At 42.6% G+C, this 57,671-nt stretch carries 53 protein-coding genes and 1 pseudogene (2 of these 54 cut by a window edge); 40 read left to right on the top strand and 14 right to left on the bottom strand.

Annotated elements, in window-relative coordinates; all coding sequences use genetic code 11:
• From hutH to OPS28_RS10295, 10 genes are all read left to right on the top strand, one after another.
• Positions 1-2: a 2-nt sliver of a histidine ammonia-lyase gene (hutH, locus tag OPS28_RS10250; RefSeq protein ID WP_265609358.1), read on the top strand. It extends 1,537 nt beyond the left edge of the window; only 2 of the gene's 1,539 nt are visible here; its start codon lies beyond the left edge, outside the window; its stop codon straddles the left edge of the window (only 2 of its three bases are visible, at positions 1-2).
• 47 nt (positions 3-49) lie between these two features.
• On the top strand, positions 50-553 hold the full coding sequence (locus OPS28_RS10255; protein WP_265609359.1) for an RNA methyltransferase: 504 nt from the start codon (positions 50-52) through the stop codon (positions 551-553).
• A gap of 317 nt (positions 554-870) precedes the next feature.
• Entirely contained in the window at positions 871-1,773 is a 903-nt protein-coding gene (locus OPS28_RS10260) for a PEP-CTERM/exosortase system-associated acyltransferase (RefSeq protein WP_265609360.1), read from the top strand.
• Positions 1,774-1,889: 116 nt separating this feature from the next.
• Positions 1,890-3,794: an alpha-amylase family protein gene (locus OPS28_RS10265; RefSeq protein WP_265609361.1), complete on the top strand. Its 1,905-nt coding sequence runs from the start codon at positions 1,890-1,892 to the stop codon at positions 3,792-3,794.
• The gene (locus tag OPS28_RS10270; protein ID WP_265609362.1) at positions 3,781-4,665 is read left to right on the top strand and encodes an alpha/beta hydrolase; all 885 of its coding nucleotides are present in this window, start codon (positions 3,781-3,783) and stop codon (positions 4,663-4,665) included. The genes OPS28_RS10265 and OPS28_RS10270 overlap by 14 nt, the downstream gene beginning before the upstream one ends.
• Positions 4,658-7,066 carry a TIM-barrel domain-containing protein gene (locus OPS28_RS10275; protein WP_265609363.1) on the top strand — a complete coding sequence of 803 codons (2,409 nt, stop codon included), beginning with the start codon at positions 4,658-4,660 and terminating at the stop codon, positions 7,064-7,066. Before OPS28_RS10270 ends, OPS28_RS10275 begins: the two co-directional genes overlap by 8 nt.
• 13 nt (positions 7,067-7,079) lie before the next feature.
• Positions 7,080-7,784: an ABC transporter permease gene (locus tag OPS28_RS10280; RefSeq protein WP_265609364.1), complete on the top strand. Its 705-nt coding sequence runs from the start codon at positions 7,080-7,082 to the stop codon at positions 7,782-7,784.
• A gap of 277 nt (positions 7,785-8,061) precedes the next feature.
• A complete protein-coding gene (locus tag OPS28_RS10285) occupies positions 8,062-9,903 on the top strand; it encodes a glycoside hydrolase family 13 protein (RefSeq protein ID WP_265609365.1) in 1,842 nt (613 codons plus the stop codon).
• 37 nt (positions 9,904-9,940) lie between these two features.
• Positions 9,941-11,428, top strand: coding sequence for an MFS transporter (locus OPS28_RS10290; protein ID WP_265609366.1), 1,488 nt, complete (start codon positions 9,941-9,943; stop codon positions 11,426-11,428).
• Positions 11,428-13,113, top strand: coding sequence for an alpha-amylase family glycosyl hydrolase (locus tag OPS28_RS10295; protein WP_265609643.1), 1,686 nt, complete (start codon positions 11,428-11,430; stop codon positions 13,111-13,113). The genes OPS28_RS10290 and OPS28_RS10295 overlap by 1 nt, the downstream gene beginning before the upstream one ends.
• Here the strand turns inward: OPS28_RS10295 and OPS28_RS10300 are convergent, their stop codons facing one another.
• From OPS28_RS10300 to OPS28_RS10310, 3 genes are all read right to left on the bottom strand, one after another.
• Positions 13,114-14,148, bottom strand: coding sequence for a LacI family DNA-binding transcriptional regulator (locus tag OPS28_RS10300; RefSeq protein WP_265609367.1), 1,035 nt, complete (start codon positions 14,146-14,148; stop codon positions 13,114-13,116). It lies immediately after the preceding gene.
• A 115-nt stretch (positions 14,149-14,263) separates the two neighbouring features.
• A complete protein-coding gene (locus OPS28_RS10305; RefSeq protein ID WP_265609368.1) occupies positions 14,264-14,656 on the bottom strand; it encodes a hypothetical protein in 393 nt (130 codons plus the stop codon).
• Positions 14,657-14,690: 34 nt separating this feature from the next.
• On the bottom strand, positions 14,691-15,125 hold the full coding sequence (locus OPS28_RS10310) for a hypothetical protein (RefSeq protein WP_265609369.1): 435 nt from the start codon (positions 15,123-15,125) through the stop codon (positions 14,691-14,693).
• Positions 15,126-15,358: 233 nt separating this feature from the next.
• On the opposite strand from OPS28_RS10310, the gene glnS reads away from it, so the two are divergent.
• Positions 15,359-17,026: a glutamine--tRNA ligase gene (gene glnS, locus OPS28_RS10315; RefSeq protein WP_265609370.1), complete on the top strand. Its 1,668-nt coding sequence runs from the start codon at positions 15,359-15,361 to the stop codon at positions 17,024-17,026.
• Between the two features lie 62 nt (positions 17,027-17,088).
• Here glnS and OPS28_RS10320 read toward each other — a convergent pair whose 3' ends face one another.
• On the bottom strand, positions 17,089-17,835 hold the full coding sequence (locus tag OPS28_RS10320; RefSeq protein WP_265609371.1) for a YciK family oxidoreductase: 747 nt from the start codon (positions 17,833-17,835) through the stop codon (positions 17,089-17,091).
• Positions 17,836-18,142: 307 nt separating this feature from the next.
• Between OPS28_RS10320 and OPS28_RS10325 the strand changes: the two genes are divergently transcribed.
• The 6 genes from OPS28_RS10325 to OPS28_RS10350 all read left to right on the top strand — a co-directional run bounded on the left by OPS28_RS10325 (position 18,143) and on the right by OPS28_RS10350 (position 26,301).
• Complete coding sequence (locus OPS28_RS10325; protein WP_265609372.1) at positions 18,143-20,797, top strand: VolA/Pla-1 family phospholipase; 2,655 nt, start codon at positions 18,143-18,145, stop codon at positions 20,795-20,797.
• 141 nt (positions 20,798-20,938) lie between these two features.
• Positions 20,939-23,473, top strand: coding sequence for an acylase (locus OPS28_RS10330; protein ID WP_265609373.1), 2,535 nt, complete (start codon positions 20,939-20,941; stop codon positions 23,471-23,473).
• Between the two features lie 84 nt (positions 23,474-23,557).
• Positions 23,558-24,571, top strand: a complete 1,014-nt coding sequence (gene sohB / locus OPS28_RS10335) for a protease SohB (RefSeq protein WP_265609374.1) — start codon at positions 23,558-23,560, stop codon at positions 24,569-24,571.
• Between the two features lie 9 nt (positions 24,572-24,580).
• A complete protein-coding gene (locus OPS28_RS10340) occupies positions 24,581-25,207 on the top strand; it encodes a TetR/AcrR family transcriptional regulator (protein ID WP_265609375.1) in 627 nt (208 codons plus the stop codon).
• Between the two features lie 3 nt (positions 25,208-25,210).
• Complete coding sequence (gene tmpT / locus OPS28_RS10345; protein WP_265609376.1) at positions 25,211-25,855, top strand: thiopurine S-methyltransferase; 645 nt, start codon at positions 25,211-25,213, stop codon at positions 25,853-25,855.
• Complete coding sequence (locus OPS28_RS10350) at positions 25,852-26,301, top strand: YaiI/YqxD family protein (protein WP_265609377.1); 450 nt, start codon at positions 25,852-25,854, stop codon at positions 26,299-26,301. The genes tmpT and OPS28_RS10350 overlap by 4 nt, the downstream gene beginning before the upstream one ends.
• Positions 26,302-26,339: 38 nt before the next feature.
• On the opposite strand, the gene OPS28_RS10355 is transcribed toward OPS28_RS10350, so the two are convergent.
• Positions 26,340-26,699 (bottom strand): hypothetical protein, encoded by a 360-nt coding sequence (locus OPS28_RS10355; RefSeq protein WP_265609378.1) that lies wholly within the window; start codon positions 26,697-26,699, stop codon positions 26,340-26,342.
• 108 nt (positions 26,700-26,807) lie between these two features.
• Between OPS28_RS10355 and OPS28_RS10360 the strand changes: the two genes are divergently transcribed.
• Positions 26,808-27,569, top strand: coding sequence for a Nif3-like dinuclear metal center hexameric protein (locus OPS28_RS10360; protein WP_265609379.1), 762 nt, complete (start codon positions 26,808-26,810; stop codon positions 27,567-27,569).
• Positions 27,570-27,571: 2 nt separating this feature from the next.
• Positions 27,572-28,330 carry a methyltransferase domain-containing protein gene (locus OPS28_RS10365; RefSeq protein ID WP_265609380.1) on the top strand — a complete coding sequence of 253 codons (759 nt, stop codon included), beginning with the start codon at positions 27,572-27,574 and terminating at the stop codon, positions 28,328-28,330.
• On the opposite strand, the gene OPS28_RS10370 is transcribed toward OPS28_RS10365, so the two are convergent.
• Positions 28,314-28,808 carry a glutathione peroxidase gene (locus OPS28_RS10370; RefSeq protein WP_265609381.1) on the bottom strand — a complete coding sequence of 165 codons (495 nt, stop codon included), beginning with the start codon at positions 28,806-28,808 and terminating at the stop codon, positions 28,314-28,316. The two genes, OPS28_RS10365 and OPS28_RS10370, sit on opposite strands and share 17 nt — an antisense overlap.
• Before the next feature lie 98 nt (positions 28,809-28,906).
• Between OPS28_RS10370 and OPS28_RS10375 the strand changes: the two genes are divergently transcribed.
• The gene (locus OPS28_RS10375; RefSeq protein WP_265609382.1) at positions 28,907-29,773 is read left to right on the top strand and encodes an NAD(P)-dependent oxidoreductase; all 867 of its coding nucleotides are present in this window, start codon (positions 28,907-28,909) and stop codon (positions 29,771-29,773) included.
• A gap of 289 nt (positions 29,774-30,062) precedes the next feature.
• On the top strand, positions 30,063-30,890 hold the full coding sequence (locus tag OPS28_RS10380) for a DUF4198 domain-containing protein (RefSeq protein ID WP_265609383.1): 828 nt from the start codon (positions 30,063-30,065) through the stop codon (positions 30,888-30,890).
• 88 nt (positions 30,891-30,978) lie between these two features.
• Here OPS28_RS10380 and OPS28_RS10385 read toward each other — a convergent pair whose 3' ends face one another.
• Positions 30,979-32,643 carry a response regulator gene (locus OPS28_RS10385; RefSeq protein WP_265609384.1) on the bottom strand — a complete coding sequence of 555 codons (1,665 nt, stop codon included), beginning with the start codon at positions 32,641-32,643 and terminating at the stop codon, positions 30,979-30,981.
• Between the two features lie 236 nt (positions 32,644-32,879).
• On the opposite strand from OPS28_RS10385, the gene OPS28_RS10390 reads away from it, so the two are divergent.
• From OPS28_RS10390 to OPS28_RS10415, 7 genes and pseudogenes are all read left to right on the top strand, one after another.
• On the top strand, positions 32,880-34,370 hold the full coding sequence (locus OPS28_RS10390) for a CoA-acylating methylmalonate-semialdehyde dehydrogenase (protein ID WP_265609385.1): 1,491 nt from the start codon (positions 32,880-32,882) through the stop codon (positions 34,368-34,370).
• Positions 34,371-34,382: 12 nt separating this feature from the next.
• Positions 34,383-35,537: an acyl-CoA dehydrogenase family protein gene (locus OPS28_RS10395; protein WP_265609386.1), complete on the top strand. Its 1,155-nt coding sequence runs from the start codon at positions 34,383-34,385 to the stop codon at positions 35,535-35,537.
• Positions 35,538-35,549: 12 nt separating this feature from the next.
• Entirely contained in the window at positions 35,550-36,689 is a 1,140-nt protein-coding gene (locus OPS28_RS10400) for an enoyl-CoA hydratase/isomerase family protein (RefSeq protein ID WP_265609387.1), read from the top strand.
• 2 nt (positions 36,690-36,691) lie between these two features.
• Positions 36,692-37,579, top strand: a complete 888-nt coding sequence (gene mmsB / locus OPS28_RS10405) for a 3-hydroxyisobutyrate dehydrogenase (RefSeq protein ID WP_265609388.1) — start codon at positions 36,692-36,694, stop codon at positions 37,577-37,579.
• A gap of 83 nt (positions 37,580-37,662) precedes the next feature.
• Positions 37,663-37,782: pseudogene (locus OPS28_RS17150) on the top strand (putative RNA methyltransferase); the annotation flags it as partial.
• Between the two features lie 36 nt (positions 37,783-37,818).
• Positions 37,819-38,520, top strand: coding sequence for a methyltransferase domain-containing protein (locus OPS28_RS10410; RefSeq protein WP_265609389.1), 702 nt, complete (start codon positions 37,819-37,821; stop codon positions 38,518-38,520).
• Positions 38,510-39,058: a D-glycero-alpha-D-manno-heptose-1,7-bisphosphate 7-phosphatase gene (locus OPS28_RS10415; protein WP_265609390.1), complete on the top strand. Its 549-nt coding sequence runs from the start codon at positions 38,510-38,512 to the stop codon at positions 39,056-39,058. The genes OPS28_RS10410 and OPS28_RS10415 overlap by 11 nt, the downstream gene beginning before the upstream one ends.
• On the opposite strand, the gene OPS28_RS10420 is transcribed toward OPS28_RS10415, so the two are convergent.
• Together OPS28_RS10420 and OPS28_RS10425 are read right to left on the bottom strand one after the other, a co-directional pair.
• Complete coding sequence (locus tag OPS28_RS10420) at positions 39,055-40,584, bottom strand: DUF3413 domain-containing protein (RefSeq protein WP_265609391.1); 1,530 nt, start codon at positions 40,582-40,584, stop codon at positions 39,055-39,057. The genes OPS28_RS10415 and OPS28_RS10420 overlap by 4 nt on opposite strands.
• A gap of 11 nt (positions 40,585-40,595) precedes the next feature.
• Positions 40,596-40,811 (bottom strand): DUF1414 domain-containing protein, encoded by a 216-nt coding sequence (locus OPS28_RS10425; protein ID WP_265609392.1) that lies wholly within the window; start codon positions 40,809-40,811, stop codon positions 40,596-40,598.
• A gap of 160 nt (positions 40,812-40,971) precedes the next feature.
• On the opposite strand from OPS28_RS10425, the gene yejK reads away from it, so the two are divergent.
• From yejK to OPS28_RS10440, 3 genes are all read left to right on the top strand, one after another.
• A complete protein-coding gene (gene yejK / locus OPS28_RS10430) occupies positions 40,972-42,030 on the top strand; it encodes a nucleoid-associated protein YejK (protein ID WP_265609393.1) in 1,059 nt (352 codons plus the stop codon).
• 86 nt (positions 42,031-42,116) lie between these two features.
• Positions 42,117-42,992 (top strand): 6-carboxytetrahydropterin synthase, encoded by an 876-nt coding sequence (locus OPS28_RS10435; RefSeq protein ID WP_265609394.1) that lies wholly within the window; start codon positions 42,117-42,119, stop codon positions 42,990-42,992.
• Positions 42,993-43,011: 19 nt separating this feature from the next.
• Entirely contained in the window at positions 43,012-43,800 is a 789-nt protein-coding gene (locus OPS28_RS10440; protein ID WP_265609644.1) for a M23 family metallopeptidase, read from the top strand.
• Here the strand turns inward: OPS28_RS10440 and OPS28_RS10445 are convergent.
• Positions 43,797-45,599 carry a M61 family metallopeptidase gene (locus tag OPS28_RS10445; protein WP_265609395.1) on the bottom strand — a complete coding sequence of 601 codons (1,803 nt, stop codon included), beginning with the start codon at positions 45,597-45,599 and terminating at the stop codon, positions 43,797-43,799. The genes OPS28_RS10440 and OPS28_RS10445 overlap by 4 nt on opposite strands.
• A gap of 113 nt (positions 45,600-45,712) precedes the next feature.
• Here OPS28_RS10445 and OPS28_RS10450 point away from each other — a divergent pair, with 113 nt between their 5' ends.
• From OPS28_RS10450 to OPS28_RS10465, 4 genes are all read left to right on the top strand, one after another.
• Entirely contained in the window at positions 45,713-46,399 is a 687-nt protein-coding gene (locus OPS28_RS10450; protein WP_265609396.1) for a flagellar brake protein, read from the top strand.
• 61 nt (positions 46,400-46,460) lie between these two features.
• Positions 46,461-46,922, top strand: coding sequence for an Mpo1 family 2-hydroxy fatty acid dioxygenase (locus OPS28_RS10455; protein WP_265609397.1), 462 nt, complete (start codon positions 46,461-46,463; stop codon positions 46,920-46,922).
• 114 nt (positions 46,923-47,036) lie between these two features.
• Positions 47,037-48,110: a sensor histidine kinase gene (locus OPS28_RS10460; protein WP_265609398.1), complete on the top strand. Its 1,074-nt coding sequence runs from the start codon at positions 47,037-47,039 to the stop codon at positions 48,108-48,110.
• Positions 48,107-48,940, top strand: coding sequence for a LytR/AlgR family response regulator transcription factor (locus OPS28_RS10465; RefSeq protein ID WP_265609399.1), 834 nt, complete (start codon positions 48,107-48,109; stop codon positions 48,938-48,940). The genes OPS28_RS10460 and OPS28_RS10465 overlap by 4 nt, the downstream gene beginning before the upstream one ends.
• Before the next feature lie 16 nt (positions 48,941-48,956).
• Here OPS28_RS10465 and OPS28_RS10470 read toward each other — a convergent pair whose 3' ends face one another.
• Entirely contained in the window at positions 48,957-49,955 is a 999-nt protein-coding gene (locus tag OPS28_RS10470; RefSeq protein ID WP_265609400.1) for an ATP-dependent 6-phosphofructokinase, read from the bottom strand.
• Between the two features lie 139 nt (positions 49,956-50,094).
• Here OPS28_RS10470 and OPS28_RS10475 point away from each other — a divergent pair, with 139 nt between their 5' ends.
• Together OPS28_RS10475 and OPS28_RS10480 are read left to right on the top strand one after the other, a co-directional pair.
• Positions 50,095-50,937, top strand: coding sequence for a DUF6279 family lipoprotein (locus OPS28_RS10475; RefSeq protein WP_265609401.1), 843 nt, complete (start codon positions 50,095-50,097; stop codon positions 50,935-50,937).
• Between the two features lie 7 nt (positions 50,938-50,944).
• Positions 50,945-51,898 (top strand): DMT family transporter, encoded by a 954-nt coding sequence (locus OPS28_RS10480; protein WP_265609402.1) that lies wholly within the window; start codon positions 50,945-50,947, stop codon positions 51,896-51,898.
• A 410-nt stretch (positions 51,899-52,308) separates the two neighbouring features.
• On the opposite strand, the gene OPS28_RS10485 is transcribed toward OPS28_RS10480, so the two are convergent.
• The gene (locus OPS28_RS10485) at positions 52,309-53,961 is read right to left on the bottom strand and encodes a response regulator (protein WP_265609403.1); all 1,653 of its coding nucleotides are present in this window, start codon (positions 53,959-53,961) and stop codon (positions 52,309-52,311) included.
• A 180-nt stretch (positions 53,962-54,141) separates the two neighbouring features.
• Between OPS28_RS10485 and OPS28_RS10490 the strand changes: the two genes are divergently transcribed.
• From OPS28_RS10490 to OPS28_RS10500, 3 genes are all read left to right on the top strand, one after another.
• Complete coding sequence (locus OPS28_RS10490) at positions 54,142-54,618, top strand: VC2046/SO_2500 family protein (RefSeq protein WP_265609404.1); 477 nt, start codon at positions 54,142-54,144, stop codon at positions 54,616-54,618.
• 104 nt (positions 54,619-54,722) lie between these two features.
• The gene (gene trhO, locus OPS28_RS10495; protein ID WP_265609405.1) at positions 54,723-55,718 is read left to right on the top strand and encodes an oxygen-dependent tRNA uridine(34) hydroxylase TrhO; all 996 of its coding nucleotides are present in this window, start codon (positions 54,723-54,725) and stop codon (positions 55,716-55,718) included.
• A 61-nt stretch (positions 55,719-55,779) separates the two neighbouring features.
• A complete protein-coding gene (locus OPS28_RS10500) occupies positions 55,780-56,022 on the top strand; it encodes an EF-hand domain-containing protein (protein WP_169209044.1) in 243 nt (80 codons plus the stop codon).
• 237 nt (positions 56,023-56,259) lie between these two features.
• Here the strand turns inward: OPS28_RS10500 and OPS28_RS10505 are convergent, their stop codons facing one another.
• Together OPS28_RS10505 and OPS28_RS10510 are read right to left on the bottom strand one after the other, a co-directional pair.
• Positions 56,260-57,054, bottom strand: coding sequence for a bestrophin-like domain (locus tag OPS28_RS10505; RefSeq protein ID WP_265609406.1), 795 nt, complete (start codon positions 57,052-57,054; stop codon positions 56,260-56,262).
• Positions 57,055-57,149: 95 nt separating this feature from the next.
• Positions 57,150-57,671, bottom strand: the 3' end of a protein-coding gene (locus tag OPS28_RS10510; RefSeq protein WP_265609407.1) for a DEAD/DEAH box helicase. 795 nt of this gene lie beyond the right edge of the window; 522 of the gene's 1,317 nt are visible here — the last part of the coding sequence; its start codon lies off the right edge, out of view; the stop codon is at positions 57,150-57,152.

The following is a 57,671-nucleotide window of genomic DNA, read 5'->3' on the forward strand; positions in this document are numbered from 1 at the left end:
AAAATAAAACAGGGCGATTTCAGTATCGCCCTTTTATTAAAGGTATAATATGCATAACACGCATACGTTCAGTATCGGTTTAGTAAATCCCAAATCTGCGGTTAATGTGGCCTCAGTGTTACGCGCTGCTGGGTGTTATGGCGCCAGCAGTGTATTCTATACGGGGCAACGATATCGTTATGCCAAGGAGTTTCACGCAGACACGCAAGATTTCTACAAAAAGATACCTACGGTAGGCGTCGACGATCTAAGGCCATTTGTTCCTAAAGGAGCGAGAACAATAGCAGTAGAGTTAGTCGAAGGCGCTGAATCTCTCATTAAATTCCAACATCCTCCAAACGCTTTCTATGTTCTAGGCCCAGAAGATGGCTCTTTGAAAAAAAATACGCTTAATTGGTGTGATGATGTGGTTTATATCCCAACGAGACATTGCATGAATTTGGCAGCAACTGTGAATGTTGTGCTCTATGACAGGCTAGTGAAACTTAACGAACCATTCAATCAAGCGATAATTTTACAAGGTAGAGACAGGAACAATAATCAGAAAATCTAATCCAACCAATGCCTTCCTCCAGCATAAAGCGCTATTAGCGATATTATGTCAAGCCCATCGCGATCCCGCTGATACAACGCTGTCTATCTTGCCATATATTTGATCCGAAACCGCCTTTAGAAAGTAACTTTAAACTGCCTTACTTGGTGAACTAATTCCAGTCTAAATGGTCGATCCAGAGTTAGGACTATTTACACTACATGGGAGATCGTGGGGTGTATGGCCGATAGCAGTGGCGGATCCCTAGCGATCTGTAGTGGATGTATGAAGGTAAAATATGGATTTATGCATATAACTATTATTATAGGGGAGTTCGTGTGAAAAGACGCTTGCTGAACGCGCTTAGAAAATTTAAACACGTACCCGGCCTAAATCGAGTTGTAAAGCCGGTTGTAAAGTATAAAGTTAATAAAACCATTGATGCTGTAGCTTCACATTTTTTTGAACACTTTAGTTTGGTCGTCGCCAGTGAAGAAGACGATGTAAAAACCTGCTTTAAAGCCCGCCATGAGGTCTATTGCGAAGAATTAGGCTTCGAAGAGAAAACAAAGTCAAAAATGGAATTTGATGAGTTCGATGAATACTCGCTGAGTTGCTATATTAAACATCGCGCGACAGGAGAATGCGCGGGTACCATTCGTCTTGTCATGCCCCAACATGCCGGGCAGCTTTTACCTATAGAGAGCAGCTGTCCCGAAGCTATTCGTCTTGCTGAACATAGCCCCAGTAAATTTCCTCGACATTCTATTTGTGAGGTATCTCGTTTAGCCATTCCCAAAAGGTTTCGACGCCGCGCCGCTGATAAACAGCTTTCTCCCATAGGTGGTACGCCAAATCATAAAGACGGGCAGATGGATAAACAATTAAACCGAAATTTTCCCTATTTATCTCTGGCGCTGTATTTTTTTGCTGCCACCATATGTATTTTACGCGACATCGATAACGGCTATATGATGATGGAGCCACGTTTAGCCCGAAGTCTTAAGTTTTTGGGCGTGCGATTTCACCAACTGGGACATGAAGTCAATTACCATGGGAAACGCGCAGCATTTCTTATATCTCCCGAGGACTTTGTTAGCCAGGTTTCACCTGCCTTACAAAAATTCCAACGCAGTATTCTAAGGGAGCTTCAGGACGTTCCCAATTTTGGCGCGATTTATCACCCATTACCTGCGGTGGCGGTCAAAAAGCAATCTTCGAAACAACGAAAGGCGGCATGATCGGCCATTTAGGTGGGGGGAGCGCCAACGTCTTATGAAATCGTATGCACTTTGTTTAACATACCGTTAACGGGTATGCTCTAGGCCTACTTAAGTTACTTATTCAATGGCCTATCATGTTGAAACATAAACTGAATCGATTTGCCTCACTATCGGTACCTATATTATTACTATCGCTCGGGTGTTCGGTGGAACACTCGACCACTCAAGTCGCGCATTCAATCACCGATAAAATTAATCAAGATACAAGCAACGAACAACGGCCCATTGTTTACCAGGTATTCACTCGTCTCTTTGGCAATCAAAATACAACGAACGAACCCTGGGGCACTAAAGAAGAGAATGGCGTCGGTAAGTTTTCTGATTTTACACCCAAAGCATTAGCAGAAATCAAAGCGTTAGGTGTTTCACACATTTGGTATACGGGTGTACCGCACCACGCACTGGTCGCAGATTATACCGAATATGGTATTTCTTTGGACGATCCCGATGTTATTAAAGGTAGGGCAGGCTCTCCTTACGCTGTAAAAGATTATTATAACGTCAATCCGGATTTAGCTGATGACCCTTCACGCCGTTTAGCAGAATTTGAAGCACTCATTAAACGGACCCACGCACAGGGTATGAAAGTTATCATCGATATTGTGCCTAATCATGTTGCCCGGGGTTATCAGTCTTTAACAAAGCCGCGAGGTATCGAAGATTTTGGTGCCTCTGATGACCGAACGATGGCTTATGCGCGCAATAATAATTTTTATTATGTACCTGGCAAACCCTTTGAAGTTCCCACCTTTTCTGTAGATACGCTACCGTTGGGCGGGGAAGAGCATCCACTTGCAGACAATAAGTTTGACGAGGACCCCGCCAAGTGGACTGGAAACGGTGCGCGGGAAGCTAAGCCAGATGTTAACGACTGGTATGAAACAGTTAAGGTTAACTATGGTGTTAGGCCAAACGGAAGTTATGACTTCCCGCGTTTACCTGAAGGTTATGAAGCCGCACCATTAAATGTACATTTTGAGTTTTGGCAAGACAAAACATTGCCTGATTCCTGGTACAAATTCGAGAATATCGCACATTACTGGTTAGATAAAGGTGTCGATGGATTTCGTTTTGATATGGCAGAAATGGTACCTGTTGAATTCTGGTCCTTTCTGAACTCGTCAATAAAGCATAAAAAGCCCGATGCATTTTTACTTGCTGAAGTTTACCAGCCCAACAAATATCGCGACTATCTGCATGCTGGCAAGATGGATTATTTATATGACAAAGTTGGTTTTTATGATGCTTTAAAGACCGTCATGCAGGGAACGGGGGAGGTATCAGCGGTAATAGACGCGCATGAAAAGGTTTCTGATATACGTAACCATATGCTGCATTTCCTTGAAAATCATGATGAGCAACGTATAGCTTCACCAGAGTTTGCTGGGAAAGCTGAAATAGGTAAGCCTGCATTAGTCGTATCCGCATTGATCAGTTCTTCTCCTTTTATGATTTATTTTGGTCAGGAAGTAGGAGAGGATGGCAGTGAAAACGCTGGGTTTGGTAAGCCTAGCCGTACTTCTATTTTTGATTACGTCGGCGTGCCTGCTCACCAGCGATGGATGAATGGCGGGAAGTTCGACGGCGGTCAGTTGACCGATAGGGAAAAGTCTTTACGCGAGTACTATAAAAAAGTGCTTAATATCGCTGCTTTTCACCCGTCGATGGAAGGTGATCTTATACACTTACATGACATTTCGCTTACATCAGAAAGTGATTATTCAGAACAGCATTTTGCTTTTGCCAGAGAAAGCAAAACAAGTAAGTTAATCGTGGTTAGTCAATTTACAGATAAGGTAAATTCGAATGTGCAAGTTGTGTTACCTGAGGTGCTTGTAAAGCGCTGGGGTTTAGATGAAAGCGACCATTTAAAAGATTTGCTTAGCGGCGAAACCAATACCGTAACAATAAATGACGGCCAAGCGATAATCACAACGCCACTTCATTCATGGGAATCAAAAGTGTATGTTGTGGAATAAAGCTTGGTTACTAGCTGGTGTGAGTTTTTTTCTGTTTGCATGTCAGTTTGCAGAATACGAAAACCAAAACTCTACACCCACTCCCATGAGTGTTAACGAGTCCACACGCAGCTACAACGTAAATCTTGTTGCGCACCGTTTTTTCTTCCCTGAAGGGGAACCTCGGAAAGTGTGGATCTATTTACCACCCGATTACGCGAAGTCAGAAAAACAGTATCCAGTGCTCTATATGCATGATGGCCAAAACCTTTTCGATAACTCGACGAGTTACATGGGGGAATGGAGAGTTGATGAAATACTAAACCAACTTGCCGCTGAAGGGTGGAATGTGCCAATTGTCGTAGCAATAAATCATGGCAATGAAAACAGGCTAAATGAACTAAGCCCTTGGCAGCAAGAAAAATACCCAGATGTGGCGGGTAAATTCTACGCTGATTTTATTGTAAAACAGGTAAAACCTTATATCGATAACGCATTTCGTACTCATAGCGGCGTGGCTCACACCAGTGTTATGGGGAGCTCCATGGGAGGATTAATGTCTCATTACATGCTTATTGCTTATCCTGATATATTTGGAAAGGCAGCAATTTTCTCTCCTTCTTTCTGGTTTTCTCAACAGGCTTTTTCCTTTGCTGAAAATAATCCCGTGCCTTCTACTCATCGCTTGCTTTTTGTTGCTGGCAGCGAAGAGCACAAGCAAGTCACAAACAATACGAAAGCAATGGTAAGCTTGCACGAAGCGCAACAGCACCCCCAAACCAACCTTTATTCAGCCATTGTGGATGGAGGCAAACATAATGAAACGTTTTGGCAGGAGCAGTTCGCGTTCGCGCTGAAATGGCTCAATATTGTAGGGCAAAAAAATGACTAACAGATGTATCGCAATAAGCCTTTTATGGCTGTTCTCTTTCTTTGTTCTTGGAGCAGAGGTTAAATCTTTTACGCACGAAAATCAGAGCGTCAGCATAGAATTAAGTGACAATACTCATGTTGATATCGACCTAATAAATGCTAAAACGTTAGCCGTTAACTATCGTCTTCTCGATGACCGCGTAACTCCCCCTGCACTTAAATTGTTCGAGTCTACTGATTCGTTAACCTTTCGCGTGAAAGATAAGGACGATACCTTACACTTCGTAAGTGGAAACGTCACAGTCGTTGCCCAAAAAGCCCCATTCTCCTTGGCGTTCTGGTACAAGGGGGAATTAAAAACTAAAGAAGAGATAGGTGTATTTGCTCACCCAACAATACGCGGATTTCGATTTGCGTTGCAACCGGATGAAAAGTTAATGGGGGGAGGCCAGCGAGTGCTGGGAACGGATCGCAGAAATCATCGCATGCCCTTATATAACCGTGCGCATTATGGTTATGGATCGGAATCGAACCAAATGTATTATAGCTTGCCCGCTGTGTTGTCAAATCGTAATTACGCACTTGCTTTTGACAATACCGCAAGCGGCTACCTGGATATAGGGAAAGCGGAACATGATGTTTTGCAGTTTGAAGCTGTAGGAGGCAAGTTACGTTATATCGTTAGTATGGGAGAATCAATGTCTGATGTCTCTCAGCACCTGATTGCAGCCCTCGGTAAGCAACCACTTCCACCAAGATGGGCGTTGGGCAATTTTGCATCTCGTTTTGGCTATCGTTCTGAACAAGAAACTCGAGCAATAGTCAACGCATATGCTACACATGCTATACCCCTTGATGCGGTAGTGCTGGATCTCTACTGGTTCGGTAAAGATATTAAAGGCCATATGGGTAATTTAAATTGGGACAAAAATGCGTTTCCTAATCCGGAGAAAATGATTGCAGATTTTGCGGACCAAAATATCAAAACCGTTGTCATAACAGAGCCGTTCATATTGGATACGTCTTCAACGTACACGGATGCGGTGGAATCGAACGCGCTCGCCACAAACCTGGCAGGCGAGCCTAAAATGTTTGATTTTTATTTCGGCCATACAGGAATTATTGATGTATTTAATAATGCTGCCCAAGATTGGTTTTGGCAGTTCTATGCTAAATTGATGGATCAAGGTGTAGCGGGTTGGTGGGGAGATCTAGGCGAGCCCGAAGTGCACCCGGGCGATACTCTGCATAAATGGGATAATCACATTTTCACCGCAGACGAAATTCATAACATTTATGGGCATCAGTGGGCTGAAATGGTGTATGAACGCACACTTAAAGCGCAACCTGACAAGCGCCCCTTTGTATTAATGAGAGCGGGTTATTTGGGCAGTCAACGTTACGGTATGATGCCATGGACAGGTGATGTTAGTAGAAGTTGGGAGGGCTTTAAAGCGCAGGTGGAATTGTCCCTACAAATGGGCATCTTCGGGCTAGGTTATATACATAGCGATTTAGGTGGCTTTGCGGGTGGCGACGAGTTTGATAAGGATCTCTATTTACGCTGGTTACAGTTAGGGACGTTTTCACCCGTATTTAGGCCCCATGCACAAGAACACATTCCACCTGAGCCCGTGATGCATTCACAGGATGTAATTGATGCTGCTAAAAAGCTAATTGATTTGCGCTATCAAATGTTACCTTATAATTATACGCTTAGCTTTGATAACACATTATACGGCAAACCCCTTATGCGCCCGCTATCATTTCATTTTGAACAACAAAAGTGGTTCGATAACAAAGATAGCTATATGTGGGGAGAGGCATTTCTGGTGTCGCCTGTTACTGATGCGAAACAAACAGAATGGAAGGTCGATTTGCCTCAGGGGCGATGGTATGACTTTTGGTCTGGGAACGCGTTTGATGGGAATCAAATTATAACATACCCGTTAACTCAGCATACTTTTCCTGTATTAGTAAAAGCAGGTGCCTTCGTGCCAATGGTGGAACCGGCAAGCAATAGTGCAGAAATCAATTGGTCTTCTATGCAATTTCATTATTGGTACAGTGAAGAATCGTCGGATTACACTTATTTTGAAGATAGTGGCAATGCCCCTTTATCCATTCAGGAAAAGCAATTTCTTACAATGGAATTAACGGCTCAACCCACTGCTGGTAAGTTGAATCTGAACATTCAGATTAATGGCGATTACCCCACTGCACCAACGTCAAGAAATATTCAGTGGGTAGTGCATGGTTTGCAGGCGATACCGAAACGTATTGACATACTGGGCGGAAAATCTGTAGAACAGCAACATTTCTCGGCTCATGGAATTACGTGGCTAGCAGATAAGAACGAGCTCCTTTTACCTTCAACGCTGTTGATCGGGGACAAGAGTTCAGTAGTTATTCACCTTTAACTTTAGATTACATATGTTCATTAGTTGGTGGTCGTTATTGTGGTGCTTGGTTCCAGTTTCGATAGTGGCTACTATTTATGTCTTCTGGTCTCCGCAAGACCTTCTAGAGCTAATCTATGCGTGCTTACGCATGGTAATACAGCTTGCTTTAGTAGGTTTTGTTCTGATCTGGTTGTTTGACAGCCCTTCTGCATTAATCAGCCTTGGGGTTATTACCTTTATGCTGAGCATAGCCGCATGGATAGCTATACGACCGCTTAGGAAGCTTAGTGAATTTTCGTCCCGAAGCTGGTTTGGGGCAGTGATAGCCTTAATCACCGGTGTAGGTATTTGTCTCAGCATAACCATGATGGGCATATTACCGGTTAAACCTTGGTTTAAACCGAGTTTTCTTATTCCTCTTGCTGGTATGTATCTGGCGAACAGTATGAACGTAATCAGCTTAAGCGCCGAACGCTATTTTGCGGAGAGGCGCAATGTGAGGGATAAAGAGCTGGCTAAGCGCCGAGCATTTAACGCGAGTATGATCCCACAGATTAATGGACTGTTCGCCGTAGGTCTGGTCGCGCTTCCCGGTATGATGACGGGTCAAATTATCTCTGGCGTTGAACCAATGATCGCTGTGCGTTATCAAATTATGATTATGGCTATGTTACTCGGTTCTACTGGGATAGCGGCTTGTATCATGCTTATATGGCTGAGTAAAAACGACGTCTAAAAGCTACCAGCCCGACAAAGCTTGCGCGCTGAATACGTATGCAGGAAGTTGGTTTATAACGTCGCTAAGCGGTAATATCCTCACCTGTTAACGATTTGCTAACATAAGGGATGAAGTGATTAGAAAACGGGCTATTATAGTTGAAACGTGTTTGTCGTTGAACGTGCATTGTGCTTTGTCCGCATGGGCTCGCTGAAGCCATGCGATGCTGAAACATCTTCCCGCTTCGTTACTATCTTAGATTCTCAGCTTGAACGGCTCACGCTTGGAACGCGTTATGACTAAATTTAAACTATTTTGTTGGCTCTGCTTTGTATGCTTCTCCCAACACACTCTTGCAATAAAAGTTTCTCCACCCAATTGGTGGGCTGGCATGAAACACGAAACCCTTCAAATAATGATTGCGAGGGACAATATCGCGGGAGCGCAAGTAAAGGTAGATCATCCTGGCGTTAGCGTAACAGCAGTTAATTCATTAGATAGCGCTAATTACTTATTTATTGATCTTGCAATTAGCGACGCTAAGCCGGGTAGTTTCCCTATCCGGTTTTTTAAGCATGGTAAGATAATAGATAAAGTAAACTATAAATTAAAAAAGCGAGATGATGGCTCAGCCACTCGTCGCGGATTCGATTCCACCGACAGCATTTATTTAATCACTCCTGATCGCTTTGCTAATGGTGATAGTCAAAATGATACTGTAGAAGGCTATGAAGATAAGCTAAACCGTAATTTTAAAGGCGGTCGTCATGGGGGTGATATTCAAGGAATGATAAACCATCTGGATTATATTGCGGATATGGGATTTACTCAGATTTGGACAATGCCTATGCTTGAAAATGCAATGGAGCACTATTCCTATCATGGTTATTCCACTACCGATTTCTACAAAATTGATCCACGCTATGGCTCGGAAGAGCTTTATCGGCAGCTTTCTGACAAAGCCGCCGACTATGGGATAGGTGTCATTATAGATGTGGTCCTTAATCATATTGGCAGTGAACACCCCTGGATGACGGATAAGCCAAGTGAAGATTGGATCAATCATAAAGCGTTTTCGCCAACTTCTCATCGCCGAGAAGTATTACACGATCCACACGCAGCCTATGAAGACAAAGCAGCATTTAGTGATGGGTGGTTTGTACCGACTATGCCGGATTTGAATCAGCGCAATCCCTATCTTGCACAATATTTAATTCAGAATGCCATCTGGTGGGTTGAGTACGCTAATTTAAGTGGCATACGCGTGGATACCTATTCCTATTCTGATAAAGATTTTTTAAGTCAGTGGACTGCTCGGTTGATGAAAGAATACCCAAACTTAAATATTGTGGGCGAAGAATGGTCAGTAAATCCTCTCATTACGTCTTACTGGCAAAAGGGTACCCACCGCCATGACGGTTACGAAAGTGCCTTACCTAGTGTAATGGACTTTCCTTTGCAATCGAAGCTGGTAAGCGCGCTTCGGAGCGACGAAACCTGGGCTACAGGCTTGCGTGAACTCTACGAAGTATTAGCCAGTGACTTTGTATATGGAAATGCGGGTAATCTAGTCGTGTTTGCTGATAATCACGATATGAGCCGTATTTATACTCAGATTGGTGAAGACAAAGCACTCTGGAATATTGCCCTAACCTTCATACTTACCACGCGTGGTATCCCTCAGGTATTTTACGGTACTGAGATATTGATGGGGAATTCTGGCACCGATGACCACGGTATTATCCGCAGCGATTTTCCAGGTGGCTGGCAAGGCGATACAATAAATGCGTTTACTAAAATAGGCCTAAGTAAAGACCAAATGTGGGCGCAAAACAGAATCAGGCAGTTGCTGTCGTTACGTAAAATGCACCCAGGTTTGATGTCAGGAAACCTCACTCACTATGGTCCACAAGAAGGTATGTATGTTTATTTCCGCCATACTGAAACACAATATGATAAAGCATTAATGGTGGTAATTAACAAGAATGAGAAAAGTGAAGAATTGTCGTTGTCCAGATTCAATTCGATGCTTAAAGGATTCAGTCGCGCGACGCGTTTGGGTAACGAAAAAGCAATTGCCCTAGACAACAATATGACTGTACCCGCAAAAAGTGCCTCAGTTTGGCTATTACAGTAGCCCTGAAGTTTAGAATAACAATAACCACGAGAAATTTATGCAATCACAACAACCCAAATTAAGCTTCTGGCAAATATGGAACGTCAGTTTTGGTTTTTTAGGTGTTCAATTTGGTTTTGCTCTGCAAAACGCCAATGTCAGCCGAATTCTATCTGATTTAGGTGCGGATCTGCATTCACTTTCACTTTTCTGGCTGGTTGCACCTGTCATGGGCTTATTAGTGCAACCTATTGTCGGGGCCGCTTCTGATAGAACGTGGAACAGACTAGGCAGACGTCGACCGTTTATATTGGGCGGTGCTATTCTGGCGGCTATCGGCATGTTTTTAATGCCAAACGCCCCTTTATTTGTTGCTTTAATGGCGCCCATGATATTCGGTGCACTAATGCTCGCATTGATGGATGCATCCTTCAATGTGTGTTTTCAACCGTTTCGTTCATTAGTTTCCGATATGGTTCCGCCTGAGCAACGCAACATTGGATATTCGGTGCAATCGCTACTTATCAATATAGGGGCGGTAATAGGTTCTATTCTGCCATTTTTACTTACAAATGTGGTTGGCCTGTCTAACTCCTCCAGCGCGGGGGAAGTGGCGCCATCAGTAATCTGGGCATTCTACATTGGCGCAACAATCTTACTGGGGTCAGTCCTGTGGACTGTTATTCGTACAAAAGAATATTCTCCTACAGATTATTACAGATACAAGGGCGTAGATCCTAAACTTGCTGAAGCCGAAGCGGCTTACAAAGCACCGTTGAATCAAAGATTAAAGCAATTCATTTCGCTTGTAATAAATATGCCCACTACAATGAAGCAATTGGCTGTCGTGCAGTTTTTTTCGTGGTTTGCACTGTTTATTATGTGGGTATATACGATGCCAGTCATTACCCAACATATCTGGAATATAGATAAGCAATGGTTTGATCCGGATTTTATTGCGCAAGTGGGGAGCATTCCGGAGTCGGTTATCGCCGCAAAAGGTGCCGCAGGTGACTGGGTAGGTATTTTGTTTGCCGCTTACTCGGTTTTTGCTGCGATATTCTCAGTATTTTTAGCCAAATTAGCAGATAAGTTTGGGCGCAAATTCATCTATTCGTCATCATTACTTTTAGGGGGCATCAGTTATGTGAGTTTCCTGGCCTTCCAGGATCTTACCCCCGTGAATGTGAATCTTCTTATCACCCAGGTTACGGTTCCTGCGGGTGCCGTTGATTTATTGTTGCCCATGATAGGGATTGGTATTGCCTGGGCAGCAATTCTGGCTATGCCCTATGCAATGTTAGCTGGTGCATTGCCGCCAAACAAAACGGGTATCTATATGGGGATATTTAATTTTACCGTTGCGTTACCGCAAATTGTGTCTGGTCTGGTTGCGGGTTGGATACTTAGTTCAGTATTTGACAATGAGGCCAAATACATCATCGTCGTCGCAGGGGTTTCAATGATATGTGGTGCGGTTGCTGTCTTCTTCGTAAAGGAACCTAAATTAGCCGCGATCGTAAATGAAGAAGGTGAGGTCGTTTGATGCTGTTACAAAAGTATTCGTTAGCGTTATTCGCTCTCGCGAATGTCGGCTTACTAGGGTGCAGTACTAGTCAACAAACTTCTGAAGACGCCGTAACGCATATCTATGGCACTAAAGAACCTTTTACTGCCGAAGCTATTTACTTTGTGATGACAGATCGTTTTGTAGATGGGGATGCGAGTAATAATTACCCTCAACAAGGTGGTCAGTTTCCTACCTGGGAACGCAAGCTTAATGGTCCTGATGGTAAGTACGCTAACGTAGGCTACATGGGTGGGGATCTCAAAGGAATTTTACAAAATGCCCAATATATAAAAAATATGGGCTTTACCGCTATCTGGCTAACTCCCATCATCGATAATCCCAATGAAGCATTCAGCGGTGGGAAACCTATTGAATTCGGCGGTATGTTCAAAGATGGGGGGAAGACAGGTTATCACGGCTATTGGGGCACTAACTTTTATAAAGCCGATGAACATTTTGTGAGTGCAGACCTGACTTTTGCTGATTACACTCACCAGCTAAAGCAGAACTATGGTCTTAAAACGGTATTCGACATTGTAGCGAACCACGGTTCACCTAGTTTTACGATGCCAGTCGATCAACCCATGTTCGGAGAGCTTTATGATGAAAAAGGCGGGCTGGTGGCCGACCATCAGAATCTATTACCCTCAGAACTAAATGAAGATGAACCTTTACACGCATTTTTTCACCATACAAAGGACATTGCCGAGCTATCAAATTTAAACGAACAAAATGCTGACTTGCGTAATTATTTAATTAATAGTTATCTGTTCTGGATAGAGCAGGGAGTTGATGCACTGCGAATCGATACGATTAAACATGTTCCCCACAGTTTTTGGCGGGAAATGAGTGAGCGAATCCGCAGCGAACACCCTGGCCTTTATATGTTTGGCGAAAGTTTTAACTATGAAGCAAATTTTATTGCTCAACATACCTTACCAAAAAATGGCGGAATTAGTGTATTAGACTTCCCCATGCAAAAGGCAATGGTAGACGTGTTTGAAGATGCCGAAAGCGATTTTGCTCACTTGTTAGATGCATTACATCTTACCCATGGCCCTTATGCTAATCCCTATGATCTCACCACGTTTTACGATAATCATGACATGAAACGAATGAATGCGTCAGACGACGGTTTTATTAATGCTAATAATTGGTTATTTACCGTGCGAGGGATCCCGGTCGTTTATCAAGGCTCTGAAATGGGCTACATGAGAGGAACACAAGAGCATCAAGGCAACCGTAATTACTTCGGCCAGGACAATATCGAAAGCGCAAAAAAGCATATTATTCATCAAAAACTGTCTGCGATTGCACACGTCAGACAGCAAACCCCGGCATTGCAGCGGGGGTTACAAGTGAATATTAAATTAAAAGGCGATAAGGCTATTTTTTATCGTATTCTGCAAGATGATACTATCTCCCAGACCGCCTTAGTATTGCTGAACAAAGGCAGTTCAACAGAAAGCTTTGTAGTTAAACATATTCTAAAGACAGGATTATGGCGAGAAGCTTTATCCGGAGAGGAACAAACCATTACTGATGACAAAATGTTTGCCAGTAGAGTTGCGGCGAATAGTGTTCAGGTTTGGGTCAACGAAGATAAAATAGTCGCAGCTAATATATTGCAACAGCTTACCCGCCAAATGAATAAGCAATAACTACTTATTTGTGCTACCGCAGGATTGGCGGATAATCAATTCTGCTGGCATTAAATAATCCTCCACATCTACTTTATTGATCGCCTTCAATAAGGTCTCTACTAAAATCTCTCCAGCTTTTTTTGTGTTTTGTTGTACGGTCGTTAGCGCTGGATTCGTGTAGGCTGAAACTGGGATATTATCGTAACCTACTACGGCTATATCCTGGGGTACGCGTAACGAAGTTTTTCCTAGTGCCCGAAGCACACCAACGGCAATCAAATCCGATGCGCAAAACACTGCATCCGGGAAAATCTTTTTCTCAAGCATGCTTTTCATCGCATCAGAACCAGAGTCTTCTGTTAAATATGCGTCGAGTTGAATTATATCTTGGGGTGAGATTCCCTGTTTTTTAAGAGCATCTGTAAAACCGGTGAAGCGTGCTAAAAATTCAGGCGCATGACTATCGGCATCGCCAATAAAAGCAAACGTTTTATGGCCCAGAGACAGTAAATGTTCGGCAATTTCGTAACCACCTTGATAATTATCGCTACCTATAATAATTCCCGGATGAATCTTATCGTGTGCACCCCAGCGAACAAAATGCGTTCCTTGCTCTTCTAGCTGTGAAAGCTTAGTTCGATAGGAAAGATAATCGTCACCATATCCCAATAGGATTATGCCATCAGCCTTATTTGAATCCTCAAATTCCGCATGCCAGTCGTCCTCCAGATTCTGAAATGAAACGAGTAAATCGTAGCCCGCGTTTGCGCACGCCCGAGTAATACTTCCCAGCATAGAAAGAAAAAAAGGATTGATCATAGAATCGTCGGAAGTAGGGTCTTCAAATAGTAACAGGGCAATAGTGTTGCTTTTCTGTTTGCGCAAATTACTGGCGTTTTTATCAACCTTGTAATTTAACTCACGGGCTATTTGTTGAATTCGTTCACGGGTTTCTTTATTCACTAAAGGGCTATTGCTAAGCGCCCTGGAAACAGTAGACTGAGATACGCCTGCCATATGAGCAATATCGAAGGAAGTTGCTTTTTCTTTCATAATTCAAACAGCGAACAGTACGCAAAATTCATTTAAAATTATAATACCACAAATCTAAACGCAAACTTTTGCCTAAAACTGTTTTTAATCAGATCAATTTATCAAGTTGATTAGCCTATATCTCTTCAAATACTCTATCTCTACGCTCTAATGTTTTATGGCTTGAACGGCCGTGACTGAGTAAGTTCCGATGAGAAGTGAAAAGCATATTTAAAATAACTCTTCTTTCACTCCCTTTATGTCTGCAATGAAAGCCTTCTGCATTTTCAATAAATAAAGTTCCTGCTGGTCCGGTTATTGGTGGAATGCGATCTTTGAACCTTTCGGCCACTTCGCTTGCAGGAACAATCTGTCGGATTACGTCCCACAGCTTTATTTTTTTCGCACTGCCTTTCACATATATATGATAAGAGGATTCTTGTAATACGTCAGTGAGGTAAACGAAAATATTTAACGATTCCCATCCAGCATAATCAAAATGTAATTTATTTTGGTTATGGTCGGGCAAGTAAGTTTCGGGTCTGGTGACAAACAGTTAGGCTTCAATTAGTTCTGGCTCGTTTAAAATAATTTTGCAGTAATAAAAGTAACGCTGGATCTTTACTAAGCTGCCGAATTTCATCTGAAACCTGATGAACAAATTTGTATTCATTTAACGGTAGCTTATCGGTTTTGTTACGAATATTCCTAACTAGATCGGAAGGCAGCTGGCCTAAGATCGCTAAGCCGTCAGATTTTAATCTCTTAAGTATGTTGTTGGGGCAATGAGTGGGTAAAGTACTATCTTGGTAAGCAACTATTTTCTTAGGTTGCGAAGACTTTAAGAGTCTGAATGCGACTTTTCGCCAAGGCCTGAAATGAATCAGTTGCCTTGTTATGGTCACTACTCCATTGATTTTAAGCTTCTTAGTCAGTTGTTTTAGCGATGCTAAACACTCCACTAAAAAGTGGGTTTTAAATTGTGAAATTTCAGACATTGCTAATTACTCCCTTAATAACAAATATCGTCTGATTATTTACATGCTTATAATTGCATCTGTTTTTAGCTAGCTTGCATAATTTATAACCACTATTCAATTTTTTTGTAATATCAGAACGTTTGCTCAGATAATTAGAAGTATACTTTGTGATTTAGCGGTATTGCTCTTTGTTAGCCGATGATATAATTGAATTCATTGCATACCAGAATTGTTTTAAGAGGATAATAAGCATGGCCGAGACTGAGATTCGTCCGACCAACTTTATACGTCAGATCATTGAAAAAGACCTGGCATCAGGTGTACATACTGCTATCAAAACCCGTTTTCCGCCTGAGCCTAATGGCTTCTTGCATATTGGTCATGCTAAATCAATTTGCCTGAACTTTGGTATTGCGCAAGATTTTAAAGGTATGTGCAACTTACGGTTCGATGACACTAATCCAGTTAAAGAAGACATCTCCTACGTTAATTCTATAAAAGAAGATGTTCATTGGTTAGGGTTTGATTGGGGGGGCGAGGCGAAATATTCTTCCGATTACTTCGATAAGTTGCATGGTTTTGCCATCGAGCTTATTGAGAAAGGCTTGGCATATGTTGATTTTTCTTCGCCAGAGCAAATTCGTGAATTGCGCGGCACGTTAACCGCACCGGGTACAAACAGCCCTTATCGTGACACCGACATATCGACGAATTTAGAAGCATTCGCTGACATGACTGCCGGTAAATATAAGGAGGGCGAGTGTTGTTTGCGTGCCAAGATAGATATGGCGTCATCTTTTATATGTATGAGGGATCCGGTTCTATATCGTGTGAAGTTTGCCCATCATCATCAGACGGGTGATAAATGGTGTATCTATCCGATGTATGATTTTACTCACTGTATCTCTGATGCTCTTGAAGGGATCACTCATTCGTTATGTACATTAGAGTTTCAGGATAACCGCAGGTTGTATGACTGGGTTATCGAAAATATATCGATTGATTGCCAACCTCGACAGTACGAGTTCTCGCGCTTGAATCTTGAATATACTGTTCTCAGCAAAAGACGATTAATTCAATTAGTTACCGAAGACCATGTTGACGGCTGGGATGACCCCCGGATGCCTACTATCGCCGGTTTGCGCAGGCGTGGTTACACACCTGCATCGATACGTGAATTCTGTAAACGTATTGGTGTAACTAAAATGGATAATATGGTTGAGATGGGGATGTTAGAGGCCTGTATCCGTGAGGATCTTAATGTTAATGCACCAAGAGCTATGGCAGTGCTTGAGCCAATCAGGCTCGTTATCGAAAATTATCCAGAAGGACATAGCGAAACGTTAACGGCCCCGAATCACCCCAATGATGAAAGCATGGGGACGCGAGAAATTAAGTTCAGCCGCGAGATTTGGATCGAAGCTGAAGATTTCCGTGAATCAGCAAATAAAAAGTTTAAACGTTTAGTGCTAGATAAAGAAGTACGTTTACGAAATGCTTACGTGGTGAAAGCTGTTCGTGCGGATAAAGATGAGGCGGGTAATATATCGACAGTCTATTGTGAGTATGACCCAGACACACTCGGTAAAGATCCAGAAGATGGACGTAAGGTTAAAGGCGTTATTCATTGGGTAGACGCGAAAAGTGGTACGCCAGCAGAGTTTCGTCTCTATGACCGATTATTTAATGTACCTAACCCAGCTGCTCAGGAAGATTTTGTTAACGCCATAAATAGTCACTCTCTTACCGTGAAGAAAGGGTGGGTTGAAGCAGGGCTTGCCATCGATAACGATGAAGTTAATGCATGGCAGTTTGAACGCACAGGTTATTTCTGTCGCGACAAAGACAGTAGTGATGAAGCGTTGATTTTCAATCAGACCGTTGGTCTTCGGGATACCTGGGCAAAAATAGGGGAGTAGATCTACTTAGCCCTGACAAAACAAGCGAGCCGTTATCATCTACGGCTCGCTCGTTTTATGGTTTACCGCTTCGGTTGGCAATCCAACGATTGGCCGTTGATTTCAATACTATCGTCACCCATTAAGTACAGATATAGAGGCATAATGTCTTCTGGTGTTTTGAGCGTATCAGCGTTCTCAGCAGGGAATGCACTTGCGCGCATTTGGGTTTTGGTCGCGCCCGGGTTTATGCAATTAAAGCGAATGTTGCGATTAGTATATTCAGCGGCCAGGACCTGCATCATGCCTTCAGTAGCAAATTTAGAGACAGCATAACCATTCCAGAACGAGCGGCCCTTTCGGCCAACGCTAGACGTTGTCAATATAACAGATGCGTTATCTGATGCGCGTAATACAGAAAGAAGTGACTTAATCAAAAATGCAGTACTATTTACATTTACCTGCATGATTTGTTGCCATTGGTCAGGCTCTATATCTGCAAAAGGACCGATATGACCCAATATCGATGCATTAAACAATATCCCATCAAGTTGTCCAAACTGTTCTTTGATTGTCATCGCCATCTGATCATAGTGTGAAGGGGTCGCACCGTTAAGATCTAATGGAATGATAGCGGGTTCCGGATAGCCTTTTTCTACAATTTCATCATAAACTTTTTCTAATTTGCTGACGGTGCGGCCTAATAATATGCACGTGGCTCCATATTCTGCATAGGTTTTAGCAGCGACTGCTCCTATACCATCACCGGCTCCTGTAATTAAAATAATTTTATTTTTTAAAAGTGCGCAAGGAGCCTGATAATCATTCATGTAAATAGTATCCTGATATGAATTTAAAATATCTTGAATTGCTGGCTGATCAGCTATGAAGGCAAAGAATGATACCTGTTAAGGCCGTAAAGTAAATATTCAATTCAACTGCATTTTTTACGTTTTGACTTACAAAGTATTAACAAACCTTTGCAAAGTTCCTGTAAAGTCAATAAGATTGGCTTTATACAACTGGTCTAACATGTTTACATTTCGCTTTTGTTTATCTTCTTACGAAGCTTTTCCAAAAGAAGAATGATTGAAAGCGAACAAATAGAATAACAACAAAGGTTTTAAGGGAGAAACAATGAGAAAACTCTTTATCAGCTCCAGTGTTGCTCTTGCACTTGGACTAACAGGCTGTGGCGGTGGTGAAACCATCGAAGATGTACAGGCAGAAACAACTACCGTTAGCCCATCTTCCCGCATCGTTTTCGACCCGGCTGAGGGTGAACTGAATACACCAAATGATCTTCTTATGTTACCAGGGGACGATGGTTTCTTTGATTACACGTTAAACATACCTGTAGATGATGCTACAGATTTTTCTGACCCTCAAAATGCTTTAAATATATTGGATGGGTGGTCTACGCAACATCCTTTCGTTATCAACGTTGAAACCGATACTGGCGTATCACTTGATGAGTCAACCTTATCTGCTGGTATTCACATTTATGAAGCTACGTTGGGACTCGATCAGTCAGATCCAGATTGTGCCCAAGCCGAAATCCCATCTTCGGGATGTAAAATTGGTGATAAATTAACCTTTGGGGTGGACTATGTATTAAGTCTTGTAGACAGTGATACGATTTCCGTCGTGCCGTTGAAACCTTTGAAGGCAGCCCAAGGTCATATGCTGGTGATGACTACGGACTTAAAGGATTCTAATGGTAACGCAGTTCAAGGGTCCACATCTTGGGATTTAGTACGCCAGGATATTAATACCAATCCGTTGTCGAGTGATTCACAGCTTCAGCTTCAGACGCTAGTAAATAGCTTTATTGATCCATTGCTTGAAGAAGGCTTTGAACGTGAAAACATAACGTATGTATCTGCGTTTACCACGCAGTCTACGGATTTTGTATTGCAGTCAATCAAACAGAAAATGATTGCTGAATTTGCGGCCCGTGCAGCCGCTGAGGACCCAGCTGCTGGCTCAGCCTTACCGGCTATTGTTATTGCTGATGCTGAAGACGCTAAGAATTCTATGGAAGCGTTGAATCTGGTTGATGATGATACCTTAGACGGAGCGGTCTTGCTGGGCATCTCAGAACTTCCACAAGAATCTGAATCGTTAGAGCCGTTCATAACCGCTACCGATTTCAGTTCGTTACAGTCCTGTGACGGTTTATTTGCAGCTCAAGCTGGTGCGTTCGTAGCTACAACAGGGAATACTACAAGTATTCCAACCGTCGATGCCGGTTTAGACAGTTTTGCAGCCGAGTTGTCAACGAGTATTCTTGCTGAAGTAGGTCCATTTTGTGCGGCTAAGCGTTACGAAGGGACTATCAGCTTACCCTATTATCTAGGCGTAGCTTCTGCCGAAAACCCAACAGCTCCGGTAACCGGTTTTTGGACTGCAGCATGTGACAGCGGAATCGTATTAGCAGGCGCGTCAGACGAAGTGCTAGCGGCTGCTACGCCAGGCCCGAACTTTGAGATGTGTCAACAGCTTGGACTATCGGACTTGCGGGTAAATGGTGAATTAGTAGATAAAGACCGCAATATTACCCGATTCAACCCAATCCCAGAAGAAACCGGTCCCAATGAAGGTAAGGTAACACTCGAGGTACAAGTAACGGTGCCTGATGTGGATGTAGCCAATGCTATATTAACCTCAGTAAACATGTCGCCGATTGCAAAGCCGGAAGCTGGCTGGCCTGTGGTAATACTTGCCCACGGCATCACCAGTAAGAAAGAAGATATGCTGGCAATCACTGGAACACTATCCCTTGCAGGTATTGCCTCCGTAGCCATTGATCATCCTTTACATGGGAGTCGTGGATATGATCTCGACTCAACCAAAGAAGGTGATGAGATTAATGCTACTACAGTAAGTGCAACGCACTACATGAATTTAGCAAGCTTACCAACTACCCGTGACAATCTTCGTCAAAGTGTTGCCGATTTACTGGGCTTGCGTCTTGGCTTAAATGCTGTGGTTGATATGACGTCTGCAGATGCCGCTGACTTCGACCTTTCACGTGTTTCCGTTATGGGTGTATCTTTGGGTGCAATGACGGGCGGTAACTTTGCAGCGGTGGCTAACACCACAATGGGTGAGCAACTAGGTGCGCTAGACGGAATGTATGCTATTAAAGAAGCATCTTTAGAGTCTCCAGGGGGTGGTGTAGCCACATTTTTACTGGAGTCGCAGTCTTTCGGCGGCCTGATTAAAGGGTTTTTATTGAGAGAAAGTTCACCTGAGTTTGTGGATATGCTTGGTCAACTTTATCCCGATACTGATCCGGCAGATGTGTCCGAAGCGCAGCTTGTTGCGGCGTTTGAGATGTTTTATGACAATGCAACACCAGAACAGTTAGCCGAGGTTCAAGCTACGTTAAGTAAGTTTGCCTTTGCTGCGCAAACCGTTGTTGATTCAGCAGATCCGAACAATTACGGTAAAATGTTAGGTGAAAATACGCCTGTTCATATGATGACCGTAATCGGCGATGGTGGAGAGGAAAATCTCCCAGATCAAGTAATTCCGCCCACTACGTCATTACCTTTGTCAGGTCAGAATCCTCTGGCATCAGTAATTGGCCTTGAGCAAGTTTCATCAACGGTTACTGGCGAAAGCACAGTAAGTGGACAAGTGAAGTTTGTTAAAGGTGTGCATGGTTCAAGTTTGAACCCTGTTTATCCTGATGTAACAGAGGAAATGCAAAAAGAAGTGGCAGGATATATATCTAGTGATGCAAAAGCTATCGTTATTACAAACGAAGAAGTGGTAGCAAACTAAGAAGCAATATGTAGCTCCTCTATCTAAAAAAAGCCAGCATTCGCTGGCTTTTTTTGTACGCCAAACAAGTTGTTAACGGGTTGTTAAGAGGTCTGATCTGTGCAATGCTAGAAGTTCCTCAAGATTATCAAGGACGTTAATATGCGAATCATAAAGTTCAATAATAATAAACAGATTAAGCAATCATTATCTTTGCTCGCGGGCGCGTGTATTTTAGCACTGGGAACAGGCGGGTGCGGAAGTGATCCAGATTATGAGGTAACTCAGACGACTCCCCCCGACACATCAGAGCCCGCTCTAGTTGAAGCACCTGTTACTGCCTTTGATGAAGACGGCGTGTTAACAGCGGATATAAGGTGGACAACCTACGGGGTACCGCATGTTAAGGCAGATAATCTTGAAAGTATGGCTTATGGCGTGGGGTACGCATTTGCGCAGGATAATTTATGCATATTGGCTGACCAAATTGTAAAATATAATTCTGAACGCGCAAAATATTTTGGTCCTGATTTGGAGCTGGGTAGCGGCGACTCTAAGCATCTAATAAACGATTTCGGCTTTCTGACGTTAGAAATCAGAGAGATGGCAGAAGATAATTTACCACGTCTTTCTGCTAACAGCCGTGCAATGTTTAGCGGCTACACGAAAGGCTACAATAAATATTTGGCAGAAACGCCAGTAGAAGAACAAGATCCAGCTTGTGCAGGCCAGCCGTGGGTGCAGGAAATAGATAGTATCGATCTGCTAACGTATTCATTGGGGGTGGCGTTACTCCCAGGCGCAGCGAACTTTTTAGATGCGATGTTTGCGGCTGCCCCCCCAGGTAAAGACTTCCTCCCAACACCTGATACCGTAGATACCACGAGTAAGCTATTAATGACACCTAGTGTCGAATTACCAGAGAACAATCCCCAGGACATGGGCTCAAATGGTTGGGGATTAGGTAGTGATAAAACTACAAATGGAAAGGGGATGGTGTTAGCTAACCCGCATTTTCCTCACACCGGCAATCTACGTTTCTGGCAATTTCATGCGATGATCCCCGATCATCTGAACGTGACTGGCAGTTCGCTAATGGGTCTACCCGGTGCCGTGAATATCGGATTTAATGAAAATATGGCTTGGACCCATACTTTCTCTACGGCAGAACATTTTGTAGTGTATCAATTGACATTAGATGCTGATGACGAAACAAATCTTACACATAGGGTAGATGGTCAACCCATCACTATTTTCGAAAAAGATATGCAAATAGAGGTGGCTGACGGTACAGGTTCAACAATGAAGCTGAACAAAACTGCTTACTATACAAATTATGGACCAATGATTGTAGTACCCGGAAACTTTGAATGGGATGACACGAACGCATATGCAATTAAAGACGCCAACCTGCCTAATTTCGATATTGTCGATCATTGGCTAGCTATGAATATGTCCTCCAATATAGAAGAGTTTAAACAGGCATTTAAAGATTACGATGGTGTTATCTTCAACAATACAATGGCCTCATCAAAAGATGGTGAAGTGTTTTATATTGATGACTCCACCGTTCCTAATCTCACTGAAACAGCCATAGAAGAGATGACGACGAATCCATTATTAGTAGGAGCAAAAGCGGCTGCGGGCTTTACTATATTGCCAGGTCACTTATCTGTATTTGATTTTGAACGCCCCGTTCCCTATGAGAAGGCGCCAAAATATGAGGGTAATGATTATGTTCAAAACTCCAATGACAGTTTTTGGTTGACGAACTTGGAATCGCCAATAGAAGGCGTTTCTCCTTTATATGGAAAAACAAACAATCAGCAAAGCCTGCGTTCTCGAATGGGGCAGAAATTTATTCATGAAGAAGCCGGAGCAGATAGTACGTTTGCCCCAGATGAAGTTGAAGGGTTGTTGTTGAGTAATCGTAGTTACTTAGCAGAAAACGTATTGAGTAGCTTACTACAATTATGTGAGAGACAAGGTACTACGCCAGTTAATGTCGACGGGGAAATGGTCGATATCTCGGCAGCGTGTTCTGCGCTCGCCACATGGGATGGGACGATGAATAAAGAAAGCGTGGCTGGACATGTATTCAGAGAATTTGCTTTCCAATTTAATAACGATCCTCAATGGGAAGTGCCGTTTAATCCAGATGAACCAGCGACTACTCCATCAGGATTGTTGCAGAATGATGTAACACTAAGTCAATTCGCGCAGGCAGTGCAGGTTCTTAAAGCGGCGGGCGTTTCACCGGCTGCGACTCTCGGCGAAGTTCAGTTTGTGGAGCGGAGCTTACCTGATGGCACTCCTTCTGGTAATAAATTACCGTGGGCGGGCGCGCATAATATCGAAGGCGGTTTCAACGTTTTTGATATTGTTTCAGGGAACAATGGAACATTATTGCCGCGTCATACTTATGCACCCCTGAATAGCGATACCATCATGAGTGCTGAAGCACAAGGCTACCATATTAACTACGGTAGTAGCTGGATGGTGGTTATCAACTTCACGGAAGATGGGCCAGAAGGACGAGGTCTATTGACGTACTCCCAGTCCAAAGTGTACGGAAGCGATCACTTCCTTGATCAAACTGAATTATATTCTGAAAAGCCACAGTTTAGACCTATTCTGTTTACTGAGGACGAAATAGAAGAAAACAAAATTAAGCAGCTAACACTGTCGTCAGAGTAAGTTAACACTGGTAAACTACTGTAAATAGTAGTGCGCAAAAGGACCACTATGGTCCTTTTGTTTTATATTTTATAGGAGTTGAGTTTGGAGTTTTTGTACGAATATGGGCTATTTTTAGCGAAAGCAGTAACCATTGTCGTGGCCTTAATCGTTATTGTGGCAGTTATTGCAGGTGCAGCCAGCAAACAAAAACAAGGCAAAGGACAGCTGGAAATTTTATCGCTTACTAATCAGCTCAAAGATATTACTCAGTATGCGCGAAATGTATTGCTAGACAAAGCAACCCTTAAAAAACTGGCAAAAGAGCAGAAAAAAGAAGAAAAGGCAAAGAAGGATGAGGCTAAAGATAAGTCTCGTTTATTTGTTGTCGATTTTCATGGCTCAATGGATGCCCACGAGGTAGAACGTTTACGTGAAGAAGTCACCGCGATTTTGTGTGTCGCCAGCGACGAAGATGAAGTACTACTTCGTCTTGAAAGTGGCGGGGGAGTAGTGCATGGCTATGGTTTAGCCGCTTCGCAATTGCAACGCCTTAAGGATAAAGGGCTTAAGCTAACCATTGCGGTTGATAAAGTCGCAGCAAGTGGCGGCTATATGATGGCATGTGTTGCTGATCATTTATTGGCTTCACGTTTTGCTTACATAGGTTCAATTGGCGTGTTAGCACAGTTACCAAACTTTCATAAACTGCTTAAAAAGAATGATATTGAATTTGAGCAGCACACCGCCGGTGAATATAAACGAACGCTCACTATTTTTGGTGAAAATACTGATGCGGGTAGAGAAAAGTTTCGTGAAGAAATTGAAGAAATCCACGACATGTTTAAAGACTATGTACAAAGTCAGCGTTCAAAAATGGATATAGATAAAGTAGCCACGGGTGAGTTTTGGCCCGGAGTGAAAGCAAAAGAGCTAGGCTTAGTGGACGAAATCATGACGTCGGATGATTACATTTTATCCAACTATCCAAAACGCGAAATTTTCAGCGTCAAGTACACCGTTAAGAAAAATATGGCGGAGAAATTAGGGGTTTCTTTTGCTCAGGCCGCAGAGCGGACCGTTATGCGTGTCCTCAGCCAGGCTAAAAGCTGGTTTTAAATTGCGGTCATGTCTACAAAGACGAAAGTACGTATTTTAAATGCCGCAGAGATGCTTTTTGCCGAACAAGGATTTCAGCAAACATCGATGCGGCAAATTACTTCACAAGCAGAAGTCAATCTCGCTTCAGTTAACTATCATTTCGGCAATAAGAAAAATTTGATTCAATCAGTTCTCAAACGCTATTTTGATGATTTGATGCCGCTGGTAGAGTGCGCTTTGAATTCTGCACAAAATACCTCCATCCGCGCCGTGCTGGAGAAACTGATCGAACCTGTTATGTCGCTAAATGAACTGCGCCCTGGCGGAACAGAGATCTTTGTGAAGTTACTTGGGCATGGTTACAATGAAACACAAGGTCATTTACGTAGATTTATAATGACCCACTATGGCTCCACCATTTCTAAACTAACGGTGCTGATACAAAGTTGTTTGCCTAGCGTTGAAGATGAAGAGCTCTTTTGGCGACTTCATTTTGCGCTCGGCAGTTTTGTATTCTCCATGTCTTCTAGCCAGGCTTTAAAAGAAATAGCAGCATCCGATTTTCACCAGCAAGTAAATATTGAAGATGTCATTAGGCATTTGATCCCATTTGTTTCGTGTGGAATTGAAAGTGGTATTGCGAGGGTAGAGTAACGTATGGATAAACAGTTTTGGTATGACCGCTGGGAAAAAGAAGAAATAGCTTTCCATGAAGATACAGTCAATCCTCGTTTGACAAAATATATTCAGCGGATTTCTCCAATGGGCGGACATGTCTTCGTACCCTTATGTGGTAAAACCCTCGATATAGGTTGGCTGCTGGAAAACGGCTATAAAGTAACGGGAGTTGAATTAAGCCGTACAGCAATAGATTCGCTTTTTGAGCAACTTCGGCTTTCACCCAAAGTTAGAGATATGGGGAAATTTGTTGTTCATTCGGCTGCTGGAATCACCATTTATGAAGGTGACTTTTTTGATTTAAAACAAATCCATCTTTTAGAAATTGATTGTGTGTATGACCGTGCTTCTTTAGTGGCACTACCGCAAGGATTGAGAAAACAATATGTTACGTTACTTCCGCAAATTACAAGTCATGCCCCGCAGTTATTGATTACATTACACTACGATATTACTCAAATGGATGGACCACCATTTGCGATCACCAGCGAAGACATAAGAACATATTACCAGCAATTATTTACGTTAACACGGGTAGAAACGGTTAACATGCCAAACAAGCTAAAAGGTAAATGCGAAGCCACCAGCACCACTTGGTTACTTACAAAGAAGGACGTCGAATGAAGATATGGGTAGATGCTGACGCATGTCCTGTGGCAATAAAAGAGATTTTATTTAAAGCCGCACTTAGAACTAAAACGGAAACTACGTTTGTAGCAAATCATTCGTTTAGACTTCCGGCACACCGTTTTGTTAATCTTATGCAGGTTGAGAAAGGCTTTGATATCGCGGATAACGAGATCGTTAGACGTGTAGAAGCTAACGATCTCGTCATCACATCTGATATCCCTCTTGCCGCTGAAGTAATTGAGAAGAACGCATTAGTGCTTACACCTAGAGGAGATGTGCTAGATAAGCAAAATGTAAGGCAACGTTTAAATATAAGAGACTTTATGGATACGATGCGTAGTAGCGGTGTACAAACGGGAGGGCCCTCAGCGATGAATCAAAAGGACAAACAAAACTTCGCTAATTTTTTGGATAGTACTTTAAGAAGGGTAAAAGGATAAACGCCTTCTTAAAAGAAGAAGGCGAAAGAGTACAAGGCTTAACGGGGAGGTATTGACCCAGGGTTTTCCTGTTCGGTTTTATCTACCCAAAATGCTTTCACAGAAAAGCCTCCTTTTTTAGTTTTAGAGGTTTTTGTAGACTTGGTTTTTTTACCAGCCGATTGATCAGTATTGCTGCTTTTAGCTTTTGCTTTCTCAGCAGGTTTAGATTCTGCGTTAGTGTTTTTGCTTCCTGCCAACTCTTCAGACCATTCCTGTAGCTGGGCTAAACGCATATTCTTTCCACCATTAACACTGTACCAGCCGCCCTTGGCTTCTATTTCAGGCTCTTTTCCTTCCGCTTTTTTAAAGTTTTTGGTGAAATCAGCTACTACCTTATCTTTATCTAAATCACTCATTATAGTTATGACTCTTTGTTCCTGGTTAACGATAAAATCAATGCGAATTTGTATAGACTATGTTTTTATAACGCTTTCTTAACGATATGTCTAATTTTAGGTGAAATTGTGAGCACTACAAGATCGCAGCTGTTACAAGAATTAAACGATTTACTGCAACCGGATAAAGTAAACGACTACTGTCCAAATGGACTGCAAGTCCAAGGAAAAAAAGAGATAAATTTGATAATTACCGGAGTCACTGCTTCTCAGGCTCTTATAGAACGGGCTATTGCCAGTAATGCTGATGCGGTTTTAGTACATCATGGCTACTTTTGGAAAGGCGAGTCGCCAACGATTACCGGAATAAAATACAACCGCGTTGCTTCTTTAATTAAAAACGACATCAATTTGTTCGCGTACCATTTGCCTATTGATATTCATCCCGCATTCGGCAACAACGTACAATTGGGAAAAATGCTAGAGTTAGATGGAATTAGTGCAGCTCCTTCTTTCTCCCCTGAAGGAATAGTTTTCCAGGGACATTACAATCAACCTAAATCAAGAAAGGAATTTGGTGACCTCATAGCCAATAGATTAAAAAGGGTGCCGTTGGTCGTAGGGGAGTCGACAAGAAAAATAGCAAAAGTGGCGTGGTGTACTGGTGGTGGGCAAAGTTTTATCGAACAGGCCCTTGCGCTGGGCGTCGATGCATTCGTCAGCGGCGAAATTTCTGAACAAACTACGCATATTGCCCGCGAATCAGGAATTCATTATTTCGCCGCAGGACACCATGCTACAGAACGATACGGCGTAAAGGCCGTGGGCGAATATTTGGCCTCAACGTTAGATGTAGATGTGGAATTTATCGATATTGATAATCCGGCGTAATTATGAGTACCACGAAGAGTGACGTGCATTTTGACGGCTTGGCAGATAAATTCGCCGCCAATATCTATGGCACGACTAAAGGACAATTAAGACATAGAGTGTTAATTCATGCCTTAACGAAGGTGCTGGAATCCCCATCTCAAACTGTTATTGAAGTGGGTGGGGGAACAGGCTTGATGACTAAAGTATTTCTAGAGGCTGGTCATGACGTAGTGTTTACAGATGCATCGGCAGAAATATTAGAGCATGCCAAATTAAATTTAGACGGCATGGCAAACGTTGCGTTTCGTCATCAGCAATTACAGGAAGTATCAGATTTTCATCAATTTGACATCATTGTGTGTCACGCGGTGCTTGAGTGGTTGCACGCGCCACTAGATACGTTGTCCCTCATGCTCAATCAGATGAAGCCAGGTAGTCGCTTGAGCTTAAGTTTTTTTAACTACGATGCCACGCTTTTCACGAATGCGCTTTACGGCAATTTCGATTACATTGCACAGGGAATGAAAGTAAAAAATCAGGTTAAACTTAACCCTAAAAACCCATTACGCCCGATGCACGTTATTGAGCATGTGAAGAGCGAAGGACTAGTCGTGGAACAAGTAACTGGCGTGCGTTGCTTTCATGATTACATGAAAGTCAAACCTGACAACGAGGAACAGTTGCAAAAGTTACTGGAGCTGGAGCTTCAACATTGCCAACAAGCTCCTTTTAAATGGCTGGGAAAATACGTACACCTGCTGATTAGGAAGCCCCATTAATGTAACGTTTAATTTCTGTGGTCAACGATTCAGGCTTAAAGGCGGGGGAAAAACGCCGGACTACTTTTCCTTCGCGATTAACTAAAAATTTAGTGAAGTTCCACTTAATGCGTTTTGATGCCAATAATCCGCGGGCTTCAGATTTAAGGTATTCAAAAAGTGGATGCGTATTGTCGCCATTTACTTCTATTTTTTTGAATAATGGGAAAGTAATTGAGTAGTTAAGGTTACAAAATTGCTTTATTTCCTCGTCGTTACCAGGCTCTTGATGACCAAACTGATCGCAGGGGAACGCGAGCACTGAAAACCCGTGACTAGAATATTGTTGATAGAGCTTTTCCAGACCTTCATACTGATACGTGAACCCGCATTTGCTAGCGGTGTTGACGATTAGCAGCACTTGGCCCGCAAATTCCTTTAACGATATTTCACTGCCATCGTTTTTTGTTGCGCTAAAATCGTAAGCCGACTTATCCATATGTTTCCTTTACTATATTTTTACACCGAAGATATATGATGTCGTGATTCTTTGATAGTATTCTAAGACAACTTTTTAATTAGTGTATTACAGATTTTATGAAGATATCCAATGTGAGCTTTGTCGGGTTAGGAGTAATGGGGTTCCCGATGGCCGGGCATCTATCCTCTGCCGGGTACAATGTCACTGTTTTTAATCGCACCCAATCTAAAGCCCAGGAGTGGGCCAGTAAGTATTCAGGAAAGGTAGCTACATCCCTTACTGAAGCAGCGACAGATCAAGATATCGTTTTCATGTGTGTGGGGGATGACAATGATGTGTTGTCGGTCGGCAGTCAACTGCTAGAAAGCATGAAAAGCGGATCAATCTTAGTCGATCACACCACAGCATCGGCTGCCGTGGCGCGGGAAATTTATGCGGAAGCAAAAAGGTTAAAAATTGGTTTTATTGATGCCCCGGTTTCAGGCGGCCAGGCAGGTGCTCAAAACGGTCAACTTACTGTGATGTGTGGAGGCGAACAAAGTAACTTCGAGCGAGTAGAGTCGGTTATTCAATGTTATGCCCGCCATAGCCAATTGTTAGGCGACTGTGGGAGCGGTCAGTTAGCAAAAATGATGAATCAAATTTGCATTGCAGGTATTGTTCAAGGTTTAGCTGAAGCCCTTCACTTCGGTCAACAAGCGGGGTTAGATTGCGAACAAGTTATCAATGTTATCAGCAAAGGCGCGGCGCAATCCTGGCAGATGGAAAATCGCGCACATACTATGCTTAAGGGGGAGTATGAATTTGGGTTTGCGGTAGATTGGATGCGTAAAGACTTGGCAATAGCGTTAGATGAAGCCCGACGTAATGGCTCTACACTCGCATTAACAGCTTTAGTTGACCAGTATTATGCTGACGTTCAGAAACTGGGTGGAGAGCGCTGGGATACCTCAAGTTTGTTAACGCGTTTACGGAATAACTAGTTTATTGCAAACGAGTAGACTTCCCAGAGGCTATTGTAACGACCGCCAAAGTGGTGGTCGGCAACGCTTCGTCATCTGCTCATCAATACTATCTTAAATATCGACGGTGTTCGTCTCCATTCCTAAAGCGGTGATATCTTACAGTTTTTGTATATCAGAAAATGTTAAAATCTCGAAAAAGCACACGACCCCATACGCGTAGCTAACTCCACTTTACATTGACCGACGTGGTCATTCATTAATTTAAATAGGTATCAAACAAGCAAATACCACATTCAATAGAAAATAAATGAGATTCAGAAACAGGTTTGTTTTAGGGAGTTTATTAATCAGTCTAACTTCCCACGTTATGCCCCATGATTTTTGGCTTGAGCCGGGTCAGTACTATTACGATAAGCCGTCTTCCGTTCCCATTCAGTTTAAGATAGGTCATAAACATAATACTGATAGCTGGAACTTGCGGTGGGATAAAATCGTCGCGTTAAGAAACTATACCCCAAAAGGTGTTGTTGATATGGCTGCCAGCATAGTTCCAAAATCTACTTCATCCTCCGGTGTGGCTAAAACACAAAAGCTTCGGTCAGGTACTTATATTATTGGTTTTGAGAGCTATCATAGTGTGAGTGAATTGAAGGCTGATAAATTTAATGTCTATGCTCAAGAAGAAGGTCTCCATGACATTCTTAAATACAGAGAATCAAACGGAGTAACCAAATCCTCTGGAGTTGAATTATATTCACGCAAAGCAATAACCATTATTCAAGTTGGCAATGAGTTATCGGCGAATGTAATGACTCCCGTGGGCCACACCCTGGAAATTGTGCCCCTGCGTCATCCCTATGACTTACCTGCCGATGGGGCGCTCGCCGCAAAAGTATTGTTTAAAGGCAAACCACTCCAGCACGCTCTGGTAGAAGCTGCTCCGTTGGCGGGGGCAGGGCATAATACCCAGACGATGCGAACAAATAGTCACGGACGTGTTATGTTTAACTTTACTGACAAAGGTCCTGTTCTTCTTAACGTAATCTGGGGCGTCCCGCTGATAAACAATAATCAGGCTGATTTCGAAACTTACTTTGCAAGTCTCACGTTTACGGTGAACCATTTAAGTGATTAATTTCTAATGGCTTAAACGATGCAATACCTACGTGGCTACGTGAAAGCTGCATAGTTTTGAAGTAATAGGATACGGGGTGTCAATAAAGTCAGCTATTATTCGAAGAAGGCTCTGATAAATTATCCATGTCAGGTAGGGGCTGCATAAACAGCTGCTTCTTTTTTGCGACCGCTTGCTGTAACTGTTCAAAACGCTTTTTGTTGGCTGCACTCATCTGATTCATTGTTTCCAGTGTAGCGATTAACCCCGGTACGGTGCACCGTCTATAGACAGGCTGTTTGGCTTCGACCATACATTGTAAAAGGTTCAACGGGAAGGCGGCAATATCGGGCATAAGCTGAGAGGCTAAATAAAACTTTTCCATAGCGTTCGAATATTTTTTATCGACGAACATGATGGTCCCTTGTTCGTTTAGCTCCGCAGCCCGTTCTTCGGCAATACCCATACTCAACTCGCCGGAATAAATGGCGTCTTTATTACTTACCTGTTCGGCAATACTCATTAAATTCTGATTTCGTTGATGCGCCATTACCACCAAATTTTTGGCGCGTTCTTTATCTCCCAAACCGTTATATACTTTCGCAGCGGTGAGCAAGGTGGGAGGATCCGTTCGGAAAAAAACCTGCATATTGTCGCCGCTGATATAGTGTTTGGCTTTTTCTTCATCCCCCTCTAGTAACGCTGAATAAGCGAGCAGAAAATCGCGCTTTTGTATGAGTTGCAAATCACCCTGATTGCGACCGGCGACACCCACCAGGCGTTTAGCCTGCATTACACTTTCAGCTCGATTACTCTGAGGCTGGTCTTCGGCAATGTTGAGATAAAAAGAAGCAAGTTCGAAGGTAAACTCGTTGAATTTGTCCCTGGCTGTTCGGTTTACCTCGCGTTTGCGCTGCAACAAGTCTATGCCTTCAATTACCTTGTCTTGTTTTTGGTACGAAATGGACTTTAATTTGGTGGCTTGTACACTCAGATCACTCACTTTAATTTGATCTAAAAAGTACTCAGCTTGAGGCCAATTTTGTTGTTCAAAACTAAGCCCCGCTAACCATTCGAAAGCTTTATCTTTTGCTAGATTTGTATTCACCATAGATTGAAGTTGCTCGGTACAGTGATGCCAGTCGCCATCGGCGTACTGACATTTAATTTTTCCCCACTGCGCCCACAACACCTTATCTGACTTTTCCAGCACCATATCGTATAAGTTGCGGGCCAATTTTATCTGACCTGCTTCAATTAACAGGCGTGCTTTGAGTTTTTGCACATCTGTTTTAATTTTCGATGGTAAAGTTTTCCGCATCAAGCTAGTTAGTTTGACTACTGCATCACGCGGGTCGTCATTATCTAACGAAAATAGAGCCGAGGAAACGTATTCTCGATAGTCGAGATAATGAAGGATTGAGCGCGTGATAGTGGCAATGGTGTAGGGTTTAATAATTAACATATCTGGATGCATATCAATTATTTGGCCAATAGTTTGAGGCATTCTATCGGAAGTGATAAAGATGATACCCGTGCTTGGCTTGATAAACCGGCTTTGCCTCAACTCCTGAACCCACTCAACCCCTGTTTTACTCTGTCCTAAATGAAAGTCCATTAGTATGAGTTCAAAGTTTTGTTTTTTTAATGCGGACTTAAGTTCTGTACCATTGCTAAAACTACTGATTTCAAATTGACCAAGTGGCAAAATATGGCTGCGGAGGTTCCCTCTTGCAGTTGCATTATCTTCAACAATAGCCAAGCGATACAGCATTTCTTTTCCTTTATGACATCATGTGATTGAAGCGGTAGACGTCAAACGATACAGATAGATTCTAGTTTCTCCACTATAAAGGTAACGGGATAATTCGCAACTGAACTGTTAACATAACAGGGCTGTCACATTAAATTTACATGCAATTCTATATAGCATCTATGGTTTACGTTTACGTCAAGGGTAACTTTTAGGTACTGTATGTCCATTACAGATCAGACAACGTTGAGGTTGCAATGCAAAAGGTTCCTTTACTTATCAACGGAGAATTCGTTCAATCCTCCTGTGATTCATTTATCGATGTAACAAATCCGGCGGACAATTCAGTAATCGCCCAAGCTCCACGCGCTACTGACGCGGAAATGGAAACCGCCATTGCCAGTGCTGAAAAGGCATTCGAAACATGGCGCGAGGTGCCAGTTACCCAACGTGCGCGTATCATGATGCGCTATCAGGCTCTACTTAAAGAGCATCAAGAAGAAATTGCAAAAATTCTGGCATCAGAAACAGGTAAAACCTTCGACGATGCTAAGGGCGATGTATGGCGTGGTATCGAAGTGGTTGAGCAAGCCATGAACGTACCCTCGTTAATGATGGGGGAAACGGTTGAAAATGTAGCGCGTGGTATTGATACTTACAGCTATATCCAGCCATTAGGGGTGTGCGCTGGTATTACGCCGTTTAATTTCCCGGCGATGATTCCTTTGTGGATGTTCCCCATGGCTATTGCGTGCGGGAATACATTTGTTCTAAAACCTTCTGAACAAGACCCATTAACACCAATGAAATTGGCTGAATTGTTTAAAGAAGCGGGCGCACCTGACGGTGTCTTGAATGTTGTTCATGGTGGAAAAGAGCAGGTTGAACCGCTACTGACTGATCCCAGAATCAAAGCTGTTTCTTTTGTAGGTTCAGTGCCTGTAGGTCAACATATCTATCGTACCGCTACATCACACATGAAGCGTGCGCAATGTTTTGCCGGTGCGAAAAACCATACAGTAATTATGCCGGATGCTAACAAAGAACACGTTTTAAATAATTTGGTGGGTGCCTCCGTAGGCGCTGCTGGTCAGCGTTGTATGGCTATTTCGGTAGCGGTATTTGTGGGCGAATCGCAAAAATGGATCCCTGAATTAGCCGAAAGAATCAGTAAAGTTAAGCCGGGGCTATGGGACGACGAAAATGCAGGCTTTGGTCCGCTAATCAGCCCACAAGCTAAGGCGCGAGTGTTAAGCATGATCGATAAAGGCAAAGAGCAAGGAGCCAAGTGTTTAGTTGATGGTTCTGACTTTACGTTGAAAGGTTACGAGAAAGGAAATTGGATCGGTCCTACTGTATTTTCAGATGTCACCACCGATATGGATATTTACAAAGAAGAAATCTTTGGACCGGTACTTTCGTGCATGAGTGCAGAATCACTGGATGATGCTTTAGCGCTGGTTAACGCTAACCCTTATGGTAACGGTACTTCTATTTTTACTAACAGCGGTCCGGCCGCTAGAAAATATCAGCGCGAAGTTACTGTAGGTCAAGTAGGTATTAATATTCCGATTCCAGTGCCATTACCATTCTTCTCATTTACCGGGTGGAAAAACTCTTTCTATGGAGATCTACATGCCTACGGAAAGCAAGCGATTCGTTTTTATTCAGAAACAAAAACAATTACGTCGCGCTGGCTGGAAGGGGATATTCCAGGTGGCCCAAATATGACTATCTCACTGGATTAGGCAGGAAATTGCATGAACTTTGAGTTAACAGAAGACCAGATTGCATTTGCACAAACTGCGAAGCAATTTGCCGAACAAGAATTAGCGCCGTTTGCGGCGCAATGGGACAAAGACCATCACTTTCCCGTAGAGGCTATCCAAAAGGCAGGTGAGCTTGGTTTTTGCGGGCTATATACACCGGAAGAAAGTGGGGGGCTAGGGCTTTCAAGACTAGATTCCTCAATTATTTTTGAAGAACTGTCCATGGGCTGCACCACGACTACCGCCATGTTGACTATTCATAATATGGCCACATGGATGATTGCAACCTGGGGGCAGCAAGAAGTCAAAGATGCATGGTGTGGTGACCTTGTTACGGGTCAGAAACTCGCTTCATACTGTTTAACGGAACCTGGCTCCGGCTCTGATGCGGCCTCGCTCAAATCTACCGCCAAAGAGCAAGCTGGTGGTTACGTATTAAATGGTAGCAAAGTGTTCATCTCAGGCGCCGGCAGCACAGATGTGTTGGTAGTGATGGCCCGCACGGGTGAAGACGGTCCTAAAGGCGTTTCTGCCTTTGCGGTACCCGCTGATGCTGAAGGGATCAGTTATGGTAAGCCTGAAGAAAAAATGGGTTGGAATGCCCAGCCTACGCGCATGATCACTTTTGAAAATGTCATACTGAAGAAAAGCTGGCGCTTGGGAGAAGAAGGACAAGGCTTTAAAATGGCTATGCAGGGGCTTGATGGGGGACGTATTAATATTGCTACGTGCTCAATTGGCACCGCACAGCAAGCGCTCAATACTGCTCGAAACTATATGCAAGAACGTGAACAATTTGGTAAACCTATCGCAGCTTTCCAGGCTCTTCAGTTTAAGTTAGCTGATATGGCAACAGAGTTGGTTGCAGCTCGACAAATGGTACGTCTGGCCGCGTTTAAATTGGATAATGGTGATGCGGATAAAACCACTTATTGTGCTATGGCTAAACGCTTCGCTACTGACATTGGGTTTAAAGTGTGTAACGAAGCACTGCAGTTGCATGGCGGGTACGGTTATATTAAAGAATACCCTCTCGAGCGCCACGTGCGTGATGTACGGGTTCACCAAATCCTTGAAGGGACTAACGAGATTATGCGCGTGATTATAGGACGTCGTCTGATTAGTGACGAACGAGAAATTCGATAAGGAGTAAAGTTAATGGTAGAAAGCCTAGATATGCAGTCTCCTGTGCTTGTGCGGGAAAAGGAGACATCTTCTGGTCAGCTTCTAGGGCACCTAACATTAAACAAGCCCAAAGCACTGAACGCACTTGATTTAGAAATGGCTAAGATAATGCTTGATGCACTTAAAAGCTGGCAAAATCGAGAAGATGTTGTCATGGTGTTAATCGATGGCTTTGGAGATAAAGCCTTCTGTGCTGGCGGCGATGTGGTTTCGATGCACCAGGCGATGAAAGCTTCGCCTGATGCCATTCCGGGTTTTTTGCAAGAATTCTTCACTGTGGAGTACGAATTAGACTTCACAATCCATACTTACTCAAAACCTGTGGTTGTATGGGGAAGTGGCATTGTAATGGGGGGAGGCATGGGGCTTTTATGTGGCGCGAGTCATAGAGTCGTCACCCCAAGTTCTCGTCTGGCGATGCCTGAAATAACGATTGGCCTTTATCCAGACGTTGGCGGAAGCTACTTCCTCCCACGTTTACCGGGTAAAAGCGGACTGTTTTTAGGATTAACGGGCGCAAGCCTCAACGCTGCTGATGCCTCATACGTTGGGTTAGCTGATCACATATGTGATGATGCTTCCAGAGACGATGCTATAAATGCGTTATTGTCACACAACTGGCTAACCGAAGACGACATAGCAGGTAAACTAAATCATCTGTTGTCAGGTTTTGTACCTGCGGAAGATGAAATCGCGCCATCCAATGTTGAAAGTCATCAAGCATTAATCGACGAACTGTGTCATTCGGATTTACTTTCTGACGTTGCTCAGAACATCAGGAATATGAAGACGGCCGATGATAAATGGCTAGCTCGTGCTCAAAAAACGTTTTTAGCGGGCTCCCCCATTACTGTTCATTTAGTCCAGCAACAAATTAAACGCGGTGCGGATTTGTCGTTAGCGGATTGTTTTAAAATGGAGCTAATAATGTCGTGTCGGTGTGGTGAAGTGGGCGAATTTCAGGAAGGTGTACGAGCGTTACTTATTGATAAAGATGGGGCGCCTAGTTGGCGTTTTGAATCGGTAGAAGACGTGCCGATGAGTCTGGTTGAACACTTTTTTGCCTCCCCATGGGCAAGTTCTGAGCATCCTCTTTCGCTGCTAGGAGAATAAAAATGAATAAAATAGCATTTATCGGTTTAGGTAACATGGGCGGGCCTATGGCTGAAAACCTGATAAAAAGTGGTATGCAGGTTACCGTATTTGATCTAGTCGAAGAGGCGGTGGCTGCCCTTAAAAGCAAAGGTGCAAAAGCGGCAGCAAGTGCGATGGAAGCCGTTAAAGACGTAGATGTTGTCATCACCATGCTACCCGCGGCGAAGCACGTTAAATCACTTTATATGGGTGAACAAAGCCTGATCGAAGCTACGAAGCCGGGCACGCTAATGATTGATTCGAGTACAATCGATGCAGAATCAGCGCGCGTGGTGGGAGAGGCCGTCAACAATGCTGGACGATTATTTGTTGATGCACCTGTTTCAGGCGGAACTGCTGGCGCGCAAGCTGGTACTCTCACTTTTATCATGGGCGGGAAAGAAAAGGCCATCGCTAAAGCTACGCCGGTATTGCAATGTATGGGAAAAAATCTATTCCACGCGGGTGATACAGGTGCTGGCCAAGTAGCGAAAATCTGTAACAATATGTTATTGGCCGTATTGATGGCAGGTACTTCTGAAGCTCTGCAACTTGCTATAGATAACGGACTGGATCCGAAAGTGGTATCCGATATTATGCTCCAAAGCTCAGGAAGTAACTGGACGTTAGAGAAGTATAATCCCTGTCCGGGTGTAATGGAGAATGTCCCTTCATCGAAAGACTATCAGGGAGGTTTTATGGTTAAGTTAATGAATAAAGATCTTACTTTAGCCATGAACGCCGCGTCGAATAGTGAATCTCCAACACCAATGGCCGCGACCGCGCAGAGTCTTTACAAGCTGCATCAAAATAAGGGTAATGCGGATAAAGACTTTTCCAGCATTTTCCAGCTTTTTGATAAATCCTGAGAGAGGAGCCTTTGCTCCTCTTTCCATCTGCTTGCTCAACTTGATATAATTAACCAACATTTCTCTCGTGAGAGTTGCTTTTAATGTGGTTATGCCCACTCTGTTGCAATACCCTATCAAAGATTAATAATTCATGGTCATGCTCAAAACGCCATAGCTTTGACGTCGCAAAGTCTGGCTACGTAAATCTACTTCCGGTCCAATACAAACATTCACTTGAGCCAGGTGACAATAAGCAGATGGTACGAGCGCGCAGAAATTTTCATGATACTGCTGGCTATAAACCGCTGATGCAAAAGCTCAGCGAAATGATAGGTAAATATATATCGTCACTGAATCTGACTGAATTTAATTTGTTTGAAGCTGGTTGCGGTGAAGGTAGCTATTTGGCGACGGTTACAGATAGCTTAAATGACGAAGATATTCGCGTTAACAGTTCCGGGATCGATATTGCCAAACCTGCAATTGAGTTGGCTGCAAAAACATATAAAAAGTGTGAATTTGCTGTAGGAAGCAATTTCAGATTACCCCTGCCAACAGGCTCACAACATGTAGTATTACAAGTTTTTGCTCCCGGAAATATGAAAGAATATGCCAGAGTACTGGCACCGAGAGGGATTGTACTAACAGTTGAGCCTGGTAAGCAGCACTTATGGGAACTAAAAGAACGTATTTATAAAACACCAAAACAACATCAACCGCAGTTACATCAGGTTAGTGAGTTCGACGTTGTCACCGCTGAACACTTATCGTTTAAGATGGAATTATCCGACACAGTTCGCCAACAAGGCTTACTCAATATGACTCCCTATGTGTGGAAACTTAGTGACGAAAAACGTGCTAAGTTAAGTGACATACTTGATAGTGTCACTGTGGATTTTACGATAACAATGTGGACACTTCTACCCAACCCTAAAAAGGACACACAGTATGCTCAATAAAGCGTTGTTTCTTGACCGAGATGGTATTGTAAATGTTGATAAGGGGTATGTGGGAAAAATTGCAGATTTTGAGTTTGTAAATGGGATCTTTCAATTGATTAAAGGTTTTCGAAGATTAGGTTTTCTTCCAATTATCGTAACTAATCAATCTGGCATAGGCAGAGGTTATTTCAGCGAAGAGGCGTTTGCACATTTATGTGATTGGATGAATAAACGATTTGAGGAAAATGACATTGCTCCTGTTCCAGTGTATTTTTGTCCGCATCATCCGACAGAGGCTATAGCGGAATATCTGGTTGATTGTGGCTGCCGCAAGCCTCAACCTGGTTTACTATTTCAGGCTGCTGAGGATTTCAGTATTGATTTAAGTCAATCAGTGATGATCGGTGACAGCTTACGCGATTTGGAAGCAGCAGCGTCAGCAGGCATACCTTTCAGGTTATGGGTAACAGAAAATAAACAAAGTCAAATAGCCTCATCCTGCACCCACTGTTTTACTTCACTTTCTGAAATAGAACCGCTAACGCTGGTGGCTTAATTTGGACGCGAAAATCGCGTTAGCTGCTTTATAGCACGGCTTAATAAATCAACGTTTAAGGATGCATTACTTCTATTGCCATTGTCGATATTAGTAATTTCATAACTACCATTACTGAGTACTTCAATACGTTGATTTTCGTGAATTACTACGACACGTTCTCCCGATGTACTTACCAGCCAGTTTCTTTGAGGATTAGTAAAATCCTGGCCCGTAGAATAGAATTGACTGGGTGCATTACAACCTAACGAATTTAAGATTGTCGGTGCTAAATCTTCGGTACTTATTGCTTCAGCTTTAACATCAAGATTAGTTAATAACGAGCCGCGCTGAGCACCTGCTTCGGATTCGAAACCTGTGGCGATAATCAGGCCATTATTTTGAGCATCTATCTCTTCCTGCTCGATAAATGTGTTAATTTTCGCAGCAGGAAGAAAAGCAATATGTAAACCTGCGCGAGAGTTTTCTATCGGCTGCTTGTAATCGTTTAACATGCTCGTCGGTAGTGACTCGTCTATATGTATAGCTACTGGCATACCCAGTGCTTCAGGTAATTCCATTAATATCGGACGTTCTTTTGTCAGACTTTCAAAGTATATTTCTGGCACACCAAATAGCGTAGACATGATTAATGCATCAAGCGAAGAAGCATTGGTAAAATAGTTATCTGTTTTAGTTAGGTTCAAACCGCTGGTATCTAATTCCTTGCCATTGTCGGTTTGGACTATCAGATACATAGAGCGGTTGTTATCTATCGCACAGTAAACTGGCTCTGCAGGGTAAACTATCTGATGGATATCAGACGAAAACTGAAGTTGCTTGCGCTCCTCATACGTTTCCAAATCCAGAAGGCCGTAGCGAGACATGGTCGTTTTAGCGGTGGCTGGATAAGACAACGGAAACATATTGTCTTGTTTGATAATGGGTTGATAGAGTTCTGCATCCGCCCAAACGTGAACGGCGTGGCTGCTGACAAAACAGAGCACAAAGAAAGTAGTCACAGGTAAGCCTATTTTTTTCTCCTGAAAACGATCCATTCGCTTCCATATGGCATTCGCTAATAGCAACTGGAAGCCTAACCAAATGATAAATAGCAACAATAGGTAACCCCATTGTTGAAAGCCGAATTGGCTGATTTGCGTTTGCGCTTCGCTTCGAAGTAAATCGGTAGAACTGAAGTTTAAATGAAACCCCGTGCGGTTATACAGTAGAGCGTCAAATGCCAGAAGCGCCAGACCTATTGCCGCTATTATCGAGGCTGCTGCTTTTATAATTTTAGGGTTCGTGGCCAGGTAGCATAATGGAAGAATAAATATGACAAAACCAGCAAAAGTAAGAAAACCTATATGCCCAAACCAATTCGATAATAAATAAAGCGTACCGATGGCAGAATTGGGACTAGGTGAAGAAAAGATAAAAACGGACGCAATAATTAATGCAAGGAAAATGTTTACAAACGCAAACCAGTGTCCCCAGCTAACCAGTTTGGTAACCCGTTGACGCCTTGGTGATTCAGCTAAAATCATAACTTATCAGATTACTCGTTAATACTTTTTAGAAGGATACTGGTGAATTGTTCGGCAAATTGCTTACGGTTTGGGGCGGAGATCTGCGTATTGATTATATGCGTGATGACATTTCCTAACACCATCAAGGATAAGTCGCGGTCGGCACCTTCCTGTTCCAGCGTCAAAATGACTTTATTCATCAGTGCTTCAAATTCTTTATCCTGATAACGGCTTTGTTGAGGCATTTGGTGTCTCTTTTTTTATGTTTTCTTTTATAAAAAGAATAAATTCTTGAATAAAATGATTATAATCGTTGTTTGAGTGATAACAATCATTCATTCACTAAACTTCCTTATCCTAGGGCATTTTTCAAACAATTTTTAAGAAAAAGGCAAATTTTACTTTATGAGCGCACTGATTCATCATTTTGTTGTTCATCGTATAGTGATTAACGATGAGGGCAAAATACAGGCAATTCCACGGGAAAAATGCCTTGCTATCACGCCGGAAATTGAGCATTTGGCTCACCAAATAAATCACAGCTTTAATACAAAGCCTGGAAAAGGAGTGGGGCATTTTATAGAAGATGCACCTGCCAGCGATGAATTAGCACCGTTTAATCAGTCATTAAAGGATTTTGTTTCCGCGCAAAAAGCCGGTGCCGATGATCTAGAGCAACAGTTTCATCAGTTTTCTCTGAATTCCACTCAAAAGCTTATCCAAGCGCTAATTGACACCGGCCAGGTCGAAACGGGTTTTTTAATTTTTTGTCAATACGAGTACCTGGCCACACAATACTTAATGATCACTCTACTCAATACGCGATCGCATGTAGAGGTTAATCAAGCATTAGAACTGACTGCTCGAGAACATCTCGACCTGGCAAAAATGCAATTGGCAGTCCGTCTAGATTTGACACAGTGGCAAGTCCAGCCTGAACAACAGCGTTATATCTCATTTATAAAAGGTCGAATGGGCAGAAAAGTCTCCGATTTTTTCATGCAGTTTATTGGTTGCGAAGAGTTAGTAGATGTTAAATTGCAAAATAAACAACTGGTTAGTACCGTCGATGCTTATTTGGCCAGCGAGAATTTGGCTCCTCAGGAACAAGAGCAACATCGTCAGGAAGTTAAATCGTACTTCAAAGAGAAAATTGACAATGGAGAAGATTTATCCGTTTCCGAACTGTCTACTCGGTTACCAAGTGACGATGCTTCTCAACATAATTTTAAAGCGTTTACTTCTGGTTTGGAGACCCCTTTAGAAGACACCTTCCAGCCTGACCCCGCCGCGTTGAAGCAATTGGCCAAGTTCACTGGGCAAGGTGGGGGACTTAGTCTGAGTTTTGAGCGTAAACTTTTAGGCGATAGGATTATTTATAACCCAGCTACCGACACGTTGACTATAAAAGGTATTCCACCCAATCTTAAAGACCAGTTAAGCCGACAGTCTGGTACTGAATAACGCCTGCGAAGGTAAGTTAAAACACGTATACTAGGGATACTTTTGACAGTAACTAGTGAAAAGCGAAATAGCTAAATAAGGGTAACATGCAATTATTTGTTAATGACCTTACCGTAATGGATTTTTCCTACCTGTGCCATGAACGGGGTATGGTTGGTGAAAGCTGGATAGTAGACGTCATTCTTGATGGCGACCTGAACGAAGAGAGTATGGTTCAGGATTTCAGCATAGTTAAAAAAAACCTTAAACGTTTGATTGACGAATATGTTGATCATAAGTTATTGGTTCCCGCTGAACACACAGCAACTACCGTAATAAACAGTGGCGATGAGTCGGAAGTGGAGGTGCGCTTCCAAAGTGCCGATAAACACCAGATTATGTTACGTTGTCCCGCTGAGGCTTATGCGTTTATTTACAGTGATGCTGTCACGAAGGTATCTGTGGGTGATTATCTAAAAGAAATTATAGCCACTCATTTACCCGATAATGTAGACAATATCACGTTGAATTTACGCACCGAAGTCATAGACGTACCTTATTATCATTACACCCATGGTCTAAAAAAACATGATGGTAATTGTCAACGCATCGCTCATGGCCATCGATCCAGGGTCGATTTGTTTATAAATGATCTGATGTGCAGTGCAAGCCAGCAGTATTGGGCGAGACGGTGGGCCGATATTTACATCGCCACGGAAGAAGATGTAATCGACTTTGCTGAGCGAAAGATAACTGGCGAGATTGATAACGAAATTGACTATTGGTGTTTCGGATATGAATCGTCTCAGGGCTACTTTGAGCTCATCATGCCAAAATCAAGGTGTGAAGTGATCACAACTGATTCCACCGTAGAATGTTTGGCTCAATTTATGTACGAACAACAAAAACAGCGACTACCCGGTAATAAAGTTAAGGTCATTGCGTATGAAGGAGTTGGGAAAGGTGCGATGGTTTCAGACTAAACCACTAATACTGGTATGGATGATAACGTTTTCTTTTGCGCCGGTAAGCGCAAAAGATGAGGAGTTAGTGCTTAACGGTGAACTAACTCAAGGCAGTTTGATAAGAGGACAGGTTTCACCCGGTTCGACGGTAAGGCTTAATGGACGCCACGTTGAGGTTAACTCCCAGGGAAAGTTTGTTATCGGCTTTCCACGAAAGGCCGCACAATCCCATACGTTAAGTTGGACCGATAAGAAAGGGGAAAGTCATGAAAGGAGCTTGCAACTTACCCTTAGAGAATACGATATTCAACGTATAGACGGCCTTGAACCAAAAATGGTTACCCCTCCTAAAGAGGTAACAGAGAGAATTCAAAATGACCGCGCGAAAGTGTCGAGAGCCCGCGCTGAAGAGCGTGATTATGACGCGGTTTTTACTCGCTTTATTTGGCCAGCCGATGGACCAATAACAGGGGTTTACGGAAGTCAACGTATATTAAATGGCGAACCAAAGTGGCCACATTATGGTGTTGACGTGGGTAGTCCTGAAGGTAGCCCTGTGGTTGCGCCAGCGCAAGGATATGTAGTACTTGCAGACGACCTCTATTATTCAGGCAATACCATTATCCTTGACCATGGAATGGGCGTTTTCTCTACCTTTTTGCACCTACACACAATGGACGTCAAGGTCGGGGATTTAATTGAACAGGGAAATCAGATCGGCACCATAGGTTCAACCGGCAGGTCGACTGGCCCACACTTGGACTGGCGCATTAACCTAGGGCAAATGCGCCTTGACCCAGCACTGCTCGTTCCACCTAAGAACTAACCATTTAGCCAGTTAGAAAACTGCATCTCGTTTTCTAACTTAAAGTAGTAAATATCTTTATCTGCGGCGACTATAGGTAGAGAAAGGGTGAGTAACCGACCGTCTCTTATAATAGTGGTTGGTAGAGATTGTTTAGTCGTTGTTTCTACCAAGCGATGTAATAAAACGTCGTTTACTTCATAACCATCTAACGCAACTATACGATCGTTGATTTGCAAGCCTGATTGGCATCCCGCCAAGTTTTCCCTGACCTGTTGCACGATGACCCCACATTCGGCATTTTTAACCACGATGCCCAACTCTTTGGTGCGAATACTTTTGTCAGTAGTGCCACTAAGTGTGCCACCTTTATCGTCTTTATTTGCTGGTGAACGCTGATGAAGCGAAAGCCCCGCAATATGCAGCCACTTTTCGAAGGGAATATCCTCGGTGCCATGTACAACAGTGTCGATTAGTTCACTGACATCGACATTAAACTCTTTCTGACAAAGTAGAACGACTGTCTCATCTATCGTACCGACGCCGCGTTTTCCGTACTGTTGCCACAGTAATCTCATTAGGTCATCAAGGCAATATTGGTTGTCTGATTGCTGTCGTAACGACAAGTCAAGCCCTAATGCAATTAAGCCACCTTTAACGTAATAACTGACAATGTGGTTAATAGAGCTGGCGTCTTGTTTATAAAATCGTGTCCACGCGTCGAAACTAGACTCTGCTACACTTTGCTTTGTGCGTCCTTTGGAGCGCATCACCCGGGTGAGGTGTTCTCCCAACATTTCCAGATACTTTTGCGGCGAAACCAAGCCCGCACGTGCTAGGGCCAGCTCATCGTAAAAGCTGGTGAAGCCTTCGTACATCCACAGCTGGTTGGTATAGACCTCTTCCTGTAAATTGGGAGTTATCAGAACTTCAGGCTTGATACGTTTTACATTCCAGGTATGAAAAAATTCATGGCTGCATAAGCTTAGAAAATTAATATAACTGTTGCTTTTGGTTTTACTCTCGCCCAATAAAGGTAAATCAAACCGCGGGAACAGAAGTGCTGTAGAGTTGAGATGTTCCAGCCCTCCGTAACCTTTGTCACTTATCAACGTGATAAAAAGATAGGTCGAAATAGGCGGCTTATCAGCAAACATTTTAATATGGTGTAAACAAATCGGCTTTAAGTCATCACAAATGCGTTCAATATCAATGGGATCATTTCCACTGAGCAACAGCGTAAAATCAACACCTCCTGAAGAAAACGAAGCAGTACGGCATTTCCCTATAAAAATGGGATGGTCTATAAACTCCAAGTAGCTGTCACAGAAAAACTGATGGTCGTTGTCGCCTTTAACCAGTGGCGGCATTGACGTATGTAACTCCCATTCTTTGGGTAAATTTTGTAAATCTACCTCTAATTGATAGTTACACTTATGTTTGTGATTCACATTTAAAAATACGCTCGTGCCGTTACAAAAAGCATATTCATCGTTAATAAATGCGGATCGTACCGATAAATCGAAAGCGAAAACTGTGTACTTAAGGGTGATGGAACCTTCATTAGGATTATTGATGTGCCATGTTTGTTTGTCTATTTTCGTTATAGATAAATGTGTTTCATCAAGATCGTATGCATCAATTTGGACAATGTGACGAGCAAAATCTCGAATCATATAGCTTCCCGGGATCCATGCCGGTAACGATACTTCCACTGTTTTTTCGGCGAACGCTGGGATTTGCATTACGACTGAAAAAAGATGTTGGCTTATGGATTCTACGGCTAAGTCATAACGAACGACTGGTAACGATGAAGACATAAAAATAGACTCACTATTTAAGGTAGCCTAATGATGCATTACTAGAACAACTTTGTCAGTAGTTGTAAATTGTGCTTAGATAAAAGACCCTTTATAAAAAAGTGTGGCAAATTATGGGTCGAAAGCGTGACTACGATGCTTTAACAAGTGACGATATCCAATGGCTTCGAGCTTTACAACCTAGCACGACAGTTGATATACAAATTACCACGCCCACATCGCCGAAACGTGTAAAAACCCAATACATAGGCATGGACGCGCCCCACGGCATACTTTTTCAGGTCCCCAACTCGCCGAGCTGGAAATTTACTCGAGATTTGTTGACGCCCGGTAATAATATTGTCGTACGTTATGTCTTAGAGGGGGGCGTAGGGCACGTTATCGCATTTAGGGTAAAAGTAATTAAACTAATTACCAAGCCTTTCGGCATCCTCATCACCACGTTCCCCAAATCGTTACAAACTTTTGGGCTCAGAGAAGAGAAGCGCGCTCAGCCGGGTATTGCAGTAGATATCCAAACAGCAAAGCCACAGGGGGATACGAAAATTCACGGTATAATTGTCGATGTATCCAGTAAGGGATGCCGAGTTGCGTTAGCGATTCATCCTGATTATCCACTCTTCGAGCCAGAAGAAAATATCACCTTGCAATATGAGTCTGGTGGCAAACCCATCTCTATCGAGGGCAAAGTTAAAAATAAAAATTCCGACAGAGAGCACCATTATTACGGAATACGGTTTGCCGAAAACCAAAGCACAGTGCATAAATTACTCGAAAAACATATTCTTATTGAGCAGTGATAGACTAAACGCTATTATGTTAACAGCAATTTAACAAATGTGTGCGCGGAAGGAGAGGCCCATGCGGCAAATTGAAAGGTTATTAAGCCGTTACAACGAAAGCCATCAGAACAAAACAAATGTGGCTATTCATGCTATTGCCGTACCCAGTATATTTTTTGTAACAGTAGGCTTAGTGTGGTCAATACCTGCACCGACATGGTTTGAACAATTTAATATCAACTGGGCCCACGTAGTGATTATCCCAATGTTGTATTACTATTTTATGTTGTCGGGGCCTATTGGTGCGGCGATGACGCTATTATCAATCGCTACATTAGCCGGAATTAACTTACTTGAATACAATGGCGTATCAGTGTGGCAATTTTCATTAGTGTTATTCGTTATAATGTGGATATTGCAATTTGTAGGTCACAAAATTGAAGGCAAAAAACCATCCTTTCTGGAAGATGTTCGTTTTTTATTAGTAGGTCCCGCATGGTGGTGGACCCACTGGCTTAAACGAATGAACATTGGATATTAGAATTGGTTTGCTGAAAAAGTGCGACCAGACGCCGTTGTACTACGACCAAGCTCGCGATTTTTAAGCACAAATTCATTATAATCATTTTATAAGTTTATATTTTTCGGTAGTTTTGTGAGCCGTTGGCATCGCCTTTTTGATAGTAACGAACGATTATTCTGGGTACTTCATTGTGCAGGCTGGACTGGCTTTGCTATTGTGTACTATATCGGCTCGTTCTTACATGACGTCAGACCTATCTGGATGTTTGTTATTCTTCTGAATGCCTACGCTGGGTGGTTACTAACGATCCCACTACGCTATATTTTCAGGTGGGCCAGAAAGCAATCTCCCATTCAAATGATTCTGATCGTAATCCTTTCTTGCTATTTAATAGCCCTAATTTGGGCCGTGGTGAAGAACGTCAATTATTGGGAAATCTATAAGCACGGCTATCGGCCGGAAGAATGGTACATGTATTTTACCAATACCATTAATTCATTGATAATGATTGGGTGCTGGAGCGGCGTGTACTTTGGTATAAAAAACTTCCAAATGTTGCAAAAAGAAAAGCAAAATGCCCTCAAAGCTACCACTATGGCACACCAAGCACACATAAAAATGCTGCGTTACCAACTTAATCCACACTTTTTGTTTAATACCTTAAATGCCATTTCCACGCTGATTTTATTAAAGGAAAATGATTCCGCTGAAACTATGGTGTCAAGATTGAGCGACTTTTTACGCTATTCCTTGGATAATGATCCGATAAAGCGTGTCCCTCTTGGCCAAGAAATTAAGGCATTGCGCTTATATCTTGAAATAGAAAAGGTTCGTTTTGATGATCGCCTGGATGTTGGTTGGGATATTGAGTCTAATTGTGAAGCGGCCCTAGTTCCCAGTATGATCCTGCAACCCATCATCGAAAACGCCATTAAACATGCAATATCCCGAATGGAAGAGGGCGGCCGGATAGATATTACCGCACGGAGCTTTGGTAATGATTTATTGATGGATGTTGCCGATAATGGACCGGGTGCCGATATTCAAAACGGTCAGTTGACCCGAGAAAATGGGGTAGGGTTAGCGAATATTCGCGATCGGTTACAATCACTTTATCAACGAAATTTCGCCTTCTCAATTGAGCATAATAAACCAAAAGGAGTACGTGTGCGAATTCGTATTCCTTATGAGGTTAACGACGTATGAATACTAAAACTAAAATCATAAAAACTATTGTTGTTGACGATGAGCCTTTGGCGCGCAGGGGATTGCGTGCACGTTTAGACGGCCATAGCGATATCGAAGTGGTCGCCGAATGTCAAAACGGTGTAGATGCTGTCAGTAAAATTAGCCAATTAAGACCGGATCTCGTATTTTTGGATATACAAATGCCCGGTTTAAATGGTTTTCAAGTTATTCAAAAGCTTAAAGAACTTAAACAGCCCATTCCTGTTATAGTTTTTGTTACCGCCTATGACAGTTATGCTATCAAAGCGTTTGATGTACATGCTTTAGACTATCTACTTAAACCAGCAGATAACGAGCGACTTACTTCATCACTGAAGAAAGTGAGAGAGTATTTCGCAAATCAATATCACGATGCGCAATCTCAAAAATTAGTGAACTTGGTTTCGGAGCTAACAGGCGATGACTGTGAAGAGATTTTACGTAAACTGGCCAAGGGAGAAAAGATTGAAACAGACCCTTATCCAGATATTCTCGCTATAAAAGATGGCTCTGAAGTCACTCGCGTGGCGGTGAATGATATCCAATGGATTGACGCCGCAGGCGATTATATGTGCGTCCACGCGTTGGATGGTATGCATATAATGCGCAAAACAATGAAAGAGTTAGAGCAGGAACTTAACCCCAAAACGTTTGTTCGTGTACATCGCTCAGCTATCGCGAATATACGCTACGTTAAAAAGTTGGTGAGCCACATAAGCGGGGAGTATCATCTGATACTACAGAATGACACAGAATTGAAAGTCAGCCGTTCGCACCGGGATAAGGTTAAAGCAGCAATGAAAACATAAATACTTCGTTTTTTGGTTACGCGTAACGGTCATTCATGAGCGTTTTCATTGTAATAACCAGTTGTTTATCAAGAGGTTTTGACTTATCCCAGGTGTGTGTGAAGGGTACCTCGACCGTTTTACCATTGTGCTCACCTACCATTACACCGGTAATATCCTTTGTGACCAAACTCACGGCATAAGCACCCAGTTTGGTTGCAAGAATACGATCCTGGCTGACGGGAGAACCGCCTCGCTGAACGTGGCCAAGAATGACGGGCCGTACTTCAGATTGTGTTTTCTTAGTAAGCGCTTTTGCCAAATTATCAATTCCCCCAGGCCATAGTTTCTCTGCAAGAACAACAATATAGCTAATATGCTCACTTTGTTTTCTACGCTCAGCTAATTGACTGCTTATCTGATCGAGCACAGCCTCAGGATTATCGAATAATTCCGGCAAGATAACATAGTCAGCAGAAGAGGCGAGAGCAGCATGAAGTGCTAAAAACCCGGCATGCCTACCCATCACTTCAACTAAAAATATACGTTCAAAAGCATCCGCAGTATCTCGTACCTTATCAATTGAGCTAACAGCCGTGTCGATAGCGGTGTAAAAGCCTATCGTGGCATCGGTCCCACTTATATCATTGTCGATGGTTCCTGGTAATCCCAGTATTTGGCCCGACCAAAATTTACCTAAATGATCGGCACCTCGGAAAGATCCGTCGCCGCCAATTACAATTAAAGTATCGATATCGAGTTCATTCAGGTTCTCAGATGCTTTTTTTGCACCAGCATCCGTTTTGAATTCATGACAACGAGCGCTATGGAGTACAGTCCCACCACGTTGGATAAGGTTATGAACCTGGTTATTATTCAGCAAACAATATTCTTGATTAAGTAAACCGTTATAACCATGCTGGTAACCTACAATAGCGTAGTTTGCTCGTTCACATGCCAATACAATCGCTCTTATACAAGCGTTCATACCTGGCGCATCACCTCCTGACGTGAGAACTGCTATTTTTTTTGTCACAAATAGTAACCTTTTGAAAATGTTATTGAATGAACTAAACAGGTAAACTTATGTCTGTTTTCACAGCATGGCAGAATGATATCCATCTGCCAAGTTAATACGTAGATACAGGGTTTTCGGAGTCAGGGTAAGGATAGTTATGAAGAAAATTGTTAGTTTCGTTCTGGTATTTGTGCTGTCAGGCTGTTCGTCAAAGTTGGCCTACAATAATTTAGATTGGCTGATTTACTGGCATTTAGATGACTATATTGAGTTGACCGAACCTCAGGAAGAGCAATTTGATGCGTATTTAGATTCATGGATAACATGGCACCGGAACGAAGAGCTATCCGCTTATGTGAAACAGTTGCAAGCATTAAAACAAGATATTGCGAACGATAATTTAACTAACCAAGTTGTACTGGCTAATCTCCAACAAGCTCGTCAACACTGGATTAGAATTCGCGAAAAGATAACACCTCAAATAGCCCAGTTAGCACATCAAGTATCTGAAGAGCAACTGATTCAATTATTTGCTGCGCTTGAAAAAGATAATAAAGAAGAGGACGAAGAGTTAGCAGAAAACCTGAAGAGAACCGAACATGAACGATTGGAAGATAGAACTGAAAGCCTCATTGACGATTTAGAAGAACGGATAGGAGAATTATCGCCTAATCAGAAAGCGATAGTGGCGCAATATGCCCCCCAGTTTACCTCTACTCACGCTGATTGGATTGCTTACAGGCGTTCCATTCAACAAGCAGCCAGGCGTTTATTCGTTTCACGTTCAACCAATGAGAATTTTGTCATCGACTTGGTTCATTTAATGAATAGTCCTGACGATTATCGCAATGAAAGTTATAACGTTAATCGTGAAAAAAATAACGAAATTTACGCTCAGTTAGTCGCAGAGGTAGCACAGTCTTTTAGTTCCAAACAAAAGAAAAAGCTATTGAATGAAATTCAAGATATCATCGATGACTTAGAAGATTTGATGGACTAATGCAAAGTTGGATAATGAAATTCGCCCTGTAAAAGGGTTTATCCTTGCCCTTACAACAGCGTTGTTGTGGGGCGTCTTGCCAGTTTTCCTGGTACTTTGTCTACATGTGATGGATAGCAAAACCATTACTTTGTATCGCTTTTTATTTGCGGCGGTGGCGGTAGGGCTAATACTTTTACGTAAAAATAGCCTTCCTAAGGTGTTCGGCTTTAGGCAGTCAGTTATCTGGTTGACTATCGGCGCAACCGTGATGCTTGTAATAAATTACGTCGCCAATGTCGTGGGGCTTAAATACCTGAGTCCATCAAGCGTCCAGGTTTTAATGCAGTTAGCACCATTTATATTAATGCTTGGGGGTATTTTTCTCTACAAAGAATCATTTACGACAGTACAATTTGCTGGTAGTGCTTTGCTCGTAGCGGGGTTACTATTATTCTTTAATGAACGCTTACCACAAATTCTTGTTTCCGAATCGGAAAATGCGATTGGTATAGTGATTGTCGTTGTAGCTGCCCTGACTTGGGCTTTCTATGCATTATGCCAAAAGAAATTAATGCGTTCGATGAGCGCGATGCAACTAACCTTACTGATATATATTGTTGGTACTGCGATATTATTTCCCTTTAGCGACCCTAGCCTTATTACCCATTTAAATGGATTACAAGCGGTAGCATTGCTCTTTTGTTGTCTTAATACTGTGGTAGCGTATGGAGCGTTTACCGAGGCTTTACGAATATGGTATGCATCAAGGGTCAGTGCAATACTGGCATTAACCCCTCTGTTTACTTATTTAAGTACGTTAATGGCTGAAAAGGTTGCTCCGGATTGGTTTACGCAACCAGAGTTGGGCTGGGTAGCTTATAGTGGCGGTGGCATGGTTATAGTCGGTTCAATCCTGACTGCAATAGGAAAGAAGACCCCTATAATGGCCGAGCAAATTCGTGGTGGTGCAATCAAATAGCTGACGCAAAGGTAGAGCCCATGTTGGAGTTTGAATTTACGCACATATGCTCGATGTACATATTTTATGCTCGGCTTTTCTAATGAACATAAAACGTTAGAGCATACAGTACTACTTCACTTTCACTCAAACGTATTCTGGGAAGGTTAAGTTTCGCTGTTTAATTGCTTGATTTTTTGCATATTGTATCGTGAGCATCGCGTTGATACCGAAGGCCTTCGCATTCCTCAATAAACCGTTTTCTTGCTGTTAAAGCTTGTTGTGGATAATTAGGGTTGTTCATTATTTTCGCCAGACGCGAACATTCCTGTTGCTGTCGATTCACTTCAACAACTTCTTCACATAGGGGCTGACTACTACACCCCGAAAGAAGCCAAAAAAACGAAGGCAAAATCAAAATAAAGCAAAGCTTATGATTTTCCTGAATCATCAATATAGTTAAATAGATCGTCCTTAAGTTCATCAAACTTTTCCTGGTGTTGTTTTTGTAGGGGAACATCTTCAATTAATTTATAGACCCTACGACACTCTTTCACCAACAAGGGTTCTGGTTTTTCATTCTTTTCGAGTATTTTTAAGATGCACTGTAGTAAGTTGAGCGCAACGCCTGTATTGACCGGAGCATACTGTTGCGCCAGGTAAAAAGCGTCTTTCGCTTGCTCAAATTTTCCTTCTTGGTATAGTCCAATTCCTTCTCGATTAAACTGTAAATAAAGTTTTTGTTTTTCTTCACTACGTGCTTTTTCCGTTTCCATTAAGTGTTGACCGTTGGGATCAAGTTCTACGCCCTGATGTTTCATTAACTCAATAAGCGCCAGAGCATCGTCAAATTCCCCGAGATCGTACATTACCTTAAGGCTATCAGGGACAAAGGGTAGTGGGTATTCTTCATATTTTTCCTCTATCGTTTTCTGAGATTGAGCGAGGTTGCGCTTGGCATCCATCATTTTGCCATCAAGCGCGCACATGCGCGCATGGACGACTTGCTCGTATACATCTAAATCGAATTCCCCTTTAATTCGCTGCAACACTTCATCATGTTTACCCCGCTGCATAAAAAGCAATGCTTCTTGTTGGAACCTGTTTTTCGCTTTTTTTTCTTCTGCGTGTTCAGCCGCATCAAGGATACTGCGTATGTAGCTACACCAGTGCGCAATATCTTGATGAATAGTGCGTTTAGAAAGTTGCCAGATAGAAAGAGAAGAGTCTTGCGCCAGTACGAAGTCTTCATTCTCTCTGGCAATAGCACACGCAGTAAAATGCCGCTGTAAAGAATAGGGAGATAATTTGATTGCTTGCTTAATCGAAGATAACGCCTGTTCACCTTGAGATAGCTTGTTTTGAGCCTCAGCAAGTATATCGTAGGCGTCGGCATTAAAACGGTTAGATTGCAAAATGCGTTGTGCGGTATCTATGGCCTTTTGATATTGATTCATTTGCAAATGTGTTCGCGCCAAGGCGATTAGCGACCACAGTGCTGATGTTTCTTCAGATTGGCTAGATAACAAGGCAAATGCATTTTCAGGCGTACCACTTTTCCAGTAAAGTTCTATAAGAAGCTGTAAACAGTAACGATGAAAAGGTGAAGCAGCAGCCATTTTACTTTTGCATTCGGTTATCGCTTTTTCCCAGTTTTCTTCGGCCATTGCGCTATAAACTGGAAGTAAAAACTGGCGTTTGTTCCAGGCTCTGGATATTCGTGTTTTTAATTGTGCTTGCGAAAACGGTTTGATTAAATAATCGTCAGGCCGTCGCTCAAGCGAGCCTAACACTACTGGGCGGGCACTGTCTGCACTAATAAGAAGAAAGATAGTCGACGGCTTAACCAGTTTTCTAATTCTTAGCTCTTCTATGAATTCATAACCATTTTTACGATCGGCTCCTAAATGCAAATCGACTATGACAACATCGTATTTTCTTTTTTTACACAGTGAGATAGCTTGTTCGGCAGACCCTTTAGTGTCGACTTCAATTGCGCCCATAGAATTCAGTAAACCGCGAAGTAACAGCAGGAAAGGACGTTGATCTTCAACGATAAGTACTTGTTTGTCCTTATAATTCATCGGCTACTTTGTACCTTCAATTAGTTTCACGTGCTAAGCATCAGTTATTAAAACCAACTTGGCAAGTATAAAGAGTAAAAGTTAGCTTTTACCAGCTCGCTAGCTATAAAAGTTTATTAAGATATTTCATTTTTGTCCGATAGTTTAAATAGGTAGCGATTTCAGGATTCAGTACTAAAAGTGGTAGATACCGTTGTTTCTTCAGTTCAACCAACCAATTTGGAATGGCAAAGCAAGTTAGCTGAATCAGTTAACTCTAAGGCTTTGTTTGCGCTGTATCTGGCCATGCACAGCCAGCCTGGTTTATCAAATGTAACTTTTCAGTCTGATTCAAATGTTGTTCCGCAATTCGACGTAACATCTTTAAATCATTACCGCAGAGCCCCGCAGGCGTGCAGCGAGAAGTCAGTTGATCGTCTTAATGTGACCAGTAACCTGATGCATGAAAATGATATCTCAGGCGTGTTGCTTTGGCAGTCGATGCATCCAGATCCCCTCAGTATTGTTGATAACGCTAAAAAGCTACCGCCTGATGTAAAGTCAAACTGTAGCTATATAACCCAACAATTACTTGCACAGAAAATTCACAATGCAATCGAGGTGGATGAAACGCGCCTTGATGATATTGTTAAAGGATCTACGGAATTACTAAATTAGTTTAAAAACTGAACGCACGAAACTGGATAACCTACGTCTATTTGGCTATACTCGCGCCCGCATTTTGCACTGGTTTTACGTTCCAACAAGCAAAGGTGAAGTACATGTCCACATTCGTAGTTTGCGCGATGTATAAGTTTGTCGCGCTAAATGATTATCAACAACTCCGTGAACCCCTCGTAAACGCAATGGAAGCTAATGGCATTAAAGGCACACTTCTATTAGCGGCAGAAGGCATCAACGGTACCGTTTCGGGTAGCCGTGAAGGAGTTGATAACTTATTAGCTTATCTAAATAGCGATGAGCGCATTAATCCTATTTCTTACAAAGAGTCATTCCACGAGATCCAGCCGTTTTATCGCACCAAAGTAAAACTTAAAAAAGAAATCGTTACTATGGGGGTAGAAGGTATCGACCCGCGTCGAACAGTAGGAACTTACGTTAAATCCACAGACTGGAATGATTTAATCAGCGATCCTGAAGTGACTGTCATTGATACCCGAAACGATTATGAAATTGAAATTGGTACGTTCAAAAATGCCATCAACCCCAATACCGGTACATTTCGAGAGTTCCCTGATTACGTTAAGAGTAATCTTGACCCGGTAAAAAATAAAAAAGTGGCGATGTTTTGTACGGGGGGAATTCGATGCGAAAAATCCACTGCCTACCTGAAAGAACAGGGGTTTGAAGAAGTTTATCACTTAGAAGGTGGTATTCTGCAATATTTAGAAGATGTACCCCAGGAAGAATCGCTTTGGGAAGGTGATTGTTTTGTTTTCGATAACCGCGTTGCAGTAAATCATCAACTTGAAAAAAGCGACTATGATCAATGCTATGCATGCCGATTACCTATTACACAAGCCGATCGACAGAGCGAAAAATATGAAGCAGGGGTAAGTTGCCCACATTGTTATGGAACACATTCTGAGGAACAGCTAGCGCGTTTCAGAGAACGTGAGAAACAAGTCAATCTTGCACGTGCCCGTAATGAAGAACACGTGGGAACCGAAGCACGGGACGTGATGGAAACACGGCGACAGCAAAAAGCGCAAGAGCAACGTCAACGCGCTTTAGAGGCGAAGCAAAAACAGGCGTAGACAGTTGCTCATGTGGGCGGTACACTGTTTCTCTATCGAAGTAATCAAGTAGGGAATATAAGTGGAAGCCCAACTTTCAGAAGAGAAAATTGCCGAGATCCAGAGTGATTTCAACTTTTTTGACCGAGATGGTAACGGTCAAATTGATTTGCCAGAATTTATTGAATTATTAACGGTATTGTCACCTAAAACTAAAGCCAGCCACGTAGAAGAGGGCTTTAAACTTATCGACAGTAATAACGATGGCTATATCGATTTTGAAGAGTTTCTTTCCTGGTGGCAAGAAGGTTGGTGGGAATACTAATTAACCTATCACTAATTTAAAAAGGCAGCGATTTCTTACGCTGTCTTTTTTTATGTCCGACGAAATGTATATCCACGTAATCCTATAATTGATGAGTTTATTTTATTTCGTTAAGTAGGTGACCGCGCGCTTCAATATTATCCGTTTTAAGCGCACAAACTATTTAAAATGGGTAACCAATAATATTGTAAAAATCACTCGGCTGTTTGACCCTCCATGAGGGCGAGTAAGTAAAATCTATTCGTCGCGAGTAAACTGAATAAGTTCGTACAAAGCTGACTGATTGACCGTAATTAACCCTCTTTTAGGCCTGTCTAAATCAATAATTATAAACACGATAAGCGTGATTAAAAATGACACTAGGGTTAGCGGCAAGGTAATACGCTTTCCTGTTAACCCAGATGAATACCCCATAATACCTATCGATGCAACGAACACGACAAACATTAAAAAGAGGATAGGCTCGGGGACATGAGATCGCAATATTGCATTGCGTTTTCCCTGACTGTCTATTGCTACATTAAGCGCCTGTGCGAACGCGCCACTGGTGACAGGGCGGGGATCTTCTTTTGACGCAAGAACCGCTATTTCCCATAGCTGATTTTGAATATTTGCGACTTTACCATCGAACTCCTGGCGTACTTTTCTTTCGTCCAAAGGAATTTTACTTGCCTGAACGCGTAACTTTATATATTCGTTAAATAAAGATTTTGCCTGAGACTGGTAACCTTCTGGGAGGAGTTGTACGCGTAATAGCGCAGTACCAATTGCATTCGCTTCGTCGATTAACGCCATGCTGCGATTGTCAAACCGCTGCATGGACATGCTAAAAGTAAAACCCAGGAGTAAAGCTAATAGACCTAAGATACTGCCTTGAACAGAGCCTGTGAGCGCTTTTACCTCAGCATCAGTACTCGTCTGTACTACTCGGCCCAGCCGAAAACTGAGTTCGTTAAATGACATAATGGCAATAAAAAGTACGACAGCAATAGAAATACTACTGAAACTAAAAAGCAATTCAGACTGCTCCATTTAAATTAATCCCTTATTTATAGTTAAAGATTTCTCAACATTGCAAAGTTTAGTCTAACGATTAGACTGTTTGATTTAATTCGGGGAGACAATAGTTACTCTTCAGGGTTGCGCTCAATCCGTTTACGTTTTATTGGCATATCACCAGCATCTTCCCCCAGCATGGTTTTGACACGCTTAGCCGGTTTAGGCGATGCTGTCTCTTTTGGTGCTTTTGATAGATTTTCTTTGTCTGTTCGCTCTTTTCGCTTAGGTGCTTTTTTTCCCGAAAACGATGCAGGTGACTCAGGGTGCACCGAGCAGTCAAGCGGGTAAGTGATATTTTGTTTAATAGCCAGATAACTTGACCAGTCTCTTGGCCCTACTAACGAGAACGCCTGGCCTTTATTGCCAGCGCGACCCGTTCTACCTATTCGATGAATATACTCATCAGCATGTTTAGGTAAATCAAAGTTGATTACCAGCCCTACCTTGGGTAAATCTAATCCCCTTGATGCCACATCAGTTGTTACTAGGATGCTATGTTTGCCACGGGTAAACTCTGACATAATGTTAGCGCGTTTACTTTGTATTAAGTCACCACTAAGTGAAACGGCGTGACGTTGTTTTTGATTTAA

Origin of the sequence: Alteromonas sp. ASW11-130 (assembly GCF_026183735.1) — a bacterium.
In the GTDB taxonomy this organism is placed as follows: domain Bacteria; phylum Pseudomonadota; class Gammaproteobacteria; order Enterobacterales; family Alteromonadaceae; genus Alteromonas.

What these genes read in the sequence shown, in the direction of transcription:
- OPS28_RS10255 (WP_265609359.1), top strand. Translation starts at nt 50, where the DNA reads ATGCATAACACGCATACGTTCAGTATCGGTTTAGTAAATCCCAAATCT.
- OPS28_RS10265 (WP_265609361.1), top strand. Translation starts at nt 1,890, where the DNA reads ATGTTGAAACATAAACTGAATCGATTTGCCTCACTATCGGTACCTATA.
- OPS28_RS10270 (WP_265609362.1), top strand. Translation starts at nt 3,781, where the DNA reads ATGTTGTGGAATAAAGCTTGGTTACTAGCTGGTGTGAGTTTTTTTCTG.
- OPS28_RS10275 (WP_265609363.1), top strand. Translation starts at nt 4,658, where the DNA reads ATGACTAACAGATGTATCGCAATAAGCCTTTTATGGCTGTTCTCTTTC.
- OPS28_RS10280 (WP_265609364.1), top strand. Translation starts at nt 7,080, where the DNA reads ATGTTCATTAGTTGGTGGTCGTTATTGTGGTGCTTGGTTCCAGTTTCG.
- OPS28_RS10285 (WP_265609365.1), top strand. Translation starts at nt 8,062, where the DNA reads ATGACTAAATTTAAACTATTTTGTTGGCTCTGCTTTGTATGCTTCTCC.
- OPS28_RS10290 (WP_265609366.1), top strand. Translation starts at nt 9,941, where the DNA reads ATGCAATCACAACAACCCAAATTAAGCTTCTGGCAAATATGGAACGTC.
- OPS28_RS10295 (WP_265609643.1), top strand. Translation starts at nt 11,428, where the DNA reads ATGCTGTTACAAAAGTATTCGTTAGCGTTATTCGCTCTCGCGAATGTC.
- OPS28_RS10300 (WP_265609367.1), bottom strand. Translation starts at nt 14,148, where the DNA reads ATGAAAGAAAAAGCAACTTCCTTCGATATTGCTCATATGGCAGGCGTA.
- OPS28_RS10310 (WP_265609369.1), bottom strand. Translation starts at nt 15,125, where the DNA reads ATGTCTGAAATTTCACAATTTAAAACCCACTTTTTAGTGGAGTGTTTA.
- glnS (WP_265609370.1), top strand. Translation starts at nt 15,359, where the DNA reads ATGGCCGAGACTGAGATTCGTCCGACCAACTTTATACGTCAGATCATT.
- OPS28_RS10320 (WP_265609371.1), bottom strand. Translation starts at nt 17,835, where the DNA reads ATGAATGATTATCAGGCTCCTTGCGCACTTTTAAAAAATAAAATTATT.
- OPS28_RS10325 (WP_265609372.1), top strand. Translation starts at nt 18,143, where the DNA reads ATGAGAAAACTCTTTATCAGCTCCAGTGTTGCTCTTGCACTTGGACTA.
- OPS28_RS10330 (WP_265609373.1), top strand. Translation starts at nt 20,939, where the DNA reads ATGCGAATCATAAAGTTCAATAATAATAAACAGATTAAGCAATCATTA.
- OPS28_RS10340 (WP_265609375.1), top strand. Translation starts at nt 24,581, where the DNA reads ATGTCTACAAAGACGAAAGTACGTATTTTAAATGCCGCAGAGATGCTT.
- tmpT (WP_265609376.1), top strand. Translation starts at nt 25,211, where the DNA reads ATGGATAAACAGTTTTGGTATGACCGCTGGGAAAAAGAAGAAATAGCT.
- OPS28_RS10350 (WP_265609377.1), top strand. Translation starts at nt 25,852, where the DNA reads ATGAAGATATGGGTAGATGCTGACGCATGTCCTGTGGCAATAAAAGAG.
- OPS28_RS10355 (WP_265609378.1), bottom strand. Translation starts at nt 26,699, where the DNA reads ATGAGTGATTTAGATAAAGATAAGGTAGTAGCTGATTTCACCAAAAAC.
- OPS28_RS10365 (WP_265609380.1), top strand. Translation starts at nt 27,572, where the DNA reads ATGAGTACCACGAAGAGTGACGTGCATTTTGACGGCTTGGCAGATAAA.
- OPS28_RS10370 (WP_265609381.1), bottom strand. Translation starts at nt 28,808, where the DNA reads ATGGATAAGTCGGCTTACGATTTTAGCGCAACAAAAAACGATGGCAGT.
- OPS28_RS10375 (WP_265609382.1), top strand. Translation starts at nt 28,907, where the DNA reads ATGAAGATATCCAATGTGAGCTTTGTCGGGTTAGGAGTAATGGGGTTC.
- OPS28_RS10380 (WP_265609383.1), top strand. Translation starts at nt 30,063, where the DNA reads ATGAGATTCAGAAACAGGTTTGTTTTAGGGAGTTTATTAATCAGTCTA.
- OPS28_RS10385 (WP_265609384.1), bottom strand. Translation starts at nt 32,643, where the DNA reads ATGCTGTATCGCTTGGCTATTGTTGAAGATAATGCAACTGCAAGAGGG.
- OPS28_RS10390 (WP_265609385.1), top strand. Translation starts at nt 32,880, where the DNA reads ATGCAAAAGGTTCCTTTACTTATCAACGGAGAATTCGTTCAATCCTCC.
- OPS28_RS10395 (WP_265609386.1), top strand. Translation starts at nt 34,383, where the DNA reads ATGAACTTTGAGTTAACAGAAGACCAGATTGCATTTGCACAAACTGCG.
- OPS28_RS10400 (WP_265609387.1), top strand. Translation starts at nt 35,550, where the DNA reads ATGGTAGAAAGCCTAGATATGCAGTCTCCTGTGCTTGTGCGGGAAAAG.
- mmsB (WP_265609388.1), top strand. Translation starts at nt 36,692, where the DNA reads ATGAATAAAATAGCATTTATCGGTTTAGGTAACATGGGCGGGCCTATG.
- OPS28_RS10410 (WP_265609389.1), top strand. Translation starts at nt 37,819, where the DNA reads ATGGTACGAGCGCGCAGAAATTTTCATGATACTGCTGGCTATAAACCG.
- OPS28_RS10415 (WP_265609390.1), top strand. Translation starts at nt 38,510, where the DNA reads ATGCTCAATAAAGCGTTGTTTCTTGACCGAGATGGTATTGTAAATGTT.
- OPS28_RS10420 (WP_265609391.1), bottom strand. Translation starts at nt 40,584, where the DNA reads ATGATTTTAGCTGAATCACCAAGGCGTCAACGGGTTACCAAACTGGTT.
- OPS28_RS10425 (WP_265609392.1), bottom strand. Translation starts at nt 40,811, where the DNA reads ATGCCTCAACAAAGCCGTTATCAGGATAAAGAATTTGAAGCACTGATG.
- yejK (WP_265609393.1), top strand. Translation starts at nt 40,972, where the DNA reads ATGAGCGCACTGATTCATCATTTTGTTGTTCATCGTATAGTGATTAAC.
- OPS28_RS10435 (WP_265609394.1), top strand. Translation starts at nt 42,117, where the DNA reads ATGCAATTATTTGTTAATGACCTTACCGTAATGGATTTTTCCTACCTG.
- OPS28_RS10440 (WP_265609644.1), top strand. Translation starts at nt 43,012, where the DNA reads ATGATAACGTTTTCTTTTGCGCCGGTAAGCGCAAAAGATGAGGAGTTA.
- OPS28_RS10445 (WP_265609395.1), bottom strand. Translation starts at nt 45,599, where the DNA reads ATGTCTTCATCGTTACCAGTCGTTCGTTATGACTTAGCCGTAGAATCC.
- OPS28_RS10450 (WP_265609396.1), top strand. Translation starts at nt 45,713, where the DNA reads ATGGGTCGAAAGCGTGACTACGATGCTTTAACAAGTGACGATATCCAA.
- OPS28_RS10455 (WP_265609397.1), top strand. Translation starts at nt 46,461, where the DNA reads ATGCGGCAAATTGAAAGGTTATTAAGCCGTTACAACGAAAGCCATCAG.
- OPS28_RS10465 (WP_265609399.1), top strand. Translation starts at nt 48,107, where the DNA reads ATGAATACTAAAACTAAAATCATAAAAACTATTGTTGTTGACGATGAG.
- OPS28_RS10475 (WP_265609401.1), top strand. Translation starts at nt 50,095, where the DNA reads ATGAAGAAAATTGTTAGTTTCGTTCTGGTATTTGTGCTGTCAGGCTGT.
- OPS28_RS10485 (WP_265609403.1), bottom strand. Translation starts at nt 53,961, where the DNA reads ATGAATTATAAGGACAAACAAGTACTTATCGTTGAAGATCAACGTCCT.
- trhO (WP_265609405.1), top strand. Translation starts at nt 54,723, where the DNA reads ATGTCCACATTCGTAGTTTGCGCGATGTATAAGTTTGTCGCGCTAAAT.
- OPS28_RS10505 (WP_265609406.1), bottom strand. Translation starts at nt 57,054, where the DNA reads ATGGAGCAGTCTGAATTGCTTTTTAGTTTCAGTAGTATTTCTATTGCT.